This is a genomic window from Acinetobacter sp. AR2-3, from assembly GCF_001878775.1.
GTDB lineage: Bacteria > Pseudomonadota > Gammaproteobacteria > Pseudomonadales > Moraxellaceae > Acinetobacter > Acinetobacter lwoffii_D.
In genome coordinates this window covers 57,672-106,780 of the sequence record NZ_MJIQ01000019.1, presented here as the reverse complement: position 1 = coordinate 106,780, position 49,109 = coordinate 57,672, and the positions used below count along the sequence as shown (strand labels likewise).

Sequence of the window (49,109 nt, the reverse complement as noted above, 5' to 3'; positions counted from 1 at the left end):
AGATGTGTATAAGAGACAGCTCCATTCCTTAACGGTTACCGTCCACAGTTCTACTTCCGTACTACGGACGTAACTGGTGCGATCGCGCTTAAAGAAGGCGTGGAAATGGTTATGCCTGGTGACAACGTTGAGATGTCAGTAGAGCTAATCCACCCGATCGCAATGGACCCAGGTCTACGTTTTGCGATCCGTGAAGGCGGTCGTACAGTTGGTGCTGGTGTAGTTGCTAAAGTAACTGCATAATAGCTGATTGTGTAAGAAAAGCGCCTCTTTGAGGCGCTTTTTTTTGATCTAAACTTTTATAAAACTAAAAATAAATTGTCTGACAATGATTTTAAAAGCTGTCCTTATCTGATATCGGCTTGACCTAAACTGCACTTATGTAAAAAAAATTACCACGTAATATACAGATAAGAATATGAATATTAAATTTTCGGGCCTGGATTGGCCTGATGGGAGTGGTCACATGAATGCGAAAGTAAATATTACCAATCGTGCCGGTGCTAGTTTTCCAGTTCGTCGCATGAACTTTGATTTTGATGCTGTACCGGAATATTGGATGAATGGTTCAACAGGTCTCACTCATTTTATGACGGCATTATCTGCGCTATTTCCAGCGGGAGAAAAGTTTTTTATAGATTCAGTCCGTGCGGTGCGTAAACATCCTGCAATTGCCAATAATGAAGCATTACAAAAAGAAATTTCTGCTTTTATTGGTCAGGAAGCCATGCATACTCACGAGCATATCGGCTTTAATGCTTCTGCGCAAAAACATGGGCATGATGTCGAGACGCTTGATCGTTATACCGATAAAGTCATTCAAACGACACGTAAAGTCATGGCTAAACTGGGTAAGCCTGTGGGAATTACCCAAGAAATGGTAGATTTGACTGCAACTACGGCACTTGAGCATTTCACTGCAACCATTGCCTCACAGCTTTTGACCAATAGCCACATTCAGGAATTGATGACAGATGAAACCATGAAAACCATGTGGTTATGGCATGCTATCGAGGAAAATGAACATAAGGCAGTGGCTTATGATGTCTTCGAAGGGGTTTTTGGCAAAGGATTAAAAGCCTATGCATTGCGTACGTCTTCCTTGGTCATCGCAATGGCAACCTTATTTGTGGTGCAAAGCTATTTCCTCGCCCGTTTGCTTAAACAGGATCAGCAATTCAATCTTGAGTCCTTAAAAGCCATTTATACCTATGCCTATAGTCCTTCTAAAGGTGTCATTACGGGTATGGCGAAAGAAATGCTGATGTATTTTAAACCGGGATTCCATCCGAATGATCATCATACAGATCAACTGTTGGCGACTTGGAAAGCCAAATTGGGTCTGTGACAGAACTGAAGATCAAAGAGCGATTAAAATCGCTCTTTTTTTTGCTCGATTTTTTGGATGAAGTTTCTATAATGCGAGGGTTGATTCTATATAAGATGAACGAAGATGATTCGTTTAATGCAAGCAGCGGATGTAGAAGCCGTGGCAAAGATTGAAAGGTCGGTTCAATCACATCCCTGGACTTTAAAACAGTTCCAAGATGCTGTAACGGCTTATCAAAGTACCGTGATTGAAGTGCAAGGGCAGGTGGCCGGATTTTGTATTTTACAACCAGTGCTGGATGAAGCCAATTTATTGCTCATGGCAATTGATCCGGCACAGCAAGGTCAGGGCTTGGGCTATCAGTTGCTGGAGGCTTCAGTGGCGATGCTAAAAAATAATCCGGTGCAGATTTTCCTGGAAGTGCGCGAGAGTAATCTGGCTGCGATCAAGCTGTATGAAAAATCAGGCTTTCATCAGATTGATCTGCGCAAGAATTATTATCCTAACAGTAACGGAAGCCGTGAACATGCCATCATTATGGTAAAAGCATGTACGGATGATTTTGCTAGTCTATTTAAATAATACAAACTGACGACCTTATTTAATAATCTGGTGATTCCATCCGCTGGGTAAGGTCGTCATTAATGAGTTTCCCAATTGCTGAATCTCCGTGGCACTCAATGCATGATTTAAACGTCGCCATTGTCCATCGATCAAGAGTTCCAGTGGCAGATACTGAGATTTGTAATTCATCTTGTTGGAATGTGGCACCCAATAACCCAGATAGATAAATTGCAAGCCCAGCTTTTGTGCATGTTCAATCTGTTTCAAGATTGCAAAAGCACCGAGTGAACGACGATTTTCATCCGGATCAAAGAAGGTATAAACGGCAGAGATGCCATCATCCAGCAGGTCGCAAGTGGAAACGCTGATTAGACGCTCACCTTGCCATAATTCTAGAAAGAAGCTGTCGGTGCAGCTTTGCAATAAAAATTTTTCGAACTGATCCCGGGTGGGTGGGAACATATCGCCATCTGCGTGGCGTTCATTGATATAGCGTTCATACAGCGCATAATGTAGGTCCCCGGCGTGCTCTGGACTGGTAATTTTTATCACCAGATCCTGATTACGTTTCCAGGCTTTTTTTTGTGAACTGTTCATGCGGAATTCAGCAACAGGCACACGCGAAGACAGACATTGACGACACAAATGACATTCGGGGCGATACACGAAATCACCACTGCGACGGAAACCGGTACGTGACAGTTCCGATAAAGTGACTACATCAATTCGATGTGCGGGATCCAGAAAAACCATGCGCGCCGACTTGTTGGGCAGATAGCTGCAATCATGCGGCGGCGTAATATAATACTGTAAATCGTTCAGTAGGGCCTTTGGCTGATAAGAGTTCATAACAACTACCCTCTGTTATTTTCATTCACTTAAGCGCGCGTTTTGCGCTATTGTTTTACTTGAAAATACACCTTCCTGATACTTTTTCCAATCAATCGCAGGCTTTTTTACAATATCTTGTAAAGAATTAAGATAGTCTTGGCGAGAAAGTGTGCAGGCACCTAGGCTTAAAAGATGATCGTTGACCAGTTGGCAGTCGATCCAGGGTAGTTTATTTTCCTGTCCAATCAGCATTAAAGTATAGAAAGCCATTTTAGAAACATCGGTTTGCGTACTAAACATAGATTCACCAAAACAGCCTTGACCGATGGTCACACCATAAAGTCCACCGACGACGCGATCTTCATCCCAGACCTCAATGCTATAACCATACCCTGCGTCGAACATGTCACAATAGCCTGCGATAATATCTTCACTGATCCAGGTGTCGTCTGCATAAGCACGCGGCAAGGAACAGGAACGAATCACCCTTTCAAAAGCATGATTGATTGTAATTTTATAGTCCTGCTTTTTCATATTGCGTAGCAGGGATTTGCTTGGATGATAATCTTCGGGGCGAATAATGCAGCGTGGTTCCGGACTCCACCAGCAAATTGGATCACCTTCTGAAAACCATGGAAATAATCCATGTGTATAGGCTTCATAAAGTGTAGAAGGGGAGAGGTCTGCACCAATACAAATCAGTCCTTCACCTTCAGGATCAATCTCGATCGGATTGGGAAAAATGAATTCTGAGGGAGGAAGTAAAGACATGGCAGACCCAACATAAATCTATAGATAAATCATCATCTCATTCTAGCAATAAAAAAGCCGCCCATAATGGACGGCTTTTTTATTCTTGCTGCTTAGTCTAGTTTACCCATCGCATCAAGATATTTTTCTGCATCCAGCGCAGCCATACAGCCTGAACCCGCAGAAGTAATGGCTTGACGATAAATGCTGTCCGCAATATCACCTGCTGCAAATACACCCGGTACCGATGTTTGGGTTGCATTACCAGCAGTACCGCTTTGTACCTGGATATAGCCGTCACGAAGCTCTAACTGGCCTTCGAACATGCTGCTATTTGGCTTGTGACCAATCGCCACAAACATACCCGTCACATCAACGTTTTGAGTAGAGTCATCTTGCGTTGATTTAAGACGAACTGAAGTCACGCCAGATTGCGCATCACCTAGAACCTCATCGACTTGATGGTTCCAGATGATACTGATCTTGCCTTCTTTTTCTTTGGCAAATAAATGATCTTGCAAGATTTTTTCAGAGCGTAATGAATCACGACGGTGAACCAGAGTCACGTGAGAAGCAATGTTAGATAAATACAACGCTTCTTCAACAGCGGTATTACCGCCCCCTACAACCATCACTTTCTGGTTTTTATAGAAGAAACCATCACAAGTCGCGCAAGCACTGACACCTTGACCCATATAGGCTGCTTCAGATTCCAGACCGAGGTATTGTGCAGTTGCACCGGTACAGATAATCAGGGCATCACAGGTGAATTCTTCCATATCGCCTTTTAACACGAACGGGCGCTGGCTAAGATCCACTTCATTGATATGGTCATACACGATTTCAGTGCCAAAACGCTCTGCATGTGCCTGCATACGTTCCATCAATGCTGGACCAGTCAAGCCTTCGGGATCACCCGGCCAGTTATCGACGTCAGTCGTCGTGGTCAGCTGACCGCCCAGTTGCAAGCCTGCAATCAGGGTAGGTTTCAAGTTTGCACGCGCTGCATATACTGCCGCGCTATAGCCTGCAGGGCCAGAACCTAAAATAATCAGTCGTGAGTGACGTGCGCTCATCAGCTGTATCCTTTTTTATTTAGAAATTTATTGAATTATACGTGAAACTGTATAACAGTGGTGTGAGATTAAAGTCGATATTATTGATCATTGAAATCGATTTGGGCTATATAGCATAAGTAACATTGTGCTTGCACAATAGTGCATCTTTTTTCACAGAACAGGTGCATAATATGTATTTTATTGCGTCGCTTTTTTCAAGCATTGAAGCAAAAGAATATTCATGAAGAATTGGTTACAGGACAGTATATGACAGCGGTGTCGAGTGCCTATGCACAGCGCTTAGTAATGACATTATTTTTAGTCTCATTTGGGATTTATCTGTTTCTTGCAACAGTGACCTATACGCCATTTGATCCGGGGTGGATGCATATCTCCAGTGATACGCAGACCGTTTCGAATGCCAGTGGGGTAGCGGGTGCCTGGATTGCAGACCTTTTGTTTGGCTTCCTTGGTTGGGCAAGTCTGCTGATCCCTGTCTATCTGTTTATGGAAGCGATTCAGGTCTGGTGGCCGCGTAGCTTCCTGAACCGGCCATTTCGCTATGCTGCGCAATTCTTCCTGTTGCTGACCACCTCAGCGCTGTTGTTTTTATTTTGGCAAGTCCCTGCTGATACGCTGGATAATTCTTCCGGCGGTATTATTGGCTATGAATTAGGCCAGAGTCTGGAACAACTGCTGACAGTATACGGTGCAGCATTCTTCCTGCTGGTGCTTTGGGTGGTGCTATTTACCTTGGCGTTTGGGGTGAAATGGAACAAGACCTGGAGCAGCCTCAAAGCAACCCCTGCTTATTTACAAGACCTGTTCTACCGCAATGTGCCTGAAGGCATGTCTGATTTTGACCGGACTGCACCTGTCGCCAAAAAAGAGCCAGTCATTAGTGCAAAAAAAGTAGCGGTTGCAGTAACACCTGCGCCTGAGCATCAACTGGTAGAAATAGATCCGGTGGTGCGCGATCAGGTGGCTGAACGCTTATTTGATGATTTTGCCGATAAAGAATCACAACAACCGCAGTTTTATGAGGATATTCCTGAGGCTGAGCAGCAGGCTCCTGAGCCAGTCGAGACATTTAAGCAAGTACAGCAAGTGCCTCAACAGCCGGATCGTGTGGTAGCGACAGGCGAGGTGTGGCGTGCCTTACATTCAAATGAAGATCAGCGCCATAAACAGGATATTGATGCCTTACTCAAAGCAGCCGAAGAAGAACAGCTTAATTCTTCAGTCTCACATATAGTTGCCCCACAATCTGTTGCAGCACAGACTCATGTTCATACCAGAACAGCACCTACTCCACATACAGGTCTGGACTGGGATGATGATGAAATCTTTGATGAACTTCTGGCTGCAGTTCCGCAAGGCAAAACTGCGACCGATGTGCATAGTCCATTCAATACAGCGCCAGCCGAAAAGACCTCAAGAATTGTAGAAGACATGACCAATGTTGCACCGGCCATGGCATCCATGGCGACTGCACATGTCGTGAAAAACAGCGCATTACAGACCGATCTGGATGACCTGGGTGATTTGCTGATTGAAGAAGATGAGCCAAGCCCAAGTCAACCGGTACGTAGTTCTAGCTATGCTCAATCTTCTGCTTTTGTTCAGGCACCAATTCAGCATCAGGGTATAGAGCAACCAGTATCTCCTCCTTCTGCAACTCATGCAGCAGTACGCGAGGCTTTATCTAAAGAAGAATTTGTAGAAGCCTGGCAAGAAACGGCTGGTAAACCACAAGATGAAGACGAGTTTGATTTTGATGCTCCTTTAACTGATGCTTCAGGCCGTCCGATGTCACGTGCCATGCAGGTGGTGGAGCGCCGTAAAGATTTATCACCACTTCCAGGGCTAGATTTACTGGATGAAGTCGATCCGAATAAAAAAGTGAATTTTACCGAAGAGCAGCTGGCACGTTTATCTGAATTGCTTGAAATCAAGCTGCAAGAATTTAATGTCAAAGCCAAAGTGGTAGAAGCACAGCCAGGCCCAGTCGTAACACGTTTTGAACTGGATCTGGCGCCAGGGGTAAAAGCCTCTAAAGTGACTAATATTTCGCGTGATCTGGCACGTTCGATGTCGATGGCATCGGTGCGTGTGGTTGAAGTTATTCCGGGTAAGCCGTATATCGGAATTGAAGTACCGAACAGTACCCGTGAAATGGTCCGTTTGATCGAACTTTTGACCATTCCAGCTTTCACTGATCCGAATAGTATTCTCTCTATGGCAATGGGTAAGGATATTTCCGGTAATCCGGTGATTGCTGATCTGGGGAAAGCGCCGCATATGTTGGTGGCGGGTACCACGGGTTCGGGTAAATCGGTGGCAGTGAACTCGATGATTCTATCGATGTTGCTGAAATATACACCGGATGAATTGCGTCTTATTCTGATCGATCCGAAGCAGCTGGAACTGGCAAACTATAATGATATTCCACATTTATTGACGCCTGTAGTTACCGATATGAAAGATGCGGTCAGCGCATTGAACTGGTGTGTCAATGAGATGGAACGTCGTTACAAACTGATGTCTTTCCTGAAAATCCGTAAACTGAGCGACTATAACCGCAAGGTGGAAGAGGCAATTGCTAATGGTGAAGACCTGATCGATCCAACCTGGAAAGCGAGCGATTCTGTTGTGGGTGAACGCGCACCGCGCTTAACACCGTTGCCTTCTATTGTGATTGTCGCGGATGAGTTCGCGGATATGATCATGCAGGTCGGTAAGAAAGCCGAAGAAATGATTACCCGTCTGGCACAAAAATCACGTGCTGCTGGGATCCACCTGTTGCTTGCGACCCAACGTCCATCGGTGGACGTGATCACCGGTTTGATCAAAGCCAATATTCCGACGCGTGTTGCATTGCGGGTGAACTCCAAGATCGACTCGCGTACCATTCTGGATGCAGGTGGTGCAGAAGACTTGCTCGGTCATGGTGACATGCTATTCCTCGGCCCGGGTAAGATTGAACCTGAGCGTGTACATGGTGCCTTTATTGCTGATGACGAAGTGAACCGGATCTGTGACGCTTGGCGTGAACGTGGTTCGCCAAATTATGTCGACGAGATCCTGACGCCATTTGATGAAGAGCCATCGAGTCGTGGTTTTGAAGATGGTGGCGACGGTGGATCAGACCGCGATGCATTGTATGACCAGTGTGTGGCATTTGTTTTGGAAACCCGTAAGGCTTCTACTTCATCCTTGCAGCGTAAATTCAGTCTGGGTTATAACCGTGCTGCACGAATCATTGACCAGATGGAAGAAAATGGCATTGTCAGCGGTATGGGTGCCAATGGTAAACGCGAGATTCTGGTTTAGTAGTCTATCTTCAATAAAAAAGCCTGCTTTCAAAGCAGGCTTTTTTATGTATTTTTGACTCAGGCAAATTTTGCCAATACATCCAGGAACTCGGCACTTTGACGCGGGAAAGTGGCAATCACGTCATGAATTCGTTGTCCTTCCGGATTGGTTGCATTGACATCACGGCCATCAGCGACAAATTTCGTCAACAGGCGTTCATAATCAAATGGACGCATATGTTTGAAAGCATGATAGAGCACGTGAAAATCAGCATTAACACCTGCAGGAGGAAGCTGATTTAAATAGGCAAATACACGCTCATCTGACCATTCTTCGTTAAAGGTCGCTGGTTGAGATAATGCCATCGCAATTTCCTTGATCTAATGTAGTTTTTTCGGCATGAAAAAAGGCAAAATATGAGACTAGATTAGCAAAGCACTGCTTTGCCTAGTCGCAAGACTTGAAGCTATGCTTCAAGTGGGCGGAATATAGCTAAACTACTATTTCTACCACTCTCATATTTTGCCTTGAATCAATTTACTTGACCAATCAAAAATCAGATTATCGTTCTTCAGGTAAATTGATATTCATTTCAAGCATTTCAATATTGGCTTCAGAACGAACCTGCATTTGAATATGCTGTTCATCGACACCGCGGACATAACGATTGACCACCTGCATGATTTCAGTTTTCATCTGGTCAATTTTGTCCTGGCTCAAGCGACGACCCAAGCCTTGTTCGGATGCAACGATCACCTTCAAACGGTCTTTAGCAGTCCGTGCGCTTGATGGTTTATCCTCGCCACTAAAAAGTTTACTCCAGAATCCTGCCATGTCTACGCTCCAAATAGTCGTGCTAACCAGCCCTTAGGTTTTACCTCGATATGACGGTAAGGACGCTCTTCGCCAAGGAAACGTGCAACCAGATCATCATAGGCCTGACCTGCTGCAGCTTCAGTGAAAAGAATCACCGGCTTACCTTCATTCGATGCCTGTAGAACGCTTGGACACTCAGGAATAACGCCTAAGGTCGGTACACGTAAAATATCTTTAGAAATATCGTCAATCGTCAGCATTTCCTGTTTATCGGCACGTTCCGGATTGAAACGGGTGATACACAGATGCTTACGAATGCGACCTTCGTTTTGTTCTACTTTTTTTGTTTTGCTATCGAGCATGCCAATGATACGGTCAGAGTCACGTACTGAAGAAATCTCAGGGTTAGTCACAATGATGGCTTCATCCGCATGATACATGGCCAAAATAGCACCACGCTCAATACCGGCAGGTGAATCACAGATAATATAATCAAATTCCTGCGAAAGCTCATCCATTACACGTGCCACACCTTCATCGGTTAAGGCATCTTTATCACGTGTTTGTGATGCAGGTAAAATATATAAATTTTCAATATCTTTATCGCGAATCAGTGCTTGTTGTAATCGTGCTTCGTTATTTAAAACATTCACAAAATCATAAACTACACGGCGTTCACAGCCCATAATCAAATCAAGGTTACGTAAACCTACATCAAAATCAATAACAACAGTTTTGTGACCGCGTAGGGCTAAACCTGTTGCAAAAGATGCACTCGTTGTAGTTTTACCTACACCACCTTTGCCTGACGTTACGACAACAATTTTCGCCACCGAATCCACTCCTGTTATGGTTCAAATCCCCTGTTTAAAATGGGGTTTTTGGTGTTTATTTATACATTAAAATTGTAGAGCTTCAAATACAAGCTCTAGTTGATCATTCAAGTAAATATGCACAGATTTTTTAACTACATGTGGTGGAATATCATCCGCTACACAGTAGGTTCCTGCAATTGAAATTAGTTCAGCTTCGAGGCTATGACAGAAAATACGTGCTGCAGTATTACCACCCGCACCTGCAATGACCCGGCCACGCGCGCTGCCATAGACATGAATATTGCCCGAAGCAATCACTTCTGAACCACTATTGATGCCGGCATTAATAATAATGTCGCCATTATGCTGCACGATACATTGGCCGGTACGCAGGATTTCATCATGATATGAGGTGATATGCGCAACGATCGGGGCAGCAGGGGCTTGATCATCATTCACCGCTGTAGGTTCTGGTTTAACTTCCACCACCTGTTCTTTGGTGGCTTTAATTTCTTCTAACTGTCGATCAGGTGGCAGTACCGGGAACTGAATGGCGCGCGCCTGATCTCCAAGTAAGCCTTCAGTAACAGCCATAGGCTGTACATCCAGACTGATTAACAGTTGGATCAGCGCAATGAGTTCCTGTTCAACTGAACTTTCAATGACTGCCAAAGTGCCGGGTGGAAATGCTGCTTGTAATTTTGGGCTAAGTTGCTGGCGGATTGCATCATGATCATTGGTATCTAGGCTAATGCGTATCGCATTGACCATTCTGCCTTTTATCCGTATATCAGCCATAATTCTTCCTTAAATACTTCTGACCTGCTGGTTTTGTGTCGAAGCAATGTTGTAAATAGTGCAAATCCTAGAACAAATTGCAGTAATTCTCTAGCGATCTCAGTTATTTTTTTATGCGAACAGGACCGGACGGATTAGTCTGATTCTGTACTTTAAACTTTACTTATCTATTGAGCTCTGATTTTGCTCATGTTCTTCTAAAATCTGTTGCCACTGTTTGACTTTTACCTGTTTTCGGATTGCTTCAAGTGTTTCAAAAACAGCCGATTCGACCAATTTATCAATATGTGGATTATGTTCAATCTGAATCTGGCTGATTTTATCTGAAATTAGGGTAAAAGTCGGATTTTCTTTTTGACCTGTGTGGGTAAATGGTTCAATCAGTCCTTGCGTGATATTTTCTCCGAGGCGTTGACCAATACTTTGAATTTGCTGTTCAATCCGGCTACCTACGATTGGAATCAAACGTAATAATTGGGTCAGTTCTGGAGTATCTTCAATCGCCTGATTCACTACTTGCCCTACATTTTTAGCGATCATGGAACGTTGTGACTGTAATTCCCTACCCAAAGACTCCTGCAAGATATCTGCCAAGGCAATGGCCAGTAATTTACGGTGATGTTCCACTAAATCATCAATTAACTGTTTATGTGATGTACTTGTGGTCAGTTCACGCTTGATGCCGTCCAGTACGGTCAGTACCACCCGGCTGGAAAGCTCTTCCATCAGCATGTTGTAATAAAAGTTGCCTTGGCGATACCAACGATTGGGAATTACTTTATAACCATGGCTATGCAGGTTGTAGCCAATCGCAACCGCACGCAGCAGACGTAGGAAACGTAGCTGAGGGATAATAGATAAAATTTCATACCAGTGCACAAAAGGGAAGAACCACCAGCGTCGATGATGACGCAGGACAATTGCGATAACCCAGCGTGCCAGTAATTCACAGACCAAGAAGGTGGTAAACCAGCCCTCGGTAATGATCACCCAAGGGCGTAAATCACTTTTATAAAACTGCAAGATTTCCGGTAAACGAATGAAGTCAAACAACCACTGCCCAAAATCGCTCATTAAAATGGCGTTAGCACTGAGACAGAACAGATTGATGATGATTAAAACCATCATGAAAATGTCGTAAATCAGTGCAATTTTCCAGCCCCAGGTTCCTTTACGAACAAATTTAAAGGAGCTGGACGTTATGTCCGGGTTGTCGTTCTTCATAATTACTCGGTTACAGATCCGACTGGGGCTTGGGTAAAGTTCTGCTGCATGTGTGCGATGAGCTGATCTTTTTCAGTCCAGATCTGATCAATCCATTTTTGAAAACGTGCACGATATTCAGCATCATCTTCATAATTGCCGCCCAGTACCCAATCAGGAATATCAATTTTTCTTAAATTTACCGCAATACGTGGCACTTCACCTAACCAAAATTCGCCATAGCCCGGAATACCGTCAGGATAAACAATGGTCATGTCGACCAGCGCATCAATTTTATCGCCGAGAATACTGAGCGCCAATGCCAGACCACCGGCTTTAGGTTTCAGTAAATGTGTATAGGGAGACTGCTGCTGATCATGCTTTTCTTGGGTAAAACGCGTGCCTTCCAGATAATTTAACAGGGTAAAAGGCTGACTGATCAGCTGCTCACAGGATTTACGTGCTTCTTCCATATCCCGATATTTCAGCGCAGGGTTTTTGGCAATCTGTTCCTTGCTATGCCGTTTCATCATCGGGAAGCCTAAGATTTTAAAAGCCTGACCGACAAAAGGAATAAAAATAAGTTCCCATTTGGTAAAGAAGCGCGTCAGGGGCATACGGGTCAGACCGAAGTACTGATTGACAGTAGTATCGACCCAGCTTTGATGATTACAGGTCATCAAATAACGTCCCTGCATATTCAAATCCAGTGATTCATCTACACTGATTTGCCATTGCGTGTTTTTCAGCACATGCTCAATCAGCCAATTATTGACCCCTAACCAGCTGTTGGTAATCTTGATATTGGTTTCATCCACTTTTGCGGATTTTTTAAAAAGTTTGGTTAAACCCAAGGCCAGCACCGGGGGACCATGAAAAAAAGTACTGCCCGTCATGACGGATGTGACCGTCAGGCCACGCGCCAGTTTTTTTAAAGTCGGTTGCTTATTGCTATTCGATGACATATCCAAACAGTCCCCAGAGATTAATCACTTAAATTTTTTCATATTTTGAGTAATATAGAGACAGTTAGGCAAATAAAAAAGCCTAAACAGGAAACTATGAAGATATTGTGACGAACTACTTGGTTTTAGTTACATATAAACATTACAAAATATTACTAAACGATTTATTATTAACAAAAATTCAATGGTTAGCCCATTCAATTTAAATCATTATCTCGCTTAACAACAAAGCATACAACAAGGAGTCATGCGATGCGTGCACTAGTCATTTCAGCAGCTGTAGCAGGGGCCGTAGCACTTACAGGTTGTCAATCAACTGGCAGTAACATCGGTGGTGTGGAATATGATAAAGCGGCTCTAGGTACTTTAATTGGTACTGCAGCTGGCTACGGCGTTTCTAAAAGTAATGCAAATACTAGCCGTCAAAATAACCGTGCAGCAGCGATTGGTGCTGTTGTTGGTGGTGCAGCGGGTGTGTATCTTGATAACAAAGAGAAAAAATTACGTCAAGCAACAGCGGGTACGGGCGTAGACGTTAACCGTAATGCAGATGGTTCGATTAACCTTGTGATGCCAGGCAGCATTACATTTGATACCAACAAATCAAATATCAAACCAAACTTCTATGGCACTTTAAACAAAGTGGCGCAAGTATTAACTGAAGATAACAAGAGCGGTATCCTTGTAACTGGTTATACCGACAGCACGGGTAATGACTCAATTAACTTGCCATTGTCTCAAGCACGCGCAAACTCTGTAGCGACTTATTTGGCTGGTCAAGGTGTTGTACGTTCACGTATTAATGCTCAAGGTTTAGGTTCAGCGAACCCGATTGCAGACAACACAACTGCTGCGGGTAAAGAACAAAACCGTCGTGTAGAAATCGCGGTATATGCAGTTCAATAATTCTTGAACGCTTAAGAAAAACCACCTTCGGGTGGTTTTTTTATATCTGAACATTGACCTGATTAATCGTATTTTAAATTAGGCAACTGACGCAGAGATGACTATAATCGGAGCCGAATCTAGAAGAGGAAGCCCTATGTCACTCGCCAGTCAGTTAAATGACAAGCAACTTGAAGCCATGAAATACACTCAAGGACCCTTGTTAGTACTTGCAGGAGCGGGTTCAGGCAAGACTTCAGTGATCACGCGAAAAATCGCGTATTTAGTCAAGCATTGCGGGATTCCTGCACATCGTATTACTGCGATGACCTTTACCAACAAAGCGGCACGTGAGATGAAAGAGCGTGTCAGCAAATTGTTGACGCGTGAAGAAAGTAAAGGGGTTTCAGTTTCGACCTTTCATACCTTTGGCCTGAATATGCTGCGCCTGGAGCTGAAACATACCCCACTGAAAAATAATTTCTCGATTCTGGATGCTGACGACTGTAAGCGCATTTTGATGGATCTGATGCAGCGTGACAATTTATCTGGTGCAGAAAGCAAAGAACTGATTGCCAAAGCCATGAAAATGATCTCGGACTGGAAGAATGATTTGATTCCACCCGAGCAGGCACATACCACCTGTGAAACTGCCGAAGATGTGCAATTTGCGCATTTATATCAGCTTTATGAACGTAATTTGCGTGCCTATAACGCCGTGGATTTTGATGACCTGATTGTGATGCCAACGCGCTTGCTGCAGGAAAATGCCGAAGTTCGTGACAAATGGCAAAATCGCGTGCGTTATTTGCTGGTCGATGAATATCAGGATACCAATACGGCGCAGTATATTCTGGTGAAATTACTGGTTGGCGTGATGGGACAGTTCACCGCCGTAGGCGATGATGACCAGTCGATTTATGCCTGGCGTGGTGCTAAACCGGAAAATATGGCCTTGCTGCAGCAGGATTTTCCTAATTTAAAAGTGATTAAACTGGAACAGAACTATCGTTCGACCAGTCGTATTCTCAAAGCAGCCAACACCGTGATTGGTAATAATCCGCATATTTTTGATAAAAAGCTTTGGTCGGACAAAGGCCATGGTGAAGTGATCCGTGTGATTACCTGCCGCAATGATGATGATGAAGCAGAACGCGTGGTTAAAGACCTGATCACGCATAAATTGATGAATGGTAAAAGCTGGAAAGATTATGCGGTGTTGTACCGCGGCAATTTCCAAGCGCGTATTTTAGAAACCCATCTGCGCCAGATGCAGATTCCGTATAAATTATCTGGCGGACAGTCCTTCTTCGCACGTGCCGAAATCAAGGACATGATGAGCTATTTACGCCTGATCATTAACCCTGAAGATGACAGCGCATTCCTGCGAATTATCAATACGCCAAAACGGGCGATTGGTCCGGTAACGCTGGAAAAGCTCGGTCTATTTGCTCAGGAAAATAATCTGTCACTTCTGGCTGCGGCAGCGGATCAGCGTCTGACCATGGCGATTCCGAAAAAGGCCACGACCCAATTGGCTGAGTTTGCCGATTTTATTGAGGGTTTTACTCGCAATTTACTGGATGATGATGAACCCGTGCCGATCATCCGCCAGATGATGATTGAAGCCGGTTATATCGATTACATCAAGGAAACTGCAGCCACGCCAGCGCAGGAAAAAACCAAGCTCGATAATATCGAGGTACTCTACAGCAGTATTCAGAGCCTGATTAACCGCGCTGAAGATGTTGATGAAAAAAATATTGAAAGTGTGATTCGTAAAATGGTGCTGCTGGATATGCTCGAGCAGCAGCAGGAAGAAGAGGACACCGATAAAGTCAACTTATTGACCTTGCATGCGTCCAAAGGTCTTGAGTTTCCTTATGTCTATCTGATCGGGCTGGAAGAAGAAATTTTGCCACATAAAAATTCGATCGCTGCAGAAACCGTCGAAGAGGAACGCCGTCTGATGTATGTGGGGATTACCCGTGCACGTCAGGGACTGACCATTACTCTGGCAGAACAGCGCAAGGCCGGTGGGCAGATGAAGCAGATGACCCCAAGCCGTTTTCTGGATGAATTACCAGAAGATGAGCTGGAATGGTTAGGTCGTAAGAAAAAGCTGGCAGGCAACATCGATCCGAAATTACAAGCCCAACATTATCTGGATAATTTGCGTAATCTTATCAAACGATAAGGCGCAAGGCTTGCTCTTATTTTAAATGAAACAACAGGAATGAATACATGAAAGTTCAGGTGAAAGTCCTTGACTCGCGTCTTGGTCAGGAATGGCCATTACCGACTTATGCTACGACAGGTTCAGCGGGGCTGGATTTGCGTGCGTGTGTTACAGAAACTACGATCATTGAACCAGGCCAGACTGTTTTGGTAAAAACTGGTTTAGCAATCTATATTGAAGATCCTGCATTTGCTGGTCTGATTTTGCCACGTTCGGGTTTGGGGCATAAACACGGCATCGTGTTGGGTAACCTAGTAGGTTTAATCGATTCTGATTATCAGGGTGAATTGATGGTATCCGTTTGGAACCGTAGCCAGACGGCTTTTAGCTTAGAGCCAGGTGAACGTTTGGCGCAGTATGTTTTGGTTCCTGTGGTGCAGGCTGAATTTGATCTGGTCAATGAATTCGAAGCGACTGAACGCGGTGCTGGCGGTTTTGGTCATACGGGTAAAAACTAAGTTTTAATCATGGTTTACATTCATTAACTGGATGTAAGCCATTTTTTTATTTAAGTGAATCAGATATTAAAAATGAGCTGATTGAAATATATTTAAAAATAAAACCATATTTTCTAGTTCAGTAGAGCTATTTAAATCTAAAATTGATGTAGTGATCAAATATCTAATCAGATGAAATTCAAAATAAATATAATTAAATAATCATTGTTTAATTACAAGAACCCTATAATTCTAAAGTTGTAGATTATATTTTTATAATTGATTGTTACATTGAAATCGTTTAAAAATAGCGGGTCTTAAAACAAAAACAAATGTTTAAAGTCATTATGCTGAAATCATCATTTTAAATCTCCTTATTTTAACGAATAGTGAAAAGACAGTTTTATGGGATCTATGAATCATCCATTCCCCATGCATATCTTTCGTGCCTATGACATACGCGGTAAAGTCAGTCTATTAGGTGCCGGGATCATTGATGCAATTGCCCACGGTTTAGCCCAGCAGTATCAGGCTGCGGGACAGACACGTGTCGCCATTGGTTATGATGCACGCATCAGTAGCCCGGCTTTTGCCGACACCATTGCCCGTATTTTTAAAGACTATTCGCTGGAAGCCACTATTATAGGCTGCTGTTCCAGCCCAATGCTATATTTCACCGCACGTCAGTTTGATGGTAATGGCATTATGGTCACTGCCAGTCATAATCCTAAAGAAGATAATGGGATTAAATGGATTATTGATGGTGAACCACCTTGTCCTGAGATGATTCAACAGGTGGCCCAACTGGCAAAGTCACATTGCGATAGCCAGCTAATTACTTTAGCTGAACTGCCGCATCAGATTATTCCAGAGTTTTGCCTGCAGTATCAGCAGGGAATATTAGAAGATATTCAATTAAAGCGCTCATTTAAAGTGATTCTGGATGGTCTGCATGGCTCAGCCGGACGTTGTGCTGACTTGGTACTCAGAAAAATGGGCTGTGAAGTGATTGCTTTACGTTGTGAGGCGAATGGACATTTTCCGGATCATGCGCCGGATCCTTCGCAAGACAAACATCTTGAAACTTTACGTCAAACCGTCATGCAACAGCAGGCTGATCTCGGTATTGCCTTGGACGGTGATGGTGATCGCCTGGTTCTGATTGATGAACATGGCCAGATTATCACTGCAGATCAGTTATTATGCCTGTTTGCCGAAATTTGTCTCAATGCTTCAGCACCATGCCAATTTGTTTATGATGTGAAATGTTCGACCTTGGTTCGTGATACGGTGCAACGTCTAGGTGGAGAGCCGGTGATGATTCGTACCGGTAGTTCATTTCTCAGAACCTATCTGAACCAGTCTCAGCAGCAAGCGATTTTTGGTGGGGAATATGCCGGACATTATGTCTTTAATGATGGTCGCGGCTGGGGCTATGATGATGGACTCTATGCAGCGCTCAGAGTCATGGAATATCTCGACCAAACGGGGCAAACTCTCGCGCAGGCCTTGGCGGCTTATCCAAAACGACATGGTACTGAAGATCTTTATATTTCAACGCGTCAAGTACGTCCTGTTGAGCTTTTAAACTTCGTTGAACAACAATCCGCAAGAATTAATGCGCAAATCAGTAAAATTGATGGGATACGTCTTGATTTTGAGGATGGTTTTGGCATCATTCGAGCATCCAATACAGGTGAGTATTTCACAGTGCGCTTTGATGCCAATAATGCCCAAGGTCTAAATGAAATTCGTCATCTGTTTGTAGCCATGTTGCGTGACCGTTATCCAGAGATCGCTCAAGACATTTTAGATGCTCAATAAGGAGAGGCGAATGCCAAATCAACAAACAGGCATCGACAAAGCACAGATTTTGACAGAAGCTTTGCCGTATATTCAACGCTTTGCGGGTAAAACCCTGGTGGTAAAATACGGCGGTAACGCGATGACCGATCCTGAGCTGGAAAGTTCATTTGCACGTGATATCGTATTATTAAAAACAGTCGGTATTAATCCGATCGTGGTACATGGTGGTGGCCCGCAAGTCGATTCCATGCTGAAACAGCTGGGCCGCGAATCAGACCGTATTGACGGCATGCGCGTGACTGATCCTGCGACCATGGAAGTAGTCGAGATGGTACTTGGCGGTAGCGTTAACAAATCTATCGTGAACCTGATTAACCAGCATGGTGGTCGTGCGATTGGTCTTACCGGTAAAGACGGCAACCTGATTCGTGCGCAAAAGCTGCTGATGGAAAAAGTGGCTGAAGATGGTTCAGTTGAGCAAATTGATCTGGGTCTGGTCGGTGAAGTCGTTGGCGTGAAAACTGATGTTCTGGAAATGTTTACCAATAGTGACTTTATTCCAGTCATTGCCCCGCTAGGTGTCGATGAAGAAGGCAATACCTATAATATCAATGCTGATTTGGTCGCTGGTAAAGTCGCTGAAGCCCTAGGTGCAGAAAAACTGATTCTACTCACCAATATCACCGGTGTCTTGGATGAAAATAAAAACCTGTTGACTGGTTTGACCACTCAAGAAGTCGATCGTTTAATTGAAACCGGCGTGATTTATGGTGGCATGATTCCGAAAGTGGGTTGTGCGCTGGATGCGGTAAAAGGCGGCGTCGTAAGTGCACATATCGTGGATGGCCGTGTACCTCATGCCAGCTTACTAGAAATTTTCACCGATCATGGTGTGGGCACCCTCATTACCAATCGTGCCAATCCGCATCGTTCTTAAGCCAATTTTTGCGAAAAAGAGTCTCAATAGAGACTCTTTTTTATTTGGATTTCTTATAGCCACCTATTTGAAATGACTGGGACAGTCATGCACAATAAGCTTCTAAGTAAATAGAGAGCTGAAACCAGACCATGTGCCAACTGCTCGGAATGAATTGTGCCACCCCGACGGATATTACTTTTTCTTTTCGCGGGTTTTCCCAGCGGGCGGGCATTACCTCTGATCATGCGGATGGTTTCGGGATTGCTTTCTTTGAAGATAAAGCCTGCCGTCTGTTCGTCGATAACCAGTCTGCGGTTGAATCTCCGATTGCTGAACTGGTGCGTAATTATCCGATCAAATCCCGCAATGTGATTGCGCATATACGCAAAGCCACTCAAGGCAAAATTAACCTGGAAAATTCCCATCCTTTTAGCCGTGAACTTTGGGGGCGTCAATGGATTTTTGCCCATAATGGCGATTTACATGATTATTTTCCTGAACTGTCAGGGCGCTTTACCCCAGTCGGAAATACCGACAGTGAGCGTGCCTTCTGTTACCTGCTGGATCAACTGGTGAAACGCTTTGGCTATCATGAGCCGAAACTGGATCAGGTTTTCGATCTTCTAGCTGAAATTTCACCTGCAATCGCGGAGCATGGCACCTTTAATTTCTGCCTGTCGAATGGTCAGGCGCTGTTTAGCTATGCGATTACTAAACTCCACTGGCTGGTACGTGAATACCCGTTTAGACCGGCTCAGCTGATTGATATTGATGTCGAAGTGGACTTTAGTCAGGTCACGACCCCTGAAGATCGCGTCGCAGTGATTACCACTGAACCATTGACCCAGAATGAAGAATGGACTGCCTTCCAGCCCGGTGAAATGATCCTGTTTCAGCATGGGGCGAAAGTACGTTCTCAGTTGACGCATGTTGAACGTCTGGAACGTGAACGTCTTGATCCTTCCTTAAAACGCGTCACGCGAGCTGATCAATATTGAAATGCGATTAAAGACGGAGTTTAAACTCCGTTTTTTTATATTTAAAAAATAAGAAAAAATCTAAGAATAAATAAAGGTTTATTGCGGATTTTGGTTAATTAATATCTTAGCCTTTTACTCAGGATAAATTATTTTTAATTATATATAACAGAAACTTAAAATGAAAAAGCCGGATTTAGGCGGAAAGCCGACTAATTTGCTTCATTTTTATTTGAATCAATACGCTATATGCTCATTTTCACGTTATAAGTCCTTAATATTTATAGGTGGTCGTAATGAAAATGAAATGGGTTCCAGATTATAATACTGGTATCGATGTGATTGACGATCAGCACAAACGAATTCTCGATTATATCAACGAAATTGATGCCAATACCGAGCGTGCCCGTATTAAACAGATTCTCGACAATATTATTGATTATACCCAGTCGCATTTCACCTTTGAGGAATCTCTTCAGGAAGAAGCCGGCTATAAATATCGGGTGCCGCATAAACGTGTGCATGACCTGTTTATTAAAAAAATCGAGTCTTATCGTGACCGTTTTGAACTGGGACAGTCCATTGAATCAGAGCTGCACGAAGTATTATCGAAATGGCTGATTAACCATATTCAGCACGATGACGCCGATTATGTCGGTGCCGTAAAAGAAAATATGATGGGGATCATCAAGGAAAAAGAAAAGAAAACAGGTAAAAACTGGTTCGCTCGTTTCTTCTCATAATAAAAGACGTAACGAGATAACAAAAATTAAAATCTAATTATAATTTTTGCGCAGCAAATCACTGTCATGGTGGTTTGCTTTTTGTTTTTGATTTTCACCGCTCCACAAGGCAAAATAGCGCTAGATTTTTATAGGAATGCATCATGCAGGACAATGCTATGTCAAAATGGTTATCGCCGCTGATGGCTTTCTGTTTATCGTTTATTATCATCGCGACGCTCGCACCGATAACCGGTATACAGATTGATCGTCAGATGGATTTCTGGATGCTCTGGTTGGCCTCCATGCTGATTCTGGCACTTCCAGTCTGCTACTTGGAAATTGCTTTGGCCAAGCGCTCTAAAACAACGCCATTACAGGCGCTGTCGACGCTGACCCGTGAAGCGGATGCGTCACAGAAATGGCGTATTGTCGGCTGGTTAAGTGTGATCTTTATTCCGTTTTTGGCAGGTGCCATGCTGAACAATGCCAGCAATGTTCTGGCGATTGCTGCACTTGATCTTGCACCCAATCTTCTGTTGATTGGATTGGCAATAGTAGCGTTGGCCCTGTCACTGCTACCGCGTCAAATTTTATTGGCTGTTACCACGATTGGCGTACTGGCGTCTCTGGTTCTGGCCAATGTGATGGGAACGGCGCTACCTGCATGGCAAGTCACACCAGTCGAGTTCTCGGAATGGGGCAATGCCACCGTATTGGCTTTGGTCGCAAGTGGTCTGGGCATGGGCTTGTACTGGCAATCTAGTCTGAGCGCTGTACAACAACAGGATGTCGCCAGCAAGACGGTATTGCCGATCTGGATTGCGCAGCTAGTTGCTGTCATTGCATTTGCTTTCTTTGCCGTACAAGCACAAATTCCTGCATTTACTCTGGTCGCAGCAATGGTGGCAGCTGCCGCATTAATTCTGCAAATGGCACGTGAACAATTACAGCAACGCCAGCTTCATCCTGCAATTCAATGGGCAATTGTGGTGGCGGTCACGCTGATCTGGGCTATTCCAAATCTAAGCCCAATTTTCAATGTGGTCTTGCTCGTCTGGGGCTTATTGATTTGTTTGATCTATGCATTATTTGCTGGCTGGATCATGAAGATCAGTCATTTGCGTAAATCAATGAATTTCAGCTCTGAAGCGTTTTATAACATCTGGCGTATTGCAGTGCGTGTGGTGTTGCCGGTTGGGATTATTCTGGCAATCATTGCTGTCTTAGGACAATTCGTCTGATGAGTGAGGCGATGATTTGGGTGGCATATGCGACGCCAGAAAAACAATTTCATCTAGCCGTGTCATTTCAGCCTGGCATGACGGCACTGGACGCGATTGAGCAAAGTGGAATCCGTGAGCAGGTCGACTTGCCTGAACCATTATTTTTGGGCATTTTTGGCGTGCGCTTGCAAGATCAGCAGCAGCCACTGGCAGCAGGTGATCGGGTGGAAATTTATCGGCCACTGACCATCAATCCTAAAGACATCCGACGTAAACGCGCCGAGAAAAATCCGGTGGGTCGTTATGCCAGAGGCAATCTTTTAAAAAAGCTGAAACCATCTTCCGAATAGAAAGCGGCTTGAATGAGCAGTAGCCTCAATGATCTGCTCAATCAATCAGCTTAATCAAAAAAGCCCCTGATGATTCAGGGGCTTTTTCATGCGAAACCGACTATAGTGGAGGAGCATTTAAAATTGCTTCTTTTGATCCTGGTAAACCGGGTTGAGATTCTGGAATCGTCTCCAGACCTTCAACACGTTCCACGATACCAGACTGGTTAAAGTAGATTTTCAAATGCTGGCCTTGAGCTGCCGGGATCTTGGCTTTTTTAGCGTAGGTTCCTGGGGTATAGTTATAGATGTAGTCCCAACGTAAAGGATTCAGTGGATCGCTTACTGTTGGACTGCCCAGTAAGAAACGCACCTGTTGATGGCTCATTCCCACCTGAATTTTAGCGGCTTGTGCTTGGGTTAAAGGGGTTCCTTGTGGAATATCTACCTTATAAACACCTAATGTCGAACAGCCGACGAGCAATGAAGTGACGAATAACGTCAACATGATTTTTTGCATTTTGCTAAACTATCCCAAATTAATTATGATGCATTTGATCCAAGGATAGATCATACTGCATCTAAACTTTGTTGCATATTCCAACTTTGATTTTGTTGAGAGACCTTTTTACATGACTATTTCAAACCAAGATTTACGAAAAGCTGGGCTGAAAGTTACCCTTCCACGAATTAAAATATTAGAATTACTAGAAAATTCAAAACAACATCATTTAAGTGCGGAAGATATTTACAAGACTTTACTCGATCAGGGCGAAGATGTAGGTTTAGCAACTGTGTATCGTGTGTTAACGCAGTTTGAAGCAGCGGGCATCATCGAACGTCATAATTTTGAAAATAATCATTCAGTTTTTGAAATTATGCAGGAAGATCACCACGATCACCTAGTATGTTTAAATTGCAGCAAAGTTGTTGAATTTATTAATGACACGATTGAAAAAGAGCAGCATGACGTTGCTGAAAAATTTGGTTTTGAATTAACCGGTCACTCACTGAATCTGTATGGCTACTGCGATGCGCCTGCCTGTCAGGAAGTTTTCCGTAAAAAATAATTTGAGCGCTGGTTCAAACAAAAAACAGGCTTCATGGGAAGCCTGTTTTTTTATGCCTTCAAGATGATCAGGACTGACCGTCAAAGGTGATATTGGAATGTGCACGCAATAAATTGCTGCCACCTTCTTCTGACAGTTTGATTTGCAAACGCAGGTCGTTGGGTGAATCCGCATGTTTCAGTGCATCTTTATAGCTGATCTGTTTGGCTTTATACAGATCATACAGCGCCTGATCGAAGGTCTGCATGCCCAGTTCACGGGAACGCTTCATCAGATCCTTAATCTCATGCACATCACCTTTACGAATCAAGTCGGCAATCAGTGGCGAGTTAATTAGAATCTCAATCGCAGCACGGCGACCATTGCCATCGATGGTTGGAATCAGTTGCTGTGCCACAATGGCTTTCATGTTCAGGGACAAGTCCATAAACAGCTGGTTATGCCGGTCTGCTTCGAAGAAATGGATAATCCGGTCAATCGCCTGGTTGGCGTTGTTGGCGTGCAGGGTAGCGAAGACAAGATGACCAGTTTCGGCGAAGGCAATGGCATAGTCCATGGTTTCACGTGAACGGATCTCACCAATCAGAATTACGTCTGGTGCCTGACGTAGGGTGTTTTTCAGGGCAATTTCAAATGAATCAGTATCAATGCCGACTTCGCGCTGAGTGATAATACAGCCTTTATGCTGGTGAATAAATTCGATCGGATCTTCAATAGTAATGATATGACCTTTAGAATTTTCATTACGATAACCGACCAAAGACGCCAGCGAGGTTGATTTACCGGTACCGGTTGCCCCGACAAAAATAATGATGCCACGTTTGGTCATCGCCAGTTCTTTTAAAATGGGCGGTAACTTGAGTTCATCCATGGTTGGAATGACAGTCTCAATTCGACGCAAAACCATCCCCGGTTGATCACGTTGCTGAAAGGCACTGACACGGAAGCGGGCACTTTTATCCGGCGTGCTGATGGCAAAGTTACATTCACGACTGTCAGCAAATTCTTTACGCTGCTTTTCGGTCATGATGGAATGGAGCAGTTGTCCTACTGCCGCACCGGGTAATTTTACCGAGCCAATTGGTAAAATCTGCCCATTAATCTTGATGGAAGGTTCGACATCGGCTGTAATGAACAGATCCGATGCTTTTTTCTCCACCATATAATCGAGTAAGCCGTTAAAATCCATGTATATAAACCCCAATACAATTCAATTTTATTATAAAAATGCTTCTGGCTGTTTGGCTGCAGTACGTGCAACTTGCGGGCTGATCAAACCTTTGGATACCAGTGTTTTTAGAGTCTGATCCAGCGTGGTCATGCCGTAGTTGGCGCCGGTCTGAATTGCCGAGTACATTTGAGCGACTTTATTTTCACGGATCAGGTTACGGATCGCAGGAATACCAATCATAATTTCATGTGCTGCGACACGCCCACCGCCATTTTTCTTTAGCAGAGCCTGTGAAACTACGGCTTGTAGGGATTCAGACAACATGGCGCGTACCATGTCTTTTTCTTCGGCAGGGAATACGTCGATCACACGGTCAATGGTTTTGGCCGCTGAGGTGGTATGCAGGGTACCAAATACTAAGTGACCGGTTTCTGCCGCAGTTAATGCCAGACGAATGGTTTCAAGGTCACGCATCTCACCGACCAGAATAATGTCCGGGTCTTCACGCAGTGCCGAACGCAGTGCTTCATTAAAGCCATGCGTATCACGATGCACTTCACGCTGGTTAATCAGACATTTCTTGGACTGATGCACAAATTCGATCGGATCTTCGACGGTCAGAATATGGTCATAGCGGTTGTCATTAATATAATCCAGCATCGCCGCCAAGGTGGTTGATTTACCCGAACCGGTAGGACCTGTCACCAGTACCAGACCACGTGGATATTCACAGATGTCTTTAAAAATCTGTCCCATGCCCAGATCTTCAAGCGTTAGGACTTTAGAGGGAATAGTACGGAATACCGCACCAGCACCGCGGTTCTGGTTAAATGCGTTGACACGGAAACGCGCCACGCCAGGCACTTCAAAAGAGAAGTCAGTTTCCAGATTTTCTTCAAAATCACGGCGCTGTTTATCGTTCATGATGTCATAAACGAGTTTATGCACTTCTTTGTGTTCTAATGCTGGCAGGTTGATGCGACGAACTTCCCCATCGACACGAATCATTGGCGGTAAGCCCGCAGACAAGTGTAAATCCGACGCACCATTTTTAGCAGAAAAGGCTAACAGTTCTGTAATATCCATAAGGTCCCCGAGTTCATTAAAATGTTATTTATTTTGCTAGAATAATAAGGCTTTCCCACAGCTTAACCAACACTTAGTTCACGAGCAAGGGAAAAAAATCCGGACGAAATGAGAACCCCATCAATGAATATGCTGCAACAGTCACGAAATCAGGTTTTAGCTCAGATCCAGGCCGCATGCACTCAGGCTGGGCGTGAGCCGGATTCGGTACAACTATTGGCCGTGTCCAAAACCCAGCCGAGTAATGTGCTGGCAGAGATGTATCAGACAGGCCAGCGGGACTTTGGTGAAAATTATTTGCAGGAAGCACTGGAAAAAATCACCCAACTGAAAAACCTGGAGATTGAGTGGCATTTTATTGGACATGTGCAGCGTAACAAGACCAAGCATCTGGCAGAAAATTTTGCCTGGGTACATGGAGTCGATCGCCTGATTATTGCCGAGCGCTTATCGAATCAGCGTGGAGAGGATCAGCCCGCTCTGAATATCTGTATTCAGGTGAATATTGATGGTCAGGATACCAAAGATGGTTGCCGACCAGATGAGGTTGCAGATTTGGTCGTACAGATCAGCCAACTGCCGAATGTGCGTTTACGTGGTTTGATGGTGATTCCAGCACCGAATAATCCTCAAGCCTTTGCTGATGCCAAAGTTTTATTTGATATAGTAAAAACACAACATGCTCATCCTGAAGACTGGGATACTTTAAGTATGGGCATGTCTGGGGATATGACCGAAGCGATTGCTGCGGGTTCTACCATGGTTCGTGTTGGCACAGCCCTATTTGGTGCACGGCCTAAAAAGGATGCATAAAATACTAATGTCAGTTTTTTGCAGCAAAGCGTTATCGAAGGGTATTGGATAACGCTTTTTTTCTGGCTGGTTCGAGCCATTTAGCCATCAACCAGGCAAAGACTATTATGCCGAACATGCTGGCAAGCAAGGCTAAAACTGCTCCGCCCAGACCATAGGCCAAAGTTGCCGGAATACACCCCAAAATAAATAAAAGTAAGGGGAAATGGGTGACATACAAAGTATAGGAAAAGTCTGCAGACTGAACCCAGACCGGATGATAATGACTGCGTTGATGCTGGAGTTGTACCAGCCAGCAGCTAAAGCCCAAACCCAGACAGAAATTAAAATGGACAAAATTCGCAGCACGGTATTGCTGGGCCTCATCAATCACCTGAAACTGGTAAGCATCAAAACAGGCGATTAGAAATGCCAAGCCGAATAGGGCTAATTTGACCGATTGTAAGCGGTTTAAAAAACGTAGCTGGATATATCGAAATGAACAGGCAAAGGCACTAAGCCAGACCAGAAAATAAATAAAAAACTGGATGTTCAGTAATGACAGTATAGCCAGAACCATAAAAAATCCGATTTTGGCGATTTCCGAATTTTTTAAAAAAGGTAGGAATCCGGCCAGCACATAAAACCACACTTCATAGCTCAGGCTCCAGAGCGCAGCATTGGCTGAAACCGTTGGTGTTACAAAGCCATTCAAAAATAGCAGCGAGCCCACAAATTCCGGTATATCTACCTTATAGCCAGTCCGGATCATTATGCCAAAACTGTGTTGAAAAGCATGAGTATGGCTGGCAAATAATAGTGGAGCGAGTAGATAGAGAACCAGCGTCAACCCCATGGCAAACAGAAAGGGTGGTAAAATTCTACTGCCACGCTGTCGAGCATAACGGTGCAGATTGAACTGACCATGCTGATGAATGTTGTGCTGAATCGAATAGCCGATCAGATAGCCACTTAAGGCAAAGAAAATCATGACCGCGGCCTGACCGAGCAGGCGTACCCATGAATACAGACTGGTATCGAAAGGCGCAATAAATGCCTGAAAGCAATGACTGAACAACACTACAATGGCACTGATGCCCCGCAGGCTCTCGAGCTGTAAGCTGAAATGGGGCGAGAGCTTGTCCGAGGTAGGGTGAATCATCTTTAACCTATAATCTGAATGGTACTTGCACCTGCACCAACCGGTTTGACCTGAATCTGTACCGGAATACGTTCATGCATTTCCTGTACATGTGAGATCAAGACGACTTTACGGCCCTGGCTTTGCAAATGATCTAGTGCATTCATGACCATATGTAAGGATGCCGGATCTAGCGTACCAAAACCTTCATCAATAAACAGGGATTCCAGTTTCATTGAACCTGAAGCCATATTGGCAATTGCCAGTGCCAGTGCCAGCGACACCAGGAAGGTTTCACCCCCCGATAGGGACAGCACAGGTCGGACTTCACTATTCATGTCCAGATCAATAATCGCCAGACTCAGGCTGTCAGGAATACGGTGTAACTGATAGCGTGGTGCCAACGGTTGCAACTGCTGATTTGCATATTCCACCAGAATATCCAGATGATGTTCCTGGGCAATTTTCTGGAATTTGGTACCTTCCTTATGTCCGATCAGGTCGTAAATACGACCCCAACGGTATTCTTCGGCTTTGATCTGCTCAATTTGCTGCTGATATTTGGCATAGGTGTTTTGATTATTGGCATTCATACGCAGTTTGGCATCAGTTTCATTGAGCACTTCCTGCTGCATTATTTTTTCCTGATGCAGCATGCCAAGTTTTTGTTCAATTTCCTCAAATTCATGTTCTGGCTGTAGTTTTAAATGGGCCTGATATTGTTCTTCAAGTAATTGCCAGGCTGTTCTGGCATTTTCGAGTGCCTGTTTCTGGTTGGCCAGATTCTGACGAATGCGTTGATGGTTGCTCAGATCAATACTGAGCCATTGTTCAATTTGAGCTGCCGTCACTTGAGGATGTGCTGCTTGCCATGCCTGAATATCTTGCTGATATTGAGCCAATTGCTGATCGATCTGCTGAAGTTGGCTGATAAATTCTTGCAGTTTTAAGTGGGTTTGATGCCACTGTTTTTCGGCCTGCGCCGTGCATTGACGCTGTTGTTCTAAAGTCTGCTCTAAGGTCTTGGCTTGTAGCTCTAGTGCATTGCGCCATTCTGCAGCGACACGGTAGACTTGTCCTGCATGTTCTTGGGTCAGTTCAGCCAGTTGTTGACGCAGGTCTTTGCCTTGCTGAATCAACTGCTCTACAGACTGGCTCAATTGAGCAAAATTTTGCTGTTCCAATTGTAGTTGATACTGGCTCTTTTCCAATATCTGCTGCTGTTGATGCAGGTCAGATTCCAGCTGCTTTTGTACTGCCAAGTGCTGCATGCGGTGCTCTACTTGTCGTTGCAACTGAGGTAAGCAGAGCATAGGTGGCTGCGACTGGTACTGCTCGGGCAGTATGCTTAAAACTGGGTGTATCAGCTGGTCGAGTTGCTGACGTTGCTGTAGAGCCAGTTGTAATTGGTGCAATTGCTGTTGTTGTTGACGCCATTGTTGTAATTGTTGCTGGAGCTGTTGTTCCTGCTGTTGTGATAGTTCTAGCTGCTGGACCAGACTTTGAGTGTGATTCGCCAGTAACTGGATGAATGTAGGAAGATCATTGTGCTGCTCGGTAACCACTTCCAGTTTAAGTAGTTGAGATTTACAGTCAGCAGAGGATTGTTGAATCTGGTTTTGCAGGATCTGGCAACGCTGTTGCTGTTGCTCAATTACTGTTTGTGCTTTAGACATTTCAATGCGTTGCTGCTGCTGAGATTGCAGTTGCTGATCGAGCTGCTGTTTTGCCTGCCGTAACTGTTGCTCCTGTAGCTGGTTCAGGCTCTGTTCCAGATGTTCATGGACGGCATCGACAAAAGGATGGGCTGGGCTTCCACAGACCATGCATGGCTCATCCGGTTTTAACTGGCCACGAAGATCCTGCACACTTTGCGCATGCAATAAACGTTGCTGGGCAAGTATTTGTTCCAGGTGTTCATAGGCCTGTTGTTCAGCCTGAATCTGCTGATGTAGTGCCTGTTCGGCCTCTTGCTGCATTTTTAGTTGCTGCTGTTGGCTATTTACAGCAGATTGCAGTTGTTCAAATTCTTGTGATTGTTGAACGATTTGTTGTACCTGCTGTTGCAGCAGGTCGAGCTGACGCTGTTCCGCTTGGCGTTGCTGACGCATTTCCTGAATGGTTTTGAGATGCTCTTCTAGCTGTTCCAGACTATGATGCTGTTGTATCCACTGGTTCAGATTTCCTGAAAGTACTGTAACGGTTTTTTCCAGTTCAGGTAAAGGCTGCTTCAGGCTGTCCGGATTCTGTTGCTGCAGTTGCTGATACTGACGCATAAAGTCTTGTATGCGTTGCAAGGTACTTTGCGGCTCCAGATCGAACACATTTAAAAAGCCAGATTCAGCCAATTGTTGTGCAACCTTTTCTTGCCGAGCTTGTAGCTGATTCAAAGTCTGTTGTTGCTGTCGCAGTTGTTCTTCTAAAGGCTGTAGACGAAGGGTTTGAAACTGGCTTTGCTCTGCATGCAGTTTTTTGTACCGCTCTGATACCGTATCAATTGCATGATCCAGCCTTAAACCTGCCTCCAGATGCGGTTTCAGGTTTGCCAAGTGTTGCTGAAACTGGTGCTGCTGTTGTTGTAAGGCTGTAAGTTTGGCTTCTTCTGCTACAAAGCTCTGTTTGAGCGTTTCAAATTCCAGCGTAAATTGGGTGTGCTGGTGCTGAATCTGCTCTTTTTGAGGGGCTAGACGGGTACGACTCACAAACTGATCCCGAATCGACTGGAATTCATCCAGCTGCTCCAGTAGCTGTTGCTGTCCTGCAGATTTATTTACTGCATCTTGCTGTACTTCGTAGACTTCTTTTTTGGCATGGACTTCTGCATAGAGTTTATGTCGGTCCAGATGCCATTGTTTCTCATTTTCTAGCAGTTTTTCTGATTGCTGCAAATTCTGAAGTTGCAAAGACAAAGAGTTCTGCTGCTGTTGTAAAGCGCTGATGTCTTCTTCAGACAGAATTTCAATATGCCCGATCAGCTTTTCCAGATCGTTGCGCTTGTTTTTGACTTCGCTGAATTTCTCTGCGGCTTTCTGACTAACTAGACTGAAAATCTGCGAATTGGTGAGATATTCCAGTAAATCTGCACGCTCATTATCTTTGGCTTTTAAAAATGCGCCGACTTCCGACTGTGCGAGCAACACTGCGCGGGTAAACTGCTCAAAACTTAAGCCCACCAGTTTTTCAATGAGCGGGGTGACTTCCGATATTTTTTGCGTCAGTGTCGTGTCATCATCCAGACATTTGACGTAGCGGTCTACTTTTAGATTGCCATCGACTTTCTGGCGTGCCCGTTTAATTTCCCAGCGTGCCATATAGCGTTTGCTGTCGAGTGCAATAAATTCCAGTTCGGCAAAACCATGCACGCAGCCACGGCGCAGAATATTCTTGGAATCCTTGATGGAAACATCCTGACCGCCAGCATCTTTCAAGCTGCCTGTCGCACCTTTTAAACGTGGAATTTCATTGTAAAGCGCCAGGCACATGGCATCGAGCAGGGTAGATTTTCCGGCACCAGTTTTGCCGGTGATGGCAATCAGGCCGGCATGAGCCAAAGGACTCGATTCAAAATCAATATGATGGGTGCCGGTGAGGGAGGCCAGATTATGAAGACTTAGACGTAAAATTTTCATGGCCGATCCTAGGCTTGTTGTTTTTGTGCAAGTTCGTGTTGGGCTTCATTCAGTAACTCCTGAAAATCCCGTTGTACCGAGTGATCCTGCTCATAGCCCATTTTTTTCCAGATATTGAAAAATAGCGATTCCGGAGTAGGGGGTGCCAGATCAATTTTAGACTGGCTTGAACTAAGGTCGACCTGTTGCTGGTAAATCCGGCTGATGCGCAGCAGTCGGTAACGGTTAGCAGGTAGGGCCTGTTCTATTTGCTGACGCAGATCTACCGGAGGCGGCGCATCGGTCGTGTATTCCACCTCCAGAAAATGCCGTGCAGAAAGCTGCTCGATTTCTCCGGCAGGCAAGGCCTGAATTGTAGTGATTAAATTTTCCAGCTTTTCACGAATGCGGAACAGCTCGACAGTACGCGGAATGCTTAAGGCATCGTACTGAAAGCGGTTTTCCGGGTTTTGTTCGGGATCAATCCTGACTTCAACTATTTGATGCTTATAATTAATCTCACTAAATGACAGCGGAATTGGGGAGCCACTATAGCGAATATGCGGCTGACCAACCTTTTGTGGTTTATGCAAATGCCCTAGCGCGACATAATCAATCATGTCATCAAACAGCGCCGTCGACAGGGCCTCTTCATTGCCGACAATAATCGGACGTTCAGAGTCGGAGGTCTCACCACCTTGCATGTGCGCATGTGACATTAAAATTAGTGCCTGATGTGGCTGTTTGCGGGCTCTGGCTTCGGCAATCAGTTGTTGATGCAGATAACTGATCGCGTTCTGGTTATTGCTGGTATGTTCATTCAGTCCGGTAATTTCGGCACTGCGTAAATAGGGTAGGGTCAGACACCAGGCGATGATATTTTTATCCCGATCATAAATAGGAATAAGTAGACGATCCAGGTTCAGGGTATTTTCTGCAGTGCGGCCTACGATTCCCACAGCTTTGGCATTAAATTTGGCCAGCAAGGGTTCAACCTGTTCGATCCGGTAACCGGAATCATGATTGCCTGCAATCATTAGGGTTTGCATATGCGGCGCCAAGTCATGAGCATCGGCCAGAAACTGGTACAGCTGTCTTTGCGCACTGGAAGCTGGATTGATCACATCAAAAATATCGCCGGCAATCAGCAGAGCATGCGGCTGCTTTGTTTTAATTTGCTCAAGTAGCCAAGTCAAAAACTGTGCATGTTCAAATTCACGGTCATGGTTATGGAAAAATTGTCCCAGATGCCAATCGGAAGTGTGAAGAAAATGAACTGCCATGTAATGAACCCCAAGATATCTGCCTTGCTACTATAGGAAAAAGCACAGGTAAAAATCTACTTGTAAAACGATATTTCAGTGAATTGTTGGTGATGTTCAAGCTGAATTTATTTTGATCAGTATGGATATTAATGGACGGTTGTATCCAGATCATCAGATATTAAAGGTTCTGCAAGCCCTCAGATTTTAGAAATAGGGATTTTAAAAAATAAAAACCGACGATTCGAGTGATGATGAAATCGTCGGTCAAATTTGTGTTACATGAAGATTTTGGCTGCTATTCAAAATTTCCCTGTACACTGGACTTATTGCTTTAGCTCTAAAGGTCAGCAAAAATTCGTGGATGCCAGTCCAAATTTTTGTACCTTGTACCCTATATAACGTCACCCTGTAGTGGATGGTTGACAATAAAATGAAAAAAAACCTGATTTTTTTTATACTAGCTTGTTGAAGATCACTGAGTCATGCATATGTTGCCGCTAAGTCGTTATTTTATCTGGTTTTTCGTTATATGTTTTATTTTTACCTGTATTTGCGGTGTACTCGCAGCCTTGCTGCCGATGGGCATGGGTGCAGTCTTGACGATTGTTCCGTATCTGGTAGCCATGATTTGGGTGCTTTTTAAATTTTTAAAACAGCAAAAACGTGCCCCGACCCAAGCAGAGCGTAAAAAATTCACCCTCAGGTTTAGCCTGATTTACTGGGGCTATAATTTATTATTTCTCTTGCTCGGTATTGTGATCGCCACCCGTTCCAATCCGAATGCCTGGCAGGACTTTCTGTTGTATCTACAGCAGCCACAATTTATGAGTATTGTGCTGATCATGTTCCTGATGATCGCAATTCCGCTGTATCTGCTGACCTACTGGTTTTATGGCAAGCAGGCCCAGCGTATGGCAGAGAAAATGTTTGGCCATCCACCTCAGTGAGTATAGATGAATCATTGTGTGACGACTGATCTTCATAAATTGATTGAATGATGAAAGATACAAATTCTCCACTACAAAGATCTTCTCGGTTTAAAAAGCTAAAGATGAGTGGCGTATAATTTAAATCAAGAAAATAATAAGGTGAAGAATGACGAATGTATAAACCTGTAGTGCTGTTGACGGGAGCGAGTGGTTTTATTGGCAGTCATCTCGTGCATTTTTTACTGGAACGGGATTATCGGGTGATTGGTCTGACCCGTCAGAAAAATAAACGTGAACCACATCCGGACTTTCATTGGATTAACCAGCTGGATGAATTAAAACAGCATCAGATTGATTATGTGGTCAATCTGGCTGGCGAAAGTATTGGCCAAGGCCGCTGGACGGCAGCGCGTAAAAAGAAATTGCTGAATAGCCGTTTAGATACCACCAGACATTTATTTGATTATTTAGAAAAAAATCAGCTTAGACCGAAACGGATTATTTCAACATCGGCCGTTGGCTATTATGGCATTGACCCCAATGAGCGCTGGGAACAGGTCTGCACGGAGCAAAGTCCGCCACAAGATATTTTTATGTCCGAACTCTGTGCGAAGTGGGAGCAGCTGGCCTTGTCCTATGCTAACCAGAACACCAAGATTGTTCGCTTTGCGGTGGTGTTTGGCAAAGGTGGTGGGATTCTTCCGCAGATGCTATTGCCGATTAAGCTGAATCTGTTCGGGCGGATTGGTCATGGACGTCAGCCAGTGACCTGGGTATATCTAGAGGATGTACTGCGTGCGATTGAATTCTTGATGCTCGATGATACGACCGAGCAGATCTTTAATGTGGTCGCGCCAGAAAAAAGCAGTCAGGCCCAGTTTGCACGAACCGCGGCCCAGATTCTGAAGCGCAAACCCTTATTCCCACTGCCGGCATGCAGCCTGAAAATGATGCTGGGAGAACAGTCACAACTGGTATTGAATGGTCAGTATGTACAGCCCAAAGCCTTGCAGGAGGCCGGATTCCAGTTTCATTATCCAACCCTGAAAGAGGCGCTGGATAATATCCTAAAGCACTAAGCGACTGGGCTCTAATAAACGGACAGGATCATAAGGAGCTGGATCAACGATTGGCATTTGTTTAAGGATGAGTTGAGCGAGTAGTTTGCCTGATGCCGGCCCCATGCATAAACCATTCCGGAAATGTCCAAAATTGGCCCAGGCATTGTGTAGCTTGGGAATTTTGCCAATATAGGGAATACCATCGGGTGAGCTGGGTCTTAATCCGGCCCATTGCTTGACCAGCGGAAAATCTGCCAGTTCCGGTACCATCTCGATACACGCCTGTAAAATATCCTGCCGGATTTCGCTAGAAGGCGAGGTGTCAAAACCGACCTGACGCATACTGGAACCACATAAAACATGTCCATCCTGACGTGGAATCAGGTACATCACCTTATGCATGCACATGGTCGGCAGCCAGTTTTCTGGCGTTTTAAACAGCAGCATCTGGCCCTGAACCGGCTGTACCGGAATTTCCAAACCAAGTTGCTGTGACCAGTGTTGCGACCATGCTCCGGTTGTGAACACATATTGATCTGCCTGAAAAACCTGGCTATGTTCATCTGAGATACTTTTTACACAGCCTTGCTGAATATTGAGCCGAGTGATTTTACAGTCTTCTTGCCAGGTGACACGAGGATGCTGCTTCAAATAGTGAATGATCGACTGTAATAACCGTGGATTACGGATATTCGCCAGTTCAGGGAAATAAATCGCCTGCTTGAATTTGCTCTGATTAATTCTTGGATTGATCTGTTGCAGTTTAGCCTGATCAAGCAATTCTGCCTGTTGCTGCGGATCCTGATGTGTTTTGGCATAACTTAAACCGATTTCAAAATCGGATTCATCAAAAATCAGCATACCTGTTTCATGAATCTGGAAATCGATGCCAGTGAAAGGTTGCAGTTTTTGATTCCAGTTCTGATACATGGGTTTGGCATGTCGAGCCAGAGCATTTACAGCAGCGGGATAACGCCACGGATACATCGGGGAAAGGATTCCTCCTCCAGCCCAGGATGCAGCCTGTCCGGCGGCCTGTTGATCAAAAAGGGTAACAGAACATCCCTGTTCAAGCAGTTCCAGCGCCGACATCAAACCGGTGATGCCAGCGCCGACAATGGCAATATGCATTGCGCCGAAATCCTTTTACTTCATGTCTTTCAGTTTAAGCGCAGCTTCTTCAGCAAAATAGGTCCAGATACCATCTGCACCGGCACGACGACAGCTCATCAATGATTCTAAAATGACGCTATCAGATAACCAGCCATTTTGAATTGCCGCAGCCAGCATCGCGTATTCGCCACTGACCTGATAGACAAAGGTTGGTACGCCAAAAGTGTCTTTGACTTCGCGGACGATATCCAGATAAGGCATGCCCGGTTTAACAATCACCATGTCTGCACCTTCCTGAATATCCAGCGCAATTTCATGCAGGGCTTCAGCACGGTTACCGACATCCATCTGGTAATTGTATTTATTGCCGCCTTTTAAATTGCTGGCAGAACCGACTGCATCACGGAACGGACCATAGAAACTTGATGCATATTTGGCTGAATAGGCCATGATGGAGGTATAGATATGACCATTTTTTTCAAAGGCCTGACGAATCGCACCGATCCGGCCATCCATCATGTCACTTGGAGCAAACACATCTGCACCGGCTTCGGCATGGCTCAAGCCCTGTTTAATCAGGCACTCGACCGTTTCATCATTTAAGACATAACCGTTCTCATCAATAATGCCATCCTGACCATGTGTGGTATACGGGTCTAATGCGCCGTCAGTAATCAGCACCATTTCTGGCAGTTCTTTTTTCAATAAACGCAAGGTGTTTTGTACCAGACCATCTTCACGCCACGCAGCTTCTGCAGTCAGGCTTTTATCTTCTTGTGGGGTGACGGGGAATAGCGCCAGTTTATTGACACCGAGTTCCAGCAGACGTTCTGATTTTTTTAACAACAAGTCCGCTGACAGGCGCTGGATATTCGGCATACTTGGAATATCTTGGGTCTGGTTTTGTCCTGGCAGGACAAATACTGGATAAATGAGATGATCTGCCGCGAGATGGGTTTCACGAACCATCGAACGTAAATGTTCATTTTTACGAATACGACGCATGCGAGTTGCAGGAAATGCGGGACGATTGAACGTATAAGTCATAAAAATCTCAGTAATCAGTATTAAACTAGGCCTCTATTGTAGCCCTAACTCAAATTTTTGGGCATAAATTAGCGGTTTTTATTGTGGTGGATTCGGGCAGAGTGATGAGTAAGACAGAGAGAAACTGGACAGGTAATATACATCCGGGCTCGAAAGTGGATATTGATGTAGTCCTGAACCAGCTGGTACATGCTTTTAATAGCTCTCCTTTTTTTAACTATAACGGCATGACCATGCGGGTGGTCGAGGGCCAGATTGAGGCCTATGTTGAAATGCAGGATTTCATGATTGGTAATGTGGCTTTCCAGATTCTGCATGGCGGTCTGGCTGCAACTGTACTGGATAGTGTCGGTGGTATTGTGGCTATGGGCGAACTGTATAAAAAAGCCGAACCGGAAACCATTGCCGAGACTATTAAAAAGGTATCGCGTCTGGCGACGGTCGATATGCGGGTGGATTATCTGGCGCCTGGACGTGGCAAATATTTTATTGCACGTGCAGAAACCTTACGTTTGGGGCGTAAGGGCTGCACCATGCGCATGACCATGGTCAATGATGAAGATAAAGCGATTGCAACAGCGATTGCGTCTTATGCCTATTAATGAAATCGTGAATTGAGAAAGTTAAAAAGCACTGTTTAACAGTGCTTTTTTTATAATGATCAAATATGAACCTAGAGGATTTAGAGATCAGATTTAGCCCGTTTCAAGGCATTTTGCCATTTGGCTAAATGCATTTCTTTTTCGTCATTTTGCATTTTGGGTTCAAAAGCACGGTCCAGCTGCCAGGACTGGGAAATTTCATCCAGGTTTGAAAATACGCCAGCTTTTAATCCGGCCATAGCGGCCGCGCCCCAAGCAGTAGCTTCCAGCATTTTCGGACGCAGTACCGGTACATTCAGAATATCGGCCTGAAATTGCATCAGCATGTCATTGCTGCTGGCACCACCATCAACCCGCAGTTCTTTAAGGGGATGTGCAATATCAGATTGCATCGCACTGAGCACATCCGATACCTGAAAGGCGATTGATTCTAATGCGGCACGAGCGATATGCGCTTTGGTCGTACCGCGTGACATGCCACAGAGTAAGGCACGTGCTTCACTATCCCAATGCGGCGCGCCCAGTCCGGTAAATGCGGGAACCAGAACCACGCCGTCACTATGCTCGACCTGATGCGCCAGTTTTTCCACATCACTGCTTTTTTGAATAATTCCGAGGCCATCGCGTAACCATTGCACTACAGCACCAGCCATAAATACGCTGCCTTCGAGCGCATAGGTAGTTTGGCCCTGGGCTTGCCAGGCGAGAGTAGAAAGCAGCTTGTTCTGGCTAAGCTGAATGTTATGTCCGGTATTGAACAGCATAAAGCAGCCAGTACCATAGGTGTTTTTAGCACTGCCCACCTCAAAACAGGACTGGCCAAAGAGTGCAGACTGCTGATCCCCCAAAATTCCGGTAATGGGAATATTGGCCCCCAGTAAGCCAGAAGCCGTGTCAGCGACATAACAGTCAGAAGAGATAATTTTCGGTAAGACCGAAACCGGGATATTAAACAGCTCGAGTAGCTCTTCATCCCACGATTGTTGCTGCAGATTCATTAACATGGTACGAGAAGCGTTACTGGCTTCAATGACGTGCTCTGCACCTTGGGTCAGATTCCAGATCAGCCAGCTATCGATAGTGCCAAATGCCACATGGCCCTGTTCAGCAAGTGCCCGTACCCCCTCGACATGCTCTAAAAACCAGACCAGTTTTCCCGCACTAAAATAAGGATCAATCCGTAGGCCGGTTTTTTGCTGAATTTTGGACATCAGGCCTTGTTCAATCAGCCGGTTACACCAGTCAGATGTACGACGGTCCTGCCAGACGATTGCCGGAGCGAGCGGTTTGCCGTTTCGACGATCCCAGACTACGGTCGTTTCGCGCTGGTTAGTCAGGCCAAGGGCTTTAATATCTTTTGCCAGAATACCTGCAGTCGCCAAAGCTTGTTGTACCACGGCAATCTGTGAGCTCCAGATTTCTTGAGCATCCTGTTCCACCCAGCCCGAATGTGGGGTGTGGATATGCGCTTCACGTTGAGCCGTTGCCTGAACTTGTCCATGTTCATTAAAAATAATGGCCCGACTTGACGTAGTTCCCTGATCTAGTGCCAGTAAATAGCTCATAATTTTTCTGTTATTTGGCTTGAAAAGTAAAATATTAGCGCAATAATGTAATTAAGCGCATCAAGTTGTGTAAATGTTCAGAAAATACATCGTAATTTTTGACATTTATGCTATGATTGCCTTGTACTTTGGGGGTGTTTCTGGCTTCGACGCTGGTGATGAAACTCATAGATGCATGCCGAGAGCGCATTTTCTCTCGTAAATCAAATTTGCATTTTTTAGTCGCAAACGACGAATCATACGCTCTAGCTGCCTAAGGGCAGCTTGTCCGCCTCTCCGAATACTTGTGGTTAGAGAGTCCGACTGAAGCGCACGCACACAAGTCCGTATAAAGCCAAGCCTCGGGGCTTTGTACTAAATTAAGAGGATCGCGATTTGTACCCTGTTCGTCGGGTCACAAAGAGTTAAAACAATAGACGATATCTAAGCATGTAGTATTCTCGAGTGTAGTGCTGGCGGACGCGGGTTCAACTCCCGCCACCTCCACCAAAATTCTTTCCGAAGTAATCCGTCGGAATCTGAAAAAGCCTTTAAACTCAATGTTTAAAGGCTTTTTTATTGGCTGTATTGTCCGACCCTATCCTAAGCTGTTTGACCCTATTTTTGCTTTATGTGGGTCAAAATTGGGACAATTTGACCCACTAAATAAGTTTAATTATGTGGGACAAAGATATGTCACTTACTGATGTGCAATGTAAAAAAGCACTACCGCAGGAAAAACAGTATCGCCTTTCTGATATTAATGGTCTGTCTTTACGAATCGATCCGAATGGCAAAAAATATTGGTCTATCAGATACACGGAAAATGGACAAAGGAAGTCCAAAGCATTAGGTATCTATCCTGAGCTAAGTTTAAAGCGTGCACGGGAGATCGCGCTTGATCTGAGATACAAACTCAAAAATACAACTGAGGTTGAGCAGGAGCAGCCTTATTTTAAGGAAGTCGCAGAGGATTGGTTCAATAATCAAAAAGAAACCTGGTCATCCAAACATATTAGTAATGTTCGGGCTTCCTTGGATGAGCTTTATATTGCTCTTGCTAATAAGCGTATTAATCAAATTCAGGCACCTGAGATTCTGCAGATCATTAAGAAGATTGAAGCTAGAGGGGCGTTTGAAATTGCAAAACGTACCTTGTCTCGTTGCGGCATGGTCATGAAATATGCCATTGCACATGGATACCGCTATGATAATCCGGCAGGTGATCTGGTTTATGCCCTCAAGAACAAAAGAGTCAAAAATCTGGCTTCGCTTACTGCCTCTGAAATGCCTGAATTTTTAAGAAAGGTAAGAGCATACCCAAGTGATGCTCAAACACATCATGCCATTATTCTGATCATGCTGACAGGCGTTCGAGTTAGTGAATTGCTGCAATCACGCTGGGAGGAATTTGATCTGGAAGGGCGTAAGTGGGATATCCCTGAAGAGCGGATGAAGAACCGTCTTCCACATCGTGTACCGTTGACGGACATGATGATTGCCGAGCTTCAGGCTTTGAGACTTACCCATAATCAGGAACTGCTATTTCCACATCGTTTAAATAACAAAGAACCTATGCGTAGCGAGTCTATTTTAGCCGTGATCAAGCGTTCGGGCTATGCAGGTCGGATGACCACACATGGTTTTAGATCGCTATTCAGTACAGTCGTAAACGAATCGAATCTGTTCAACCCGGATGCAATTGAACGTCAGCTTGCTCATGTACCTCAGAATAGAATTCGCTCTGCATATAACCGAGCGCAATACTGGGATGAGAGGGTAGGGTTGATGGAGTGGTATGGGGAAAAGGTTAAAGAATGGCTTTAAGCAAACAATACTATTAGCTGAAAAAACGGACACATGATGTCCGTTTTTTTACGTTTGAATGATGTCTTTTAGACACTTATTGGTGAATTAAGCAAAGATGAAATTTAAATTTCTGATGGTTAGGGTGTGTTTAAAAATAAAATTTGATAGAGTGAAGATAGGGTCTTAAATTGAAAATAAGATTGGTAATAAAGCGATATAGGTTTTAATTTATTTTTGGGGGAATAGTGGTGATTCAGCAGATTAGTTGCCAACAACGGATTAAGGAAATTTCTGAGATTTTGAGATTTTGGAGGAGAATCAGGAAAAGTGATTTTTATTATAGTGATTCGAATTTTCAATGTGAAAGCAGATTGCCACTGTCAAATTCACGGTGGCAAATGCTTCAGTGTCTTTACGAGTTTAGCTTATTAAAAGCCTATGGGGAATATATTTCTAATCAGTTTGAAAACCAACTACTAGATTCTATTTACAATAGTGTTGGTGTTCCGAGGGGTGATTTAGAATGTAGATCTGAGATACCTCTGGGCTCGCTTTTGAATGGCGCTCTCTTTCTACCAGCTCAAATTCTGTATCCAGATGTTTTTCGACAAAAAATCGATCATTACTTAAGCCAACTTATTAAAGCTAACTTTCCTAGAGAAAATATTGATACAAAATCATCTAGCTTCATCCGCCAGCAGATTTCTGTAACAGATGGTTTTTTGGTCAATATGGATGATTGTATTGGTCATTTTAAAGAACGGTTGGATGCGTGTTTTAAATATTCAAAGTCATTAAAGTTTATAAGCTTAAACTTGCTGTATGTAGATCCTAAACCTTCTTTTGTACTTGGTCTTTCTGTTGAATCATTACAACATGCGAGAGAACGCTGTGAAAAACACTTACAAAAATTTTTGAAAAAATTAGATCACGTAGACGGGTTGCTCACCAATTTTAACAAAATAGAATATGGCGTGAATTCAACCTTTAATATTTTTGGAATTTTCATCTTCAAGAATAAAGATCACATCACCTTATCAATGATGGCGTCTCAAATTCAGAAAGTTTGGTATAGCACCTTTAATGAGCTGACATATTATGAAAGAAATAGTTCATACCCAGATCAAATTACAATTACTCATCCTTATGTGCAACGTGTAGAAAATCATCAATGGTCTAATCTTGTGACCGAGGGAATGTTGAGGAAAGATTCTGCACGCTATACTAATTTTGTACGATTTACACTGAATTACATGGCGAATCAGACTAATTTATTTAAGGTCATGGTTGCAGGCAAAGAGTTACCTGGTGGTAATGCACATTACTATCCTGATCCTAAAAACGAACTGATTCCATTTAATACAAAAAGCTTCAAGACAAAGCGTAAGGTTGTAAAAAAGCCTAAAAGTAGCACAATAAATTTTTTCAGTACGATTGCTAAAAAGTTCACTCTGACTCAAATGGTGAAAACAAAATTAGAGGAAATTGAAATCTGTTATGGTTTTTTGGCAAATGATTTGCAAAGAACTTATCCAGCAGACTTTGCATACGAGTCGATCGATTTGCTCTTGAAAGCTGAAATGTTTGTGTATATAGCAGGAGAATGGAAGCAAGGTATTTCTCAGCCAGCGTACGGAGGGACTAGATCTGTAGGAACCGACCTTAATCAGCTATATGAATTGTTCTTTGAATTTGTTGATCTAAAAACACATTTTGATGGCTTAAGTGCAATTTTTGCTAAATATGGCTTTATATTTAGTATTAGAGTCTTAACCCTTTATGTTGCTATCAAATCAATTTTAATCAATAGAGATAGATTTCACACACAGGTCGTATCCCCTTATGAGGAAAGATCGCAACTAATTGATAATATACGTAATATTTTATCAAGAGATTTGGATCAACTTCTAGGGTTTGTAGAAGAGTTACCGAAAAAAGGGTGTGGATCCTTGAATCGATGTAACTACATTAAAAATATACTGATTCCAAAAAATAAAAACAGCAAAGTTCAAGCAACGCTAACTTCCCAGCAAGCGCAAAGTAAAAAAGCTTATCGGTCTTATATAGATTACTGGTCTGAACAAAAAGGCTTTGATGGGACACATATTTTTATCGGATTTAAAGTGAAATGTTCTAATTTTGTTGAAAATTTTGAAGCTATAGATTCTGCAGTCCGTAATTCAATTGATTTACTGAAAAAATCAGAAGGGTCAAAAATCTATGCTTATCTAGGCCATTGGTGTGTTTTTCAAAATGTGGATATTGGGGAAAGAGAGTATCAATTTAAGATTTTATTTTCATTAGACACACACTATGTCGAGTATGACCAGTCCTCAGAAATTTTAGGGCATACTTTTAAGCAGAAGTATTTTTCAAAATTAGAAGCTGTATTTGATAGATATAATCAGAGCTGTGAGGATGACATTGCAAAGGTTGGTATACAAGAAATTCCAATACAATCGGAAATTATCAATTTTAATAATTTACAGCCAGTTAAAGAGATCACAAAAGAAATTGTGTATAAGTGGTTTTATGAAGTAAGCCATAGATTTCAATATTTTATACTTACACCAATTTCCCCCAAAAAAGTTGTGAAAGGAATAAAGGTCTACAAGAAGCGCAAATAGAACTTTATGACTTAACTATCGTAATGAACAAATCTTAAAATCTAATAGCCTTGTCGAGAGTTTAAAAGTTGGATTATGCGGCTAGGCTATGTTGGTTGTTCGTACAATAAGGCGGTTTTTTCTATTATTATAGATAATATAACAACCAGTAAGTATTACATGTATATCTATAAAAATAACAGATAGATAAAGTAGAAATGAATGGACTCCTTGGCTGAATTGACCTGTTGGTTTGTAACTTCGACAGAATGAAATCGTCATTAGATATGTGCTAACACTTGATCAGTTATATATGCCTTCTTTAGATCATGACTTAACTTAAAAAAATAAGTCTATTGCTTAACTATGACTCTAATCATAGTTAAGGAAATTAAAGTGTTGCAATTCGATTTAGATCATCAGGCAGGTGTCATGTATGCCATTCATAACTTTGTTGATGTATGTCTTAATTTTGATATGACGAATGAAGCTTTTCTCTTCAATTTGGAACGCTTATGGTATGCATTTGAAGTGTTTGAACAAGAAGGGGTTGAGTACGCAGCATCGATTAGGGCGTTTATCGCAGTCACTGAGTTTGTTAATAGCCAGCGTGGAATACTCAGTTTTAGTGAATATCTATCAGATTGTTCTATAGGTGAAATTAAGGGGTTAAGACGAATCTTGCATGCGCATCGAGGGCTCATCCGTGAGGATATTACAAGATTTTATAGCCAAAAAGAACGGAATCGAGTTGGTCTACTTGAGGAGTTCGAGGGTGCGATTAAGGGATACTATTCAGTGCTGCTGATTCGAGTTGATCTGAGCTATAGCAAGGATAACCTGAGAGATATTACGGTACATGACTTCTATCAGCATATCGATAAGCTACGTGATGCGATTACTGATAAGAATGGTTGTTTTGATGCGCTGTTGACCTATGCAGTCGCATTGGAGCAGGGCATAACGAATGGGTTTCACACTCACTTGGGATTGGTGATTAACAAGTCAGAACATCATAATGATTATTATATTGCCAAGAAAGTGATTGATAAGTGGAAGGAGATTACATTAGGCAGGGGGAGTGGGTGGAACATCAATCATTCAGATAGTAAAAAGAACTACGAGGGTCAGGGGCGTTTAGGGATTGGAGATACTCGTCGAACGGGGCCGGAACAATGCAATAATGCTTTATGTGCCATTGCGTATCTCAGTGATCCTGAAAAATATGACCAAATGTTATTAGTTAAACTACAAGGACGTAAAACCTTTTATAAGGGGGATTATCAGCATCATGGCCGTCCTATTCCTGATACTGATGCAAATAGGAAAATCAAAGACTGGAATGGTCAAACCGCTTTAGCAAAGCTGGAAAGGGAGAGTTGGTTTAAAAAAATATGAACATACCAGTTCTATGAAGTCAATTAATTCATAGGACAGCACATGAGTCATTCAGAGTTTGAGTTTATTATAGCACCCCGTTTGGAACAGGATGTTTTAGAGTATTACCAAAGGATTCGATTTACCCCAATCCCCGAAGGTGTTGAATATAAGGAGCATCGAAAAAGCATAGATCAGGAGTTTAAACGAAAGCTGTCTGGTTATTTTACGGGGTGGCGTAGAATGATGACGGCCTGTATGAACGAGCATTTATGCTTTTCATTTTGGGTGGATAAGTTCTTTCAGGCTTACTGTAGCGTATTAAGAGAAGAACAGCTCAATCTCTTAGAAGTGACAGCGCATAAAACCTCAGCTTTCTATACGGAAAAGATCTTAAAAAGATTGAGAATGCTGTTTGAAAGTACCTGTTTATCTAAAGAAATGAATAAGCAGAATGAGCGATACGACAAGCGGATTGAAAAGTTGAGAGTGTCTTATTGCAATACAAGCCAGATCTACCCTGATGCTGTAGATTTGAAACTCGAACTAACTTTAAATGAAGTTGGGAATGAAATTAGCGATTTACAACAGTTATATCGATATTTTTTAAATTTCCAAAAAAAATTAGCTACAGCATTTTGGTATAGAACACAGGTGGTTTATCGTTTTTATCAGATTGTGCGGGATGCTGCGCAGCAATGCTACATTATTCATTTTTATCTAACGTTTAACCGATCGCTCTATTCTGACTCTCTTGGATATTGTAATGATATCAGGGAGCGTTGGCTGAAGGTGACTGGATATATGGGGACATGCATGTGTCCTGAAGAGAATCATCAACATGCTAGCTTGGATGCTGAGCAAGCACTTCAGATTGATCGAATTCTTCAAGAAGAAGCACAATGTCCGCTGGGTGCGTTAAATAAAATGCCCGAAAATCAAACGGGACTGTATGGACTTCCGAATAGAATCTGTATTTATCCTAAAACTTTTCAATGGTTTGATGGCGCACCAGTGCGACGCTAAAATTTTATATCATATCCCTTTACTTGCTTGACGCTCTACAACGTGCAGATTATCCTTAGCCTGCTGATCTACATCGTCAGCGGGTTTTGACAGACCCATTAACAAAGACAATATGTGAAATTTCATTTTGCATGTTGTGGACCCGTTCGTCCCCCTTTCTTTGCGGTAGGGCGGAGGGGGGACGCGCTTGCGCGTGCTGGTTTCTTTGTTACCAGTCTGTCAACCCTTCTTCGTTCTGCCACCATCAATTGACAGTGATTTGGCAGGATTCTTTTAAAACAAAGGAGTACGCCATGCGCTTACATCAATACTGTCTTTTATATTTCTCTTTTTTTATATTTGTGCCGATTAGTGATTAGACCTAAGGCTATGCAATCAACAGCATAGCTGTATCGATGACTTTCTAAGAATAAAACTTTTTCAATTACATATTACTGATATGAAGATGACTCTCTCATGCTGTTTTGAGGGCCGTAGATCCGGGTGCTTTACCGTCTAAATACTTCAAAAAAACATAGATGTTCATTCAACCATTCATGACATGGGGGACACTGGTTCTTGTAAAAACTGGTGATACCTATAAAAAAGAGAAAATGATTATGTTTAAAACCTTCCTAAAAACTGCCCTTATTTCATCATTGCTCGCAGGTGCATCTTTCGCGCAAGCAGGTTGGTTCGCTCAAGCGAGTGAATCTTATCTTGTTCAAGCGCGTCATACAGGGAATGGAGTCTATCAATGTCTCTATAAAACCAATCCTGGTAATCGTGGCTGGAAAAATTTTACAGTGACCTTTCAGGGTGGTTGTCCGCGCTTTGTTCACTACAATGCCAATAATGGCCAAGTTACCGTGCCTAACTAAGCGGGTGAGATCATGAATAATAAAACTTTATTAGGCTTGGCTGCAATTATTGCCATGACGATCATGGTCGTGGCTGGTTTTTATTTTAATTCCAAGTCAAATGGCCAGGCAGACACAGTTGCAACCACTGCTAAAGCCAGTGTGCCTCAAGGGGAAGAGGCAGTAACATCAACTATTATTCAGGGTGGTGATGAGGTTACAAACACTGATAAGGCAGATCTTCAAGAGAAGGTCGTAGCACCAGAGAAAAAATCACGGACCCCGGCATTACTCAGTTTTGAATTTGATCTTAATCAGGATAGCACTGGGACAATTGAGTCCATGATTCCTTATCGGGATTTACCTGAGTTTGAACAAGCCAAAATTCGTCAGTATCAAAATTATATTTTTGAGAAGACTGCCAAAGATACAGGTAAGTCTGTGAATGATTTTAGCCTGCAAGAGCGTGGAGCTATGGAAACAGAAGACCCTTCACATAGTGTCTATGTCTATAAATTCCATACTGGCAGTGATTGCGAAGTCCATATGGTCGATATCGATGCCAATACCGGTGATTATCAGGTCAGCTATAACTACTGCTAGAGCTTAACAGGTACAGCTGAATATTGAGTAAAGGACAAATTTATAATGAATATTTTAATTAAACCTATTCTGCTTAGCACTCTCTTGGTCACGGCTGGATGGATGCTATCGGGATGTAGCTCAAGTTTAGACCCGAACACTTTTACCGTCGAACTGAGTGTTGAGGATACGAGTAACTGGTATGCTCAAAATCAAACCGCTACTGTCTTAACGATTCGCTCCAATTCTCCTGATCCTATCGAAGCGAAAAATGTGTCGATCAATAACGGTCAATGTAGCTATGAGGGATATCGAAGAAAAGTTCAGTATCCACAATTCTTTAAGATGGGGCAGGTGTTGAAATTGCAGTTAACAGGATGTGGATATAGCAATGTAGTACAGGTAGATGTTGAAACTGACAAGGGCAATGCTAGTTATAGTTTTCAATAAAGATTAAGCACAAAACCAGTCACAATTGACTTAAAGACAAAACCGCATCCTTCGGGGTGCGGTTTTTTTATGCCTGACCTTCCAGTTTTTTAATAGGAATTGATCTATGTCTTTCATCCATTGTCCTTATTGCCAGTCTGCCAATATCAAGCAGATCGAATCTGGACACCCTCATGAACAGTATTTTGAACAGCTACGGTATTTTCTTTCCCCAGCCCAGATGGCGCTATTCGGAATAAAAATGGCGAAGAAGACCGGCGCTCCACCTTTAGCCGGTGCGATGGTTGGCGTGGTTATCGGTGGCGTGTTGGTCGTGGTCAGTCAATATTATTTTGAACGGCACTATGGTAATGCCATGAATTTTATCTGCCAGGACTGCCAGCAGCATTTTGCCTGGGTAAAGCCTGCTTAATGGGCCTAATCGATAGATCCTCATAGGTCTAAATACGATCTAGCTATGATCTCACAACCTTACATTTTTCAACACATGCTTTCTTCTAAGCATCTTCAATTTTTAAATTTTAAGATTAAGGAATATTAAATATGGCACATCAACTTGAACAAATGGCCTATATCGGTGATACCCCTTGGCATGGCTTAGGTAATCAACTCACTCAAAATCAGTCGATTGAAATCTGGGCCCAGCAAGCAGGCATGGATTGGCGGATTGAATCCTCAAATGTCAGTTACATGGCACAGAATGAACGTGGCCAAAGCATCATCATGCCCTATGAAGAACAGCGAGTGCTTTATCGTTCCGATACTCATGCGCCTCTGTCTGTGGTCAGTCAACGCTATCAGGAAGTCCAGCCGATGGAAATTCTGGAGTTTTATCGGGATCTGACTGAGCAATCCGGTTTTGAACTGGAAACAGCAGGTGTTCTGAAAGGCGGTAAAAAGTTTTGGGCATTGGCTCGTACTGGGCAAAGCACAGCACTGAAGGGCAAGGATGTCAGTAATGGCTATATTCTGCTGGCAACTGCCTGTGACGGTACACTGGCGACAACGGCACAGTTCACCAATATCCGGGTGGTATGCAATAACACCCTAGCCATTGCCCTACGCGGACAAAGCAGCAGTGCAGGTGTGGTGAAAGTCCCGCACAGTACCAAGTTTGATGCGGACAAAGTCAAACAGCAATTGGGCATTTCAGTTCGTGCATGGGATGAACACATGTATGAGATGAAGCAGCTCAGTCAGCGTAAAGTCACCCAAGGTGAGGCAGCAGCTTTCTTTGATGCAGTGTTCAACAATACCAGCATGAGTGTTGCAGATCAGGAAGAGAATATCATTCAGTTCTATCGCAATATTGCTACTCCAAATCCAACTAAAGAAAAGCCTGAACCGAATGGACGTGCCATGACTAAAGTCATGAACATGTTTAATGGACAGGGGCGAGGTGCAGAACTCAGCTCAGCCAAAGATACTGCCTATGGTTTGCTGTGTTCAATCACCGAGTTTGCTGACCATGAACGTCGTGCCATGAGTACCGATCACCGCCTCGATTCAGCCTGGTTTGGTGCAGGTGCTGCGTTAAAGCAGCGTGGACTAGAACAGGCGCTTCGCTTAGTGGTTTAAGTTTCATTTAAGCCAGTGCTATTACAATAATGGTCAAGGGTCATGCAGATGATTCTTCTCCAGTGAAACCCCCCTTTTGCCACATCTCCAGATGTGGCTTTTTTTATGCCGAAAATTTTACAGACCTCACTATTTATAAGGATCAAAGCATGAATCAGATTGCACCGATAAATACCTCTCAACTCCCTCATTTCCCAATTCCGAATGAGATGAATGAATCAAATACCGTAGCTAAACGAACAGCGACAGCCAAACGTTTAGCCAATACTAAAAATATGGATTACCAAGAATGGCTAGAAGTGCGTAAGCAAGGCATTGGCAGTAGTGATGCCGCAACCGCATGTGGATTGAATCCCTACATTTCAATGCTGGAACTGTGGATGATCAAGACCGGTCGAACTCAGCAGAATATAGATGATGACAGCTCA

The 49,109-nt window shown here is 43.6% G+C and carries 45 protein-coding genes, 1 other RNA gene and 1 pseudogene (1 of these 47 only partly in view); 29 read left to right on the top strand and 18 right to left on the bottom strand.

The genetic code is table 11. The features are described from left to right. Nucleotides 1-21: 21 nt before the first annotated feature. From BFN00_RS01365 to rimI, 3 genes and pseudogenes are all read left to right on the top strand, one after another. Nucleotides 22-243, top strand: a pseudogene (locus BFN00_RS01365) (EF-Tu C-terminal domain-related protein); the annotation flags it as partial. Between the two features lie 223 nt (nucleotides 244-466). After that, entirely contained in the window at nucleotides 467-1,348 is an 882-nt protein-coding gene (locus BFN00_RS01360; protein WP_071850228.1) for a metal-dependent hydrolase, read from the top strand. 105 nt (nucleotides 1,349-1,453) lie between these two features. Next, entirely contained in the window at nucleotides 1,454-1,912 is a 459-nt protein-coding gene (rimI, locus tag BFN00_RS01355; protein WP_071850222.1) for a ribosomal protein S18-alanine N-acetyltransferase, read from the top strand. A gap of 15 nt (nucleotides 1,913-1,927) precedes the next feature. On the opposite strand, the gene BFN00_RS01350 is transcribed toward rimI, so the two are convergent. The 3 genes from BFN00_RS01350 to trxB all read right to left on the bottom strand — a co-directional run bounded on the left by BFN00_RS01350 (nucleotide 1,928) and on the right by trxB (nucleotide 4,551). Continuing rightward, on the bottom strand, nucleotides 1,928-2,743 hold the full coding sequence (locus BFN00_RS01350; protein ID WP_071850221.1) for an arginyltransferase: 816 nt from the start codon (nucleotides 2,741-2,743) through the stop codon (nucleotides 1,928-1,930). Between the two features lie 21 nt (nucleotides 2,744-2,764). Further along, the gene (gene aat / locus BFN00_RS01345) at nucleotides 2,765-3,496 is read right to left on the bottom strand and encodes a leucyl/phenylalanyl-tRNA--protein transferase (protein WP_071850220.1); all 732 of its coding nucleotides are present in this window, start codon (nucleotides 3,494-3,496) and stop codon (nucleotides 2,765-2,767) included. A 92-nt stretch (nucleotides 3,497-3,588) separates the two neighbouring features. Next, nucleotides 3,589-4,551 (bottom strand): thioredoxin-disulfide reductase, encoded by a 963-nt coding sequence (gene trxB, locus BFN00_RS01340; protein ID WP_071850219.1) that lies wholly within the window; start codon nucleotides 4,549-4,551, stop codon nucleotides 3,589-3,591. 249 nt (nucleotides 4,552-4,800) lie between these two features. Here trxB and BFN00_RS01335 point away from each other — a divergent pair, with 249 nt between their 5' ends. Beyond that, nucleotides 4,801-7,866 (top strand): DNA translocase FtsK, encoded by a 3,066-nt coding sequence (locus BFN00_RS01335; protein WP_071850227.1) that lies wholly within the window; start codon nucleotides 4,801-4,803, stop codon nucleotides 7,864-7,866. A 59-nt stretch (nucleotides 7,867-7,925) separates the two neighbouring features. On the opposite strand, the gene BFN00_RS01330 is transcribed toward BFN00_RS01335, so the two are convergent. From BFN00_RS01330 to yihG, 6 genes are all read right to left on the bottom strand, one after another. Then, nucleotides 7,926-8,213, bottom strand: coding sequence for a PA4642 family protein (locus BFN00_RS01330; protein ID WP_004279254.1), 288 nt, complete (start codon nucleotides 8,211-8,213; stop codon nucleotides 7,926-7,928). Nucleotides 8,214-8,409: 196 nt separating this feature from the next. After that, nucleotides 8,410-8,682, bottom strand: coding sequence for a cell division topological specificity factor MinE (minE, locus tag BFN00_RS01325; protein WP_004279256.1), 273 nt, complete (start codon nucleotides 8,680-8,682; stop codon nucleotides 8,410-8,412). A gap of 2 nt (nucleotides 8,683-8,684) precedes the next feature. Further along, nucleotides 8,685-9,497: a septum site-determining protein MinD gene (gene minD, locus BFN00_RS01320; RefSeq protein ID WP_005096033.1), complete on the bottom strand. Its 813-nt coding sequence runs from the start codon at nucleotides 9,495-9,497 to the stop codon at nucleotides 8,685-8,687. Nucleotides 9,498-9,563: 66 nt separating this feature from the next. Then, nucleotides 9,564-10,277 carry a septum site-determining protein MinC gene (gene minC / locus BFN00_RS01315; RefSeq protein ID WP_005247112.1) on the bottom strand — a complete coding sequence of 238 codons (714 nt, stop codon included), beginning with the start codon at nucleotides 10,275-10,277 and terminating at the stop codon, nucleotides 9,564-9,566. A gap of 159 nt (nucleotides 10,278-10,436) precedes the next feature. After that, complete coding sequence (locus BFN00_RS01310) at nucleotides 10,437-11,501, bottom strand: hypothetical protein (RefSeq protein WP_005251141.1); 1,065 nt, start codon at nucleotides 11,499-11,501, stop codon at nucleotides 10,437-10,439. Nucleotides 11,502-11,503: 2 nt separating this feature from the next. Beyond that, nucleotides 11,504-12,445, bottom strand: coding sequence for a 1-acylglycerol-3-phosphate O-acyltransferase, YihG family (gene yihG / locus BFN00_RS01305; RefSeq protein WP_071850218.1), 942 nt, complete (start codon nucleotides 12,443-12,445; stop codon nucleotides 11,504-11,506). A 252-nt stretch (nucleotides 12,446-12,697) separates the two neighbouring features. On the opposite strand from yihG, the gene BFN00_RS01300 reads away from it, so the two are divergent. From BFN00_RS01300 to BFN00_RS01260, 9 genes are all read left to right on the top strand, one after another. Next, nucleotides 12,698-13,351 (top strand): YiaD family glycine zipper/OmpA-like lipoprotein, encoded by a 654-nt coding sequence (locus tag BFN00_RS01300; RefSeq protein ID WP_071850217.1) that lies wholly within the window; start codon nucleotides 12,698-12,700, stop codon nucleotides 13,349-13,351. A gap of 136 nt (nucleotides 13,352-13,487) precedes the next feature. After that, complete coding sequence (locus tag BFN00_RS01295; RefSeq protein WP_004730583.1) at nucleotides 13,488-15,527, top strand: UvrD-helicase domain-containing protein; 2,040 nt, start codon at nucleotides 13,488-13,490, stop codon at nucleotides 15,525-15,527. A 47-nt stretch (nucleotides 15,528-15,574) separates the two neighbouring features. Then, nucleotides 15,575-16,027 carry a dUTP diphosphatase gene (dut, locus tag BFN00_RS01290; protein ID WP_005247107.1) on the top strand — a complete coding sequence of 151 codons (453 nt, stop codon included), beginning with the start codon at nucleotides 15,575-15,577 and terminating at the stop codon, nucleotides 16,025-16,027. A 384-nt stretch (nucleotides 16,028-16,411) separates the two neighbouring features. Continuing rightward, nucleotides 16,412-17,830, top strand: a complete 1,419-nt coding sequence (locus BFN00_RS01285; RefSeq protein ID WP_071850216.1) for a phosphomannomutase/phosphoglucomutase — start codon at nucleotides 16,412-16,414, stop codon at nucleotides 17,828-17,830. A 10-nt stretch (nucleotides 17,831-17,840) separates the two neighbouring features. Beyond that, on the top strand, nucleotides 17,841-18,749 hold the full coding sequence (argB, locus tag BFN00_RS01280) for an acetylglutamate kinase (RefSeq protein ID WP_004279270.1): 909 nt from the start codon (nucleotides 17,841-17,843) through the stop codon (nucleotides 18,747-18,749). 131 nt (nucleotides 18,750-18,880) lie between these two features. Further along, nucleotides 18,881-19,729: a class II glutamine amidotransferase gene (locus BFN00_RS01275; protein ID WP_071850215.1), complete on the top strand. Its 849-nt coding sequence runs from the start codon at nucleotides 18,881-18,883 to the stop codon at nucleotides 19,727-19,729. A gap of 275 nt (nucleotides 19,730-20,004) precedes the next feature. Then, nucleotides 20,005-20,451 carry a bacteriohemerythrin gene (locus BFN00_RS01270; RefSeq protein WP_004279272.1) on the top strand — a complete coding sequence of 149 codons (447 nt, stop codon included), beginning with the start codon at nucleotides 20,005-20,007 and terminating at the stop codon, nucleotides 20,449-20,451. Between the two features lie 143 nt (nucleotides 20,452-20,594). After that, on the top strand, nucleotides 20,595-21,674 hold the full coding sequence (locus tag BFN00_RS01265) for a hypothetical protein (RefSeq protein WP_071850214.1): 1,080 nt from the start codon (nucleotides 20,595-20,597) through the stop codon (nucleotides 21,672-21,674). Continuing rightward, on the top strand, nucleotides 21,674-22,006 hold the full coding sequence (locus BFN00_RS01260; RefSeq protein WP_039901990.1) for an RnfH family protein: 333 nt from the start codon (nucleotides 21,674-21,676) through the stop codon (nucleotides 22,004-22,006). Before BFN00_RS01265 ends, BFN00_RS01260 begins: the two co-directional genes overlap by 1 nt. 100 nt (nucleotides 22,007-22,106) lie before the next feature. Here BFN00_RS01260 and BFN00_RS01255 read toward each other — a convergent pair whose 3' ends face one another. Next, entirely contained in the window at nucleotides 22,107-22,505 is a 399-nt protein-coding gene (locus tag BFN00_RS01255; protein ID WP_004279275.1) for an outer membrane protein assembly factor BamE, read from the bottom strand. A 112-nt stretch (nucleotides 22,506-22,617) separates the two neighbouring features. Between BFN00_RS01255 and fur the strand changes: the two genes are divergently transcribed. Beyond that, on the top strand, nucleotides 22,618-23,055 hold the full coding sequence (gene fur, locus BFN00_RS01250; protein WP_004279276.1) for a ferric iron uptake transcriptional regulator: 438 nt from the start codon (nucleotides 22,618-22,620) through the stop codon (nucleotides 23,053-23,055). A gap of 67 nt (nucleotides 23,056-23,122) precedes the next feature. Here the strand turns inward: fur and BFN00_RS01245 are convergent, their stop codons facing one another. Further along, nucleotides 23,123-24,244, bottom strand: a complete 1,122-nt coding sequence (locus tag BFN00_RS01245) for a PilT/PilU family type 4a pilus ATPase (RefSeq protein WP_071850213.1) — start codon at nucleotides 24,242-24,244, stop codon at nucleotides 23,123-23,125. 30 nt (nucleotides 24,245-24,274) lie between these two features. Continuing rightward, entirely contained in the window at nucleotides 24,275-25,312 is a 1,038-nt protein-coding gene (locus BFN00_RS01240) for a type IV pilus twitching motility protein PilT (RefSeq protein ID WP_004279279.1), read from the bottom strand. A 123-nt stretch (nucleotides 25,313-25,435) separates the two neighbouring features. Between BFN00_RS01240 and BFN00_RS01235 the strand changes: the two genes are divergently transcribed. After that, nucleotides 25,436-26,125: a YggS family pyridoxal phosphate-dependent enzyme gene (locus tag BFN00_RS01235; protein ID WP_071850212.1), complete on the top strand. Its 690-nt coding sequence runs from the start codon at nucleotides 25,436-25,438 to the stop codon at nucleotides 26,123-26,125. 31 nt (nucleotides 26,126-26,156) lie between these two features. On the opposite strand, the gene BFN00_RS01230 is transcribed toward BFN00_RS01235, so the two are convergent. From BFN00_RS01230 to BFN00_RS01220, 3 genes are read right to left on the bottom strand one after another with little or no spacing between them, the layout of a single operon-like run. Continuing rightward, nucleotides 26,157-27,266 (bottom strand): acyltransferase family protein, encoded by a 1,110-nt coding sequence (locus BFN00_RS01230; RefSeq protein ID WP_143115408.1) that lies wholly within the window; start codon nucleotides 27,264-27,266, stop codon nucleotides 26,157-26,159. A 2-nt stretch (nucleotides 27,267-27,268) separates the two neighbouring features. Further along, nucleotides 27,269-30,874 (bottom strand): AAA family ATPase, encoded by a 3,606-nt coding sequence (locus BFN00_RS01225; protein WP_004279282.1) that lies wholly within the window; start codon nucleotides 30,872-30,874, stop codon nucleotides 27,269-27,271. Nucleotides 30,875-30,882: 8 nt separating this feature from the next. Beyond that, nucleotides 30,883-32,136 carry an exonuclease SbcCD subunit D gene (locus BFN00_RS01220; RefSeq protein WP_004279283.1) on the bottom strand — a complete coding sequence of 418 codons (1,254 nt, stop codon included), beginning with the start codon at nucleotides 32,134-32,136 and terminating at the stop codon, nucleotides 30,883-30,885. Between the two features lie 470 nt (nucleotides 32,137-32,606). Here BFN00_RS01220 and BFN00_RS01215 point away from each other — a divergent pair, with 470 nt between their 5' ends. Both BFN00_RS01215 and BFN00_RS01210 read left to right on the top strand, forming a co-directional pair. Then, complete coding sequence (locus BFN00_RS01215) at nucleotides 32,607-33,065, top strand: ABZJ_00895 family protein (protein ID WP_039901996.1); 459 nt, start codon at nucleotides 32,607-32,609, stop codon at nucleotides 33,063-33,065. A gap of 155 nt (nucleotides 33,066-33,220) precedes the next feature. After that, complete coding sequence (locus BFN00_RS01210; protein ID WP_004279286.1) at nucleotides 33,221-34,126, top strand: TIGR01777 family oxidoreductase; 906 nt, start codon at nucleotides 33,221-33,223, stop codon at nucleotides 34,124-34,126. Here the strand turns inward: BFN00_RS01210 and thiO are convergent. Together thiO and hemB are read right to left on the bottom strand one after the other, a co-directional pair. Then, nucleotides 34,115-35,239, bottom strand: coding sequence for a glycine oxidase ThiO (thiO, locus tag BFN00_RS01205; protein WP_004279287.1), 1,125 nt, complete (start codon nucleotides 35,237-35,239; stop codon nucleotides 34,115-34,117). The genes BFN00_RS01210 and thiO overlap by 12 nt on opposite strands. Before the next feature lie 15 nt (nucleotides 35,240-35,254). Then, nucleotides 35,255-36,268, bottom strand: coding sequence for a porphobilinogen synthase (gene hemB / locus BFN00_RS01200; protein WP_004279288.1), 1,014 nt, complete (start codon nucleotides 36,266-36,268; stop codon nucleotides 35,255-35,257). Between the two features lie 104 nt (nucleotides 36,269-36,372). On the opposite strand from hemB, the gene BFN00_RS01195 reads away from it, so the two are divergent. Beyond that, complete coding sequence (locus tag BFN00_RS01195; protein ID WP_004279290.1) at nucleotides 36,373-36,870, top strand: thioesterase family protein; 498 nt, start codon at nucleotides 36,373-36,375, stop codon at nucleotides 36,868-36,870. Between the two features lie 80 nt (nucleotides 36,871-36,950). On the opposite strand, the gene glpK is transcribed toward BFN00_RS01195, so the two are convergent. Next, nucleotides 36,951-38,435: a glycerol kinase GlpK gene (gene glpK / locus BFN00_RS01190; RefSeq protein ID WP_004279291.1), complete on the bottom strand. Its 1,485-nt coding sequence runs from the start codon at nucleotides 38,433-38,435 to the stop codon at nucleotides 36,951-36,953. Between the two features lie 130 nt (nucleotides 38,436-38,565). On the opposite strand from glpK, the gene ssrA reads away from it, so the two are divergent. From ssrA to BFN00_RS01135, 11 genes are all read left to right on the top strand, one after another. Further along, nucleotides 38,566-38,924: a transfer-messenger RNA gene (gene ssrA / locus BFN00_RS01185) on the top strand. Between the two features lie 183 nt (nucleotides 38,925-39,107). Continuing rightward, nucleotides 39,108-40,241, top strand: a complete 1,134-nt coding sequence (locus tag BFN00_RS01180) for a tyrosine-type recombinase/integrase (protein WP_071850225.1) — start codon at nucleotides 39,108-39,110, stop codon at nucleotides 40,239-40,241. Between the two features lie 230 nt (nucleotides 40,242-40,471). Next, on the top strand, nucleotides 40,472-42,850 hold the full coding sequence (locus BFN00_RS01175; protein WP_143115407.1) for a hypothetical protein: 2,379 nt from the start codon (nucleotides 40,472-40,474) through the stop codon (nucleotides 42,848-42,850). Between the two features lie 375 nt (nucleotides 42,851-43,225). Next, on the top strand, nucleotides 43,226-44,227 hold the full coding sequence (locus tag BFN00_RS01170; protein ID WP_071850224.1) for a YagK/YfjJ domain-containing protein: 1,002 nt from the start codon (nucleotides 43,226-43,228) through the stop codon (nucleotides 44,225-44,227). A 42-nt stretch (nucleotides 44,228-44,269) separates the two neighbouring features. Then, complete coding sequence (locus BFN00_RS01165; RefSeq protein ID WP_071850210.1) at nucleotides 44,270-45,232, top strand: hypothetical protein; 963 nt, start codon at nucleotides 44,270-44,272, stop codon at nucleotides 45,230-45,232. Between the two features lie 599 nt (nucleotides 45,233-45,831). Next, nucleotides 45,832-46,092, top strand: a complete 261-nt coding sequence (locus BFN00_RS01160) for a hypothetical protein (RefSeq protein WP_071850223.1) — start codon at nucleotides 45,832-45,834, stop codon at nucleotides 46,090-46,092. A 12-nt stretch (nucleotides 46,093-46,104) separates the two neighbouring features. After that, nucleotides 46,105-46,674: a hypothetical protein gene (locus BFN00_RS01155; RefSeq protein ID WP_071850209.1), complete on the top strand. Its 570-nt coding sequence runs from the start codon at nucleotides 46,105-46,107 to the stop codon at nucleotides 46,672-46,674. Between the two features lie 45 nt (nucleotides 46,675-46,719). Continuing rightward, nucleotides 46,720-47,103 (top strand): hypothetical protein, encoded by a 384-nt coding sequence (locus BFN00_RS01150; RefSeq protein ID WP_071850208.1) that lies wholly within the window; start codon nucleotides 46,720-46,722, stop codon nucleotides 47,101-47,103. Between the two features lie 106 nt (nucleotides 47,104-47,209). Beyond that, complete coding sequence (locus BFN00_RS01145; protein WP_071850207.1) at nucleotides 47,210-47,515, top strand: hypothetical protein; 306 nt, start codon at nucleotides 47,210-47,212, stop codon at nucleotides 47,513-47,515. 131 nt (nucleotides 47,516-47,646) lie between these two features. Continuing rightward, entirely contained in the window at nucleotides 47,647-48,681 is a 1,035-nt protein-coding gene (locus BFN00_RS01140) for a DUF932 domain-containing protein (RefSeq protein ID WP_071850206.1), read from the top strand. Nucleotides 48,682-48,830: 149 nt separating this feature from the next. After that, on the top strand, nucleotides 48,831-49,109 hold the beginning of the coding sequence (locus BFN00_RS01135) for a YqaJ viral recombinase family nuclease (RefSeq protein WP_071850205.1). Its footprint extends 786 nt past the window's final position; only the first 279 of its 1,065 coding nucleotides appear in the window; its start codon is at nucleotides 48,831-48,833; its stop codon lies beyond the right edge, outside the window.

Coding starts and splice junctions, on each gene's coding strand:
- BFN00_RS01255 (WP_004279275.1), bottom strand. CDS start 22,505: ATGCAAAAAATCATGTTGACGTTATTCGTCACTTCATTGCTCGTCGGC.
- argB (WP_004279270.1), top strand. CDS start 17,841: ATGCCAAATCAACAAACAGGCATCGACAAAGCACAGATTTTGACAGAA.
- minC (WP_005247112.1), bottom strand. CDS start 10,277: ATGGCTGATATACGGATAAAAGGCAGAATGGTCAATGCGATACGCATT.
- BFN00_RS01180 (WP_071850225.1), top strand. CDS start 39,108: ATGTCACTTACTGATGTGCAATGTAAAAAAGCACTACCGCAGGAAAAA.
- BFN00_RS01210 (WP_004279286.1), top strand. CDS start 33,221: ATGTATAAACCTGTAGTGCTGTTGACGGGAGCGAGTGGTTTTATTGGC.
- BFN00_RS01215 (WP_039901996.1), top strand. CDS start 32,607: ATGTTGCCGCTAAGTCGTTATTTTATCTGGTTTTTCGTTATATGTTTT.
- aat (WP_071850220.1), bottom strand. CDS start 3,496: ATGTCTTTACTTCCTCCCTCAGAATTCATTTTTCCCAATCCGATCGAG.
- hemB (WP_004279288.1), bottom strand. CDS start 36,268: ATGACTTATACGTTCAATCGTCCCGCATTTCCTGCAACTCGCATGCGT.
- BFN00_RS01300 (WP_071850217.1), top strand. CDS start 12,698: ATGCGTGCACTAGTCATTTCAGCAGCTGTAGCAGGGGCCGTAGCACTT.
- BFN00_RS01230 (WP_143115408.1), bottom strand. CDS start 27,266: ATGATTCACCCTACCTCGGACAAGCTCTCGCCCCATTTCAGCTTACAG.
- BFN00_RS01140 (WP_071850206.1), top strand. CDS start 47,647: ATGGCACATCAACTTGAACAAATGGCCTATATCGGTGATACCCCTTGG.
- BFN00_RS01240 (WP_004279279.1), bottom strand. CDS start 25,312: ATGGATATTACAGAACTGTTAGCCTTTTCTGCTAAAAATGGTGCGTCG.
- BFN00_RS01225 (WP_004279282.1), bottom strand. CDS start 30,874: ATGAAAATTTTACGTCTAAGTCTTCATAATCTGGCCTCCCTCACCGGC.
- BFN00_RS01235 (WP_071850212.1), top strand. CDS start 25,436: ATGAATATGCTGCAACAGTCACGAAATCAGGTTTTAGCTCAGATCCAG.
- BFN00_RS01350 (WP_071850221.1), bottom strand. CDS start 2,743: ATGAACTCTTATCAGCCAAAGGCCCTACTGAACGATTTACAGTATTAT.
- BFN00_RS01160 (WP_071850223.1), top strand. CDS start 45,832: ATGTTTAAAACCTTCCTAAAAACTGCCCTTATTTCATCATTGCTCGCA.
- trxB (WP_071850219.1), bottom strand. CDS start 4,551: ATGAGCGCACGTCACTCACGACTGATTATTTTAGGTTCTGGCCCTGCA.
- glpK (WP_004279291.1), bottom strand. CDS start 38,435: ATGAGCTATTTACTGGCACTAGATCAGGGAACTACGTCAAGTCGGGCC.
- BFN00_RS01275 (WP_071850215.1), top strand. CDS start 18,881: ATGTGCCAACTGCTCGGAATGAATTGTGCCACCCCGACGGATATTACT.
- BFN00_RS01360 (WP_071850228.1), top strand. CDS start 467: ATGAATGCGAAAGTAAATATTACCAATCGTGCCGGTGCTAGTTTTCCA.
- BFN00_RS01220 (WP_004279283.1), bottom strand. CDS start 32,136: ATGGCAGTTCATTTTCTTCACACTTCCGATTGGCATCTGGGACAATTT.
- yihG (WP_071850218.1), bottom strand. CDS start 12,445: ATGTCATCGAATAGCAATAAGCAACCGACTTTAAAAAAACTGGCGCGT.
- BFN00_RS01265 (WP_071850214.1), top strand. CDS start 20,595: ATGCAGGACAATGCTATGTCAAAATGGTTATCGCCGCTGATGGCTTTC.
- BFN00_RS01310 (WP_005251141.1), bottom strand. CDS start 11,501: ATGAAGAACGACAACCCGGACATAACGTCCAGCTCCTTTAAATTTGTT.
- rimI (WP_071850222.1), top strand. CDS start 1,454: ATGATTCGTTTAATGCAAGCAGCGGATGTAGAAGCCGTGGCAAAGATT.
- BFN00_RS01270 (WP_004279272.1), top strand. CDS start 20,005: ATGAAAATGAAATGGGTTCCAGATTATAATACTGGTATCGATGTGATT.
- fur (WP_004279276.1), top strand. CDS start 22,618: ATGACTATTTCAAACCAAGATTTACGAAAAGCTGGGCTGAAAGTTACC.
- BFN00_RS01295 (WP_004730583.1), top strand. CDS start 13,488: ATGTCACTCGCCAGTCAGTTAAATGACAAGCAACTTGAAGCCATGAAA.
- BFN00_RS01285 (WP_071850216.1), top strand. CDS start 16,412: ATGGGATCTATGAATCATCCATTCCCCATGCATATCTTTCGTGCCTAT.
- BFN00_RS01335 (WP_071850227.1), top strand. CDS start 4,801: ATGACAGCGGTGTCGAGTGCCTATGCACAGCGCTTAGTAATGACATTA.
- BFN00_RS01245 (WP_071850213.1), bottom strand. CDS start 24,244: ATGGATTTTAACGGCTTACTCGATTATATGGTGGAGAAAAAAGCATCG.
- BFN00_RS01145 (WP_071850207.1), top strand. CDS start 47,210: ATGTCTTTCATCCATTGTCCTTATTGCCAGTCTGCCAATATCAAGCAG.
- thiO (WP_004279287.1), bottom strand. CDS start 35,239: ATGCATATTGCCATTGTCGGCGCTGGCATCACCGGTTTGATGTCGGCG.
- BFN00_RS01150 (WP_071850208.1), top strand. CDS start 46,720: ATGAATATTTTAATTAAACCTATTCTGCTTAGCACTCTCTTGGTCACG.
- BFN00_RS01155 (WP_071850209.1), top strand. CDS start 46,105: ATGAATAATAAAACTTTATTAGGCTTGGCTGCAATTATTGCCATGACG.
- minE (WP_004279256.1), bottom strand. CDS start 8,682: ATGGCAGGATTCTGGAGTAAACTTTTTAGTGGCGAGGATAAACCATCA.
- BFN00_RS01330 (WP_004279254.1), bottom strand. CDS start 8,213: ATGGCATTATCTCAACCAGCGACCTTTAACGAAGAATGGTCAGATGAG.
- BFN00_RS01195 (WP_004279290.1), top strand. CDS start 36,373: ATGAGTAAGACAGAGAGAAACTGGACAGGTAATATACATCCGGGCTCG.
- BFN00_RS01260 (WP_039901990.1), top strand. CDS start 21,674: ATGAGTGAGGCGATGATTTGGGTGGCATATGCGACGCCAGAAAAACAA.
- dut (WP_005247107.1), top strand. CDS start 15,575: ATGAAAGTTCAGGTGAAAGTCCTTGACTCGCGTCTTGGTCAGGAATGG.
- BFN00_RS01165 (WP_071850210.1), top strand. CDS start 44,270: ATGAGTCATTCAGAGTTTGAGTTTATTATAGCACCCCGTTTGGAACAG.